This window comes from Roseateles sp. (genome assembly GCF_019237615.1).
Taxonomy (GTDB): Bacteria; Pseudomonadota; Gammaproteobacteria; order Burkholderiales; family Burkholderiaceae_C; genus Pelomonas.
Map to the genome: position 1 here is coordinate 1 of NZ_JAFAGT010000082.1, position 54,916 is coordinate 54,916.

At 69.4% G+C, this 54,916-nt stretch carries 55 protein-coding genes and 2 tRNA genes (1 of these 57 cut by a window edge); 30 read left to right on the forward strand and 27 right to left on the reverse strand.

Annotated features, from left to right (window positions below):
* From JOY88_RS16035 to JOY88_RS16075, 9 genes are all read left to right on the forward strand, one after another.
* A partial coding sequence (locus JOY88_RS16035; protein WP_293503635.1) for an efflux RND transporter permease subunit occupies positions 1-541 on the forward strand: 541 nt, incomplete at its 5' end.
* Between the two features lies 1 nt (position 542).
* Complete coding sequence (locus JOY88_RS16040) at positions 543-1,985, forward strand: efflux transporter outer membrane subunit (RefSeq protein WP_293503636.1); 1,443 nt, start codon at positions 543-545, stop codon at positions 1,983-1,985.
* A 16-nt stretch (positions 1,986-2,001) separates the two neighbouring features.
* Positions 2,002-2,604 (forward strand): TetR/AcrR family transcriptional regulator, encoded by a 603-nt coding sequence (locus JOY88_RS16045; RefSeq protein ID WP_293503637.1) that lies wholly within the window; start codon positions 2,002-2,004, stop codon positions 2,602-2,604.
* Between the two features lie 518 nt (positions 2,605-3,122).
* Entirely contained in the window at positions 3,123-3,512 is a 390-nt protein-coding gene (locus JOY88_RS16050; protein WP_293503638.1) for a hypothetical protein, read from the forward strand.
* A gap of 208 nt (positions 3,513-3,720) precedes the next feature.
* Complete coding sequence (locus JOY88_RS16055; protein WP_293503639.1) at positions 3,721-4,530, forward strand: thymidylate synthase; 810 nt, start codon at positions 3,721-3,723, stop codon at positions 4,528-4,530.
* On the forward strand, positions 4,527-5,021 hold the full coding sequence (locus JOY88_RS16060; protein WP_293503640.1) for a dihydrofolate reductase: 495 nt from the start codon (positions 4,527-4,529) through the stop codon (positions 5,019-5,021). The genes JOY88_RS16055 and JOY88_RS16060 overlap by 4 nt, the downstream gene beginning before the upstream one ends.
* Positions 5,022-5,026: 5 nt before the next feature.
* Positions 5,027-5,602 (forward strand): DUF4337 domain-containing protein, encoded by a 576-nt coding sequence (locus JOY88_RS16065; RefSeq protein WP_293503641.1) that lies wholly within the window; start codon positions 5,027-5,029, stop codon positions 5,600-5,602.
* 163 nt (positions 5,603-5,765) lie between these two features.
* Positions 5,766-6,299 (forward strand): outer membrane beta-barrel protein, encoded by a 534-nt coding sequence (locus tag JOY88_RS16070; RefSeq protein ID WP_293503642.1) that lies wholly within the window; start codon positions 5,766-5,768, stop codon positions 6,297-6,299.
* A 33-nt stretch (positions 6,300-6,332) separates the two neighbouring features.
* Positions 6,333-6,845, forward strand: a complete 513-nt coding sequence (locus JOY88_RS16075) for a Spy/CpxP family protein refolding chaperone (protein ID WP_293503643.1) — start codon at positions 6,333-6,335, stop codon at positions 6,843-6,845.
* A 47-nt stretch (positions 6,846-6,892) separates the two neighbouring features.
* Here the strand turns inward: JOY88_RS16075 and JOY88_RS16080 are convergent, their stop codons facing one another.
* Positions 6,893-7,630 carry a response regulator gene (locus JOY88_RS16080; protein ID WP_293503644.1) on the reverse strand — a complete coding sequence of 246 codons (738 nt, stop codon included), beginning with the start codon at positions 7,628-7,630 and terminating at the stop codon, positions 6,893-6,895.
* 78 nt (positions 7,631-7,708) lie between these two features.
* On the opposite strand from JOY88_RS16080, the gene JOY88_RS16085 reads away from it, so the two are divergent.
* The 3 genes from JOY88_RS16085 to JOY88_RS16095 all read left to right on the forward strand — a co-directional run bounded on the left by JOY88_RS16085 (position 7,709) and on the right by JOY88_RS16095 (position 11,392).
* Positions 7,709-10,216, forward strand: a complete 2,508-nt coding sequence (locus tag JOY88_RS16085) for an ATP-binding protein (RefSeq protein ID WP_293503645.1) — start codon at positions 7,709-7,711, stop codon at positions 10,214-10,216.
* Positions 10,217-10,305: 89 nt separating this feature from the next.
* Positions 10,306-10,998, forward strand: coding sequence for a hypothetical protein (locus tag JOY88_RS16090; protein ID WP_293503646.1), 693 nt, complete (start codon positions 10,306-10,308; stop codon positions 10,996-10,998).
* Positions 10,985-11,392 (forward strand): response regulator, encoded by a 408-nt coding sequence (locus tag JOY88_RS16095; RefSeq protein WP_293503647.1) that lies wholly within the window; start codon positions 10,985-10,987, stop codon positions 11,390-11,392. The genes JOY88_RS16090 and JOY88_RS16095 overlap by 14 nt, the downstream gene beginning before the upstream one ends.
* 146 nt (positions 11,393-11,538) lie before the next feature.
* On the opposite strand, the gene JOY88_RS16100 is transcribed toward JOY88_RS16095, so the two are convergent.
* A complete protein-coding gene (locus tag JOY88_RS16100; RefSeq protein WP_293503648.1) occupies positions 11,539-12,030 on the reverse strand; it encodes a hypothetical protein in 492 nt (163 codons plus the stop codon).
* Between the two features lie 124 nt (positions 12,031-12,154).
* Positions 12,155-12,673 (reverse strand): hypothetical protein, encoded by a 519-nt coding sequence (locus tag JOY88_RS16105; protein WP_293503649.1) that lies wholly within the window; start codon positions 12,671-12,673, stop codon positions 12,155-12,157.
* A gap of 362 nt (positions 12,674-13,035) precedes the next feature.
* On the opposite strand from JOY88_RS16105, the gene JOY88_RS16110 reads away from it, so the two are divergent.
* Both JOY88_RS16110 and JOY88_RS16115 read left to right on the forward strand, forming a co-directional pair.
* Positions 13,036-13,560: a Spy/CpxP family protein refolding chaperone gene (locus JOY88_RS16110; protein ID WP_293503650.1), complete on the forward strand. Its 525-nt coding sequence runs from the start codon at positions 13,036-13,038 to the stop codon at positions 13,558-13,560.
* Between the two features lie 205 nt (positions 13,561-13,765).
* Positions 13,766-14,863 (forward strand): hypothetical protein, encoded by a 1,098-nt coding sequence (locus tag JOY88_RS16115; RefSeq protein WP_293503651.1) that lies wholly within the window; start codon positions 13,766-13,768, stop codon positions 14,861-14,863.
* Between the two features lie 124 nt (positions 14,864-14,987).
* On the opposite strand, the gene JOY88_RS16120 is transcribed toward JOY88_RS16115, so the two are convergent.
* Positions 14,988-15,182, reverse strand: a complete 195-nt coding sequence (locus JOY88_RS16120; RefSeq protein WP_293503652.1) for a hypothetical protein — start codon at positions 15,180-15,182, stop codon at positions 14,988-14,990.
* Between the two features lie 18 nt (positions 15,183-15,200).
* Here JOY88_RS16120 and JOY88_RS16125 point away from each other — a divergent pair, with 18 nt between their 5' ends.
* Positions 15,201-15,596, forward strand: coding sequence for a hypothetical protein (locus JOY88_RS16125; RefSeq protein WP_293503653.1), 396 nt, complete (start codon positions 15,201-15,203; stop codon positions 15,594-15,596).
* 42 nt (positions 15,597-15,638) lie between these two features.
* Here the strand turns inward: JOY88_RS16125 and JOY88_RS16130 are convergent, their stop codons facing one another.
* The 4 genes from JOY88_RS16130 to JOY88_RS16145 are packed head-to-tail and all read right to left on the reverse strand — an operon-like array spanning position 15,639 to position 21,370.
* Positions 15,639-16,931 carry a TolC family protein gene (locus tag JOY88_RS16130; protein WP_293503654.1) on the reverse strand — a complete coding sequence of 431 codons (1,293 nt, stop codon included), beginning with the start codon at positions 16,929-16,931 and terminating at the stop codon, positions 15,639-15,641.
* A complete protein-coding gene (locus tag JOY88_RS16135; protein ID WP_293503655.1) occupies positions 16,931-20,053 on the reverse strand; it encodes an efflux RND transporter permease subunit in 3,123 nt (1,040 codons plus the stop codon). The genes JOY88_RS16130 and JOY88_RS16135 overlap by 1 nt, the downstream gene beginning before the upstream one ends.
* Positions 20,046-21,173 carry an efflux RND transporter periplasmic adaptor subunit gene (locus tag JOY88_RS16140; protein ID WP_293503656.1) on the reverse strand — a complete coding sequence of 376 codons (1,128 nt, stop codon included), beginning with the start codon at positions 21,171-21,173 and terminating at the stop codon, positions 20,046-20,048. The genes JOY88_RS16135 and JOY88_RS16140 overlap by 8 nt, the downstream gene beginning before the upstream one ends.
* Positions 21,174-21,229: 56 nt before the next feature.
* A complete protein-coding gene (locus tag JOY88_RS16145; RefSeq protein ID WP_293503657.1) occupies positions 21,230-21,370 on the reverse strand; it encodes a hypothetical protein in 141 nt (46 codons plus the stop codon).
* Positions 21,371-21,696: 326 nt separating this feature from the next.
* Between JOY88_RS16145 and JOY88_RS16150 the strand changes: the two genes are divergently transcribed.
* Together JOY88_RS16150 and JOY88_RS16155 are read left to right on the forward strand one after the other, a co-directional pair.
* On the forward strand, positions 21,697-22,377 hold the full coding sequence (locus JOY88_RS16150; protein ID WP_293503658.1) for a response regulator transcription factor: 681 nt from the start codon (positions 21,697-21,699) through the stop codon (positions 22,375-22,377).
* On the forward strand, positions 22,370-23,770 hold the full coding sequence (locus JOY88_RS16155; protein WP_293503659.1) for a sensor histidine kinase: 1,401 nt from the start codon (positions 22,370-22,372) through the stop codon (positions 23,768-23,770). The genes JOY88_RS16150 and JOY88_RS16155 overlap by 8 nt, the downstream gene beginning before the upstream one ends.
* A gap of 13 nt (positions 23,771-23,783) precedes the next feature.
* On the opposite strand, the gene JOY88_RS16160 is transcribed toward JOY88_RS16155, so the two are convergent.
* The gene (locus JOY88_RS16160) at positions 23,784-24,683 is read right to left on the reverse strand and encodes a LysR family transcriptional regulator (RefSeq protein WP_293503660.1); all 900 of its coding nucleotides are present in this window, start codon (positions 24,681-24,683) and stop codon (positions 23,784-23,786) included.
* 105 nt (positions 24,684-24,788) lie between these two features.
* Between JOY88_RS16160 and JOY88_RS16165 the strand changes: the two genes are divergently transcribed.
* The gene (locus tag JOY88_RS16165; RefSeq protein WP_293503661.1) at positions 24,789-25,991 is read left to right on the forward strand and encodes a patatin-like phospholipase family protein; all 1,203 of its coding nucleotides are present in this window, start codon (positions 24,789-24,791) and stop codon (positions 25,989-25,991) included.
* A gap of 13 nt (positions 25,992-26,004) precedes the next feature.
* Here JOY88_RS16165 and JOY88_RS16170 read toward each other — a convergent pair whose 3' ends face one another.
* The 7 genes from JOY88_RS16170 to JOY88_RS16200 all read right to left on the reverse strand — a co-directional run bounded on the left by JOY88_RS16170 (position 26,005) and on the right by JOY88_RS16200 (position 33,749).
* On the reverse strand, positions 26,005-26,448 hold the full coding sequence (locus JOY88_RS16170) for a DoxX family protein (RefSeq protein ID WP_293503662.1): 444 nt from the start codon (positions 26,446-26,448) through the stop codon (positions 26,005-26,007).
* Positions 26,449-26,489: 41 nt separating this feature from the next.
* Positions 26,490-27,371: a pirin family protein gene (locus JOY88_RS16175; protein ID WP_293503663.1), complete on the reverse strand. Its 882-nt coding sequence runs from the start codon at positions 27,369-27,371 to the stop codon at positions 26,490-26,492.
* A gap of 14 nt (positions 27,372-27,385) precedes the next feature.
* Positions 27,386-27,979, reverse strand: coding sequence for an NADPH-dependent FMN reductase (locus JOY88_RS16180; RefSeq protein WP_293503664.1), 594 nt, complete (start codon positions 27,977-27,979; stop codon positions 27,386-27,388).
* A 78-nt stretch (positions 27,980-28,057) separates the two neighbouring features.
* Positions 28,058-28,774 (reverse strand): IclR family transcriptional regulator, encoded by a 717-nt coding sequence (locus tag JOY88_RS16185; protein ID WP_293503665.1) that lies wholly within the window; start codon positions 28,772-28,774, stop codon positions 28,058-28,060.
* Positions 28,731-29,492, reverse strand: coding sequence for a 2-dehydro-3-deoxy-D-gluconate 5-dehydrogenase KduD (kduD, locus tag JOY88_RS16190; protein ID WP_293503666.1), 762 nt, complete (start codon positions 29,490-29,492; stop codon positions 28,731-28,733). Before kduD ends, JOY88_RS16185 begins: the two co-directional genes overlap by 44 nt.
* A gap of 2 nt (positions 29,493-29,494) precedes the next feature.
* Positions 29,495-31,912 (reverse strand): TonB-dependent receptor, encoded by a 2,418-nt coding sequence (locus JOY88_RS16195; RefSeq protein WP_293503667.1) that lies wholly within the window; start codon positions 31,910-31,912, stop codon positions 29,495-29,497.
* A gap of 34 nt (positions 31,913-31,946) precedes the next feature.
* A complete protein-coding gene (locus tag JOY88_RS16200) occupies positions 31,947-33,749 on the reverse strand; it encodes a hypothetical protein (RefSeq protein WP_293503668.1) in 1,803 nt (600 codons plus the stop codon).
* A gap of 67 nt (positions 33,750-33,816) precedes the next feature.
* On the opposite strand from JOY88_RS16200, the gene JOY88_RS16205 reads away from it, so the two are divergent.
* Positions 33,817-34,812, forward strand: coding sequence for a LacI family DNA-binding transcriptional regulator (locus JOY88_RS16205; RefSeq protein ID WP_293503669.1), 996 nt, complete (start codon positions 33,817-33,819; stop codon positions 34,810-34,812).
* Positions 34,813-34,826: 14 nt separating this feature from the next.
* Here the strand turns inward: JOY88_RS16205 and JOY88_RS16210 are convergent, their stop codons facing one another.
* The gene (locus JOY88_RS16210; protein ID WP_293503670.1) at positions 34,827-35,828 is read right to left on the reverse strand and encodes a LacI family DNA-binding transcriptional regulator; all 1,002 of its coding nucleotides are present in this window, start codon (positions 35,826-35,828) and stop codon (positions 34,827-34,829) included.
* Between the two features lie 133 nt (positions 35,829-35,961).
* On the opposite strand from JOY88_RS16210, the gene JOY88_RS16215 reads away from it, so the two are divergent.
* From JOY88_RS16215 to JOY88_RS16235, 5 genes are read left to right on the forward strand one after another with little or no spacing between them, the layout of a single operon-like run.
* A complete protein-coding gene (locus tag JOY88_RS16215; protein WP_293503671.1) occupies positions 35,962-37,257 on the forward strand; it encodes an ABC transporter substrate-binding protein in 1,296 nt (431 codons plus the stop codon).
* Entirely contained in the window at positions 37,254-38,123 is an 870-nt protein-coding gene (locus JOY88_RS16220) for a carbohydrate ABC transporter permease (RefSeq protein ID WP_293503672.1), read from the forward strand. The genes JOY88_RS16215 and JOY88_RS16220 overlap by 4 nt, the downstream gene beginning before the upstream one ends.
* Complete coding sequence (locus tag JOY88_RS16225; protein WP_293503673.1) at positions 38,120-38,953, forward strand: carbohydrate ABC transporter permease; 834 nt, start codon at positions 38,120-38,122, stop codon at positions 38,951-38,953. The genes JOY88_RS16220 and JOY88_RS16225 overlap by 4 nt, the downstream gene beginning before the upstream one ends.
* A gap of 5 nt (positions 38,954-38,958) precedes the next feature.
* Positions 38,959-39,987, forward strand: a complete 1,029-nt coding sequence (locus JOY88_RS16230; protein WP_293503674.1) for an ABC transporter ATP-binding protein — start codon at positions 38,959-38,961, stop codon at positions 39,985-39,987.
* Positions 39,984-41,192, forward strand: a complete 1,209-nt coding sequence (locus JOY88_RS16235) for an alginate lyase family protein (protein WP_293503675.1) — start codon at positions 39,984-39,986, stop codon at positions 41,190-41,192. The genes JOY88_RS16230 and JOY88_RS16235 overlap by 4 nt, the downstream gene beginning before the upstream one ends.
* A 44-nt stretch (positions 41,193-41,236) precedes the next feature.
* Here the strand turns inward: JOY88_RS16235 and JOY88_RS16240 are convergent, their stop codons facing one another.
* Positions 41,237-42,193, reverse strand: coding sequence for a S1C family serine protease (locus JOY88_RS16240; RefSeq protein WP_293503676.1), 957 nt, complete (start codon positions 42,191-42,193; stop codon positions 41,237-41,239).
* 67 nt (positions 42,194-42,260) lie between these two features.
* Positions 42,261-44,168 carry a methyl-accepting chemotaxis protein gene (locus JOY88_RS16245; protein WP_293503677.1) on the reverse strand — a complete coding sequence of 636 codons (1,908 nt, stop codon included), beginning with the start codon at positions 44,166-44,168 and terminating at the stop codon, positions 42,261-42,263.
* Positions 44,169-44,451: 283 nt separating this feature from the next.
* On the opposite strand from JOY88_RS16245, the gene JOY88_RS16250 reads away from it, so the two are divergent.
* Positions 44,452-44,802 (forward strand): hypothetical protein, encoded by a 351-nt coding sequence (locus JOY88_RS16250; protein ID WP_293503678.1) that lies wholly within the window; start codon positions 44,452-44,454, stop codon positions 44,800-44,802.
* A gap of 616 nt (positions 44,803-45,418) precedes the next feature.
* Here JOY88_RS16250 and JOY88_RS16255 read toward each other — a convergent pair.
* The 6 genes from JOY88_RS16255 to JOY88_RS16280 all read right to left on the reverse strand — a co-directional run bounded on the left by JOY88_RS16255 (position 45,419) and on the right by JOY88_RS16280 (position 48,643).
* Positions 45,419-45,493: transfer RNA gene (locus JOY88_RS16255), tRNA-Val, on the reverse strand.
* 77 nt (positions 45,494-45,570) lie between these two features.
* Positions 45,571-45,645 (reverse strand) — tRNA-Val (locus tag JOY88_RS16260).
* 31 nt (positions 45,646-45,676) lie between these two features.
* On the reverse strand, positions 45,677-46,405 hold the full coding sequence (dnaQ, locus tag JOY88_RS16265; RefSeq protein ID WP_293503679.1) for a DNA polymerase III subunit epsilon: 729 nt from the start codon (positions 46,403-46,405) through the stop codon (positions 45,677-45,679).
* The gene (lgt, locus tag JOY88_RS16270; protein ID WP_293503680.1) at positions 46,402-47,211 is read right to left on the reverse strand and encodes a prolipoprotein diacylglyceryl transferase; all 810 of its coding nucleotides are present in this window, start codon (positions 47,209-47,211) and stop codon (positions 46,402-46,404) included. Before lgt ends, dnaQ begins: the two co-directional genes overlap by 4 nt.
* A 66-nt stretch (positions 47,212-47,277) precedes the next feature.
* Positions 47,278-48,261, reverse strand: coding sequence for a tetratricopeptide repeat protein (locus JOY88_RS16275; RefSeq protein ID WP_293503681.1), 984 nt, complete (start codon positions 48,259-48,261; stop codon positions 47,278-47,280).
* 121 nt (positions 48,262-48,382) lie between these two features.
* On the reverse strand, positions 48,383-48,643 hold the full coding sequence (locus JOY88_RS16280; protein WP_293503682.1) for a TIGR04438 family Trp-rich protein: 261 nt from the start codon (positions 48,641-48,643) through the stop codon (positions 48,383-48,385).
* Positions 48,644-48,711: 68 nt separating this feature from the next.
* Between JOY88_RS16280 and JOY88_RS16285 the strand changes: the two genes are divergently transcribed.
* The 3 genes from JOY88_RS16285 to JOY88_RS16295 all read left to right on the forward strand — a co-directional run bounded on the left by JOY88_RS16285 (position 48,712) and on the right by JOY88_RS16295 (position 50,299).
* Positions 48,712-49,011 carry a c-type cytochrome gene (locus JOY88_RS16285; RefSeq protein WP_293503683.1) on the forward strand — a complete coding sequence of 100 codons (300 nt, stop codon included), beginning with the start codon at positions 48,712-48,714 and terminating at the stop codon, positions 49,009-49,011.
* Between the two features lie 86 nt (positions 49,012-49,097).
* The gene (locus JOY88_RS16290; protein WP_293503684.1) at positions 49,098-49,841 is read left to right on the forward strand and encodes a hypothetical protein; all 744 of its coding nucleotides are present in this window, start codon (positions 49,098-49,100) and stop codon (positions 49,839-49,841) included.
* Positions 49,842-49,957: 116 nt separating this feature from the next.
* Positions 49,958-50,299 carry a hypothetical protein gene (locus JOY88_RS16295; protein WP_293503685.1) on the forward strand — a complete coding sequence of 114 codons (342 nt, stop codon included), beginning with the start codon at positions 49,958-49,960 and terminating at the stop codon, positions 50,297-50,299.
* Between the two features lie 43 nt (positions 50,300-50,342).
* Here JOY88_RS16295 and acs read toward each other — a convergent pair whose 3' ends face one another.
* Positions 50,343-52,304: an acetate--CoA ligase gene (acs, locus tag JOY88_RS16300; RefSeq protein WP_293503686.1), complete on the reverse strand. Its 1,962-nt coding sequence runs from the start codon at positions 52,302-52,304 to the stop codon at positions 50,343-50,345.
* A 122-nt stretch (positions 52,305-52,426) separates the two neighbouring features.
* On the opposite strand from acs, the gene JOY88_RS16305 reads away from it, so the two are divergent.
* A complete protein-coding gene (locus JOY88_RS16305; RefSeq protein WP_293503687.1) occupies positions 52,427-53,008 on the forward strand; it encodes a TIGR00645 family protein in 582 nt (193 codons plus the stop codon).
* 16 nt (positions 53,009-53,024) lie between these two features.
* Here the strand turns inward: JOY88_RS16305 and fumC are convergent, their stop codons facing one another.
* Entirely contained in the window at positions 53,025-54,410 is a 1,386-nt protein-coding gene (gene fumC, locus JOY88_RS16310; protein WP_293503688.1) for a class II fumarate hydratase, read from the reverse strand.
* Between the two features lie 471 nt (positions 54,411-54,881).
* Between fumC and JOY88_RS16315 the strand changes: the two genes are divergently transcribed.
* A protein-coding gene (locus JOY88_RS16315; RefSeq protein ID WP_293503689.1) for a hypothetical protein crosses the window boundary here: on the forward strand, positions 54,882-54,916 show its start. Its footprint extends 385 nt past the window's final position; 35 of the gene's 420 nt are visible here — the first part of the coding sequence; the start codon lies at positions 54,882-54,884; its stop codon lies off the right edge, out of view.

Genomic DNA, 54,916 nt, shown 5'->3' on the forward strand with positions numbered 1-54,916 from the left:
TTCGCAGGCGCCCGCCCTGTACGCCGTCTCGCTATCGGTGGTGTTCCTGTGTCTGGCTGCCCTCTACGAGAGCTGGTCGATTCCGTTTGCGGTGATGCTGGTGGTGCCGCTGGGCATTTTCGGGGCGATTGCAGCGACGCTCGCCCGCGGCCTGGCGAACGACGTGTTCTTCCAGGTGGGTCTGCTGACCACGGTCGGCCTGTCGGCCAAGAACGCGATCCTGATCGTCGAGTTCGCCAAGGAGCAGATGGAGCACGGCAAGGACGCCGTCGCCGCCACGCTGGAGGCCGTGCGCCTGCGGCTGCGCCCCATCCTGATGACGTCGCTGGCCTTCGCGCTGGGCGTGCTGCCGCTGGCTATCGCCACCGGCGCGGGCTCGGGCAGCCAGAACGCCATCGGCACCGGTGTGCTGGGCGGCATGCTGGCGGCCACCTTCCTGGGCATCTTCTTCGTGCCGGTGTTCTTCGTCGCGGTACAGCGCTGGTTCCCGGCCCGCCGGGCCGCGCCACTCCCCCAAGTCCAAGTTCAGGAGGGCCACTGACATGGCCATCGAGATGAAGATCTTCCTGCCCACGCTGCTGGCGGCCAGCCTGGCCCTGGCCGGTTGCTCCACGCTGGCTCCCGCCCATCAGCGCCCTGCCGCGCCGGTGGCCCAGCAATGGCCCGTGCCGGCCGGCGATGCGGCGGCCACCAAGCGCGCCGCCGAACTGGGCTGGCGCGAGTTCTTCACGGACCCGCAGCTCCAGGCCCTGATCGAGCTGTCCCTGCAGAACAACCGCGACCTGCGCGTGGGCATGCTGAACGTGGAGCGCGCCCGCGCGCAGTACGGCGTGCAGCGCGCCGACCAGTTGCCCTCTGTGAATGCAGGCCTGGGCCAGTCGGCCCAGCGCCTGCCCGCCCCGCTGAGCGGCGGCGAGCAGCCGGGCATCGCCCGCCAGTACAGCGCCACGCTGGGCATCAGCGCCTACGAGCTGGACCTGTTCGGCCGCGTGCGCAGCCTCACGGATGCGGCGCTGTCCAGCTACCTCGCCACCGAGGACGCGCAACGCGGCGCGCGCATCAGCCTGATCGCGCAGCTGGCCGGCAGCTGGCTGACGCTTGCGGCCGACCAGGAGCGCCTGGCGCTGACCGAGCAGACGCTGCTGAGCCGCCAGGACAGCCTGCGCCTGAGCCAGCGGCTGCAGGCCGCCGGCGTCGCGTCGACGCTGGACCTTCGCCAGGCCGAGATCGCCGTCGAGTCGGCCCAGGCCGACCTCGCCCGGCTCACGGGGCAGGTCGCCGCCGACCGCCATGCGCTGGAGCTGCTGGTAGGCCAGCCGCTGGCGGCCGACCAATGGCCCCGCCAGGACACCACCGTGGCGGCGACGCTGCAGGCCGAGCTGCCCGCCGGTCTGCCGGCCGAGGTGCTGCTGGCGCGCCCCGACGTGCAGCAGGCCGAGCGCCGATTGCAGGCCACGGAGGCCAACATCAGCGCGGCGCGTGCCGCCTTCTTCCCGCGCATCACGCTGACGGCCAGCGCCGGCGGCGCCAGTGCCGACCTGGACGGCCTGTTCCGCGGCGGCCATGGCTTCTGGAGCTTCGTGCCGCAGCTGACGCTGCCCATCTTCGACGCCGGCCGCAACCGCGCCAACCTGAAGGTGGCCGAGGTGGACCGCGACATCGCGGTGGCCCAGTACGAGAAGGCCATCCAGTCGGGCTTCCGCGAGGTGGCCGACGCGCTGGCCGATCGCACCACGATGGCCCAGCAGCTGCAGGCGCAGCAGCGTCTGGTGGAGCGCAGCACCGATGCGCTGCAACTGGCCGAGGCGCGCTTTCGCGCCGGCGTGGACGACCGCCTCGCGACGCTGGACGCGCAGCGCTCGCTGTACGCGGCCCAGCAGGGCCTGATCTCGGTGCGGCTGGCCCGGCAGGTCAACCGCGTGACGCTGTACAAGGCCCTGGGCGGCGGTGTCTTGGAGCAGTCGCCACGACAATCCGCGTCCTGACCCCTTCGCAACCGCCATGTCTACCGTCTCCACCGATCGCACCCTCGCCCGCCGCCAGCAGGTGCTGGACGCCGCCGCCAGCGCCTTCCGCCGGCGCGGCTTCCATGCCGCCAGCATGGCGGAGATCGCGAAGGCGGCGGGCATGAGCCCGGGCCACATCTACAACCTGTTCCAGAACAAGGACGACGTCATCGCCGCCATCGTCGAGCACGACTGCGCGGCCGTCGTGCAGCGCATCATCGACCTGCAGCGAGAGGACGACGTGCTGCAGGCGATGCTGGCCGAGACCCACTCCGCGTTCGACGACTCCACCAAGGTGGCCGATGCCGCGCTGACGCTGGAGATCCTCGCCGAGGCCAGCCGCAATCCGGCGCTGGCCGCCGTGCTGCAGCGGGCGCAGGCGCAGGTGCTCGCCAAGGTCGAGGACCTGATCCGCCAGACCCTTGGCCCTCGGGCGGAGCAACTGCCCGCCGCCGAGATCACCGCGCGCGCGATGATGCTGGGCGCACTCTTCAACGGCCTGACCGCGATGAGCGTGCGCCAACCCGACCTGGCGACCATGGGCACAGAGATCGCGCCCGTGATGCAGCGCCTGCTGCGCCTGCTGCTGACGCCGTAACGGAGCCGCCGGCGCCCCTCAAGGTCCCGGCAGGCAGGCAGGAAGGCAGGTTCCAGCAACGCGGCCCGTGCGGCCGCCCCCACGGGCATCCCGACCAACCGGATGCCCCATGCACGTCACACCGTCACGGAAGAAGGGATCGTGGCATTCGCGCAGCCGTGCGACCCGCAGCCGTTTCACGTCGGCGCGTACGCGACCAGGCGGAGCATCTGCGGCGGCCCCATGGGGAACGGTTGGACGACCTGCACGCTGATGATGCGGATATGGCTTGGGCCCTAGATCAAGGACGGACAGGTCTTGCCTACGTCCTGTCTTGCCGCCACAGTTCCATCGTTCATTGCAGTGATTGCCGGCGCGCTGGAAGCGCAGTCGGCATTCCCTGGCCAATGGACGGGCATCGGCTCGCATGACCCATTTGAAGGAGGTGAAACACGATTAGGCCGCCATTGATCCTGACCTTCCTGTCAGGGCGTCCAAGCCTGGCAGTCCATACCTACCAACCAATGAGAGATCACAACATGCGTACCTCAACCAAGTTTGCCTCGCTCCTGGTGCTGTTCACGTCGTTTGCATCTGCGCAGCAGTCGACGTTTGATGGGAAATGGAGCGGTCCGGCGACGAGCCCCAGTGCTGGTCAGATTCAGGTCAATCTGACTATCGCGAAGGGGAGCGGCACCATGCGCTACGCCCAGAAGGTGAACTACACGACCGTCGACCAGTGCGCGAACCGGGACATTCCGGTCTCGGTGGTATCCCAGACCGCATCCGAGATGGTCATCGCGATCCAGGGGGCGAAGGTCCTGAAGGGTTGCATTGATGAAACCGCCACCCTCAAGCTCGTTGACGGCAAGACGCTGCAGTCGACACTCAAGGACGGTCGGGCCATGACGCTTGCTCGCAGCAAGTAGGCTCGCGGCAGCACGCGTCCCGGATGGCGAAAACCGAGCGCTCGATGGAGCGCCAACCGGGCTTCGCCGACGCCGGGCCCGCCTTGCAGGCGGGCCCAAGCAGACGGCTCCGGGCGACTGCCGGGCGGCGGCGTTTCTTCCTCGGGGCCGAGCCGACAACTTGCCACGCCGCGCCGGATAATCCCCGCCCGGCCCTGCACCTCACGCGATGACTGCCCCCGTCCCCACCCCCTACGAAGATTTCATGCGCCATGTATTCGAGCATGGCGTGCACAAGAGCGACCGCACCGGCACGGGCACGCGCAGCGTGTTCGGCCACCAGATGCGCTTCGACCTTGCGGCTGGCTTCCCGCTGGTGACGACCAAGAAGGTGCACCTGAAGTCCATCATCCTGGAGTTGCTGTGGTTCCTGCGTGGGGACGGCAACGTGCGCTGGCTGCAGGAGCGCGGCGTGACGATCTGGGACGAATGGGCCAGCCCCGATGGTGACCTGGGTCCGGTCTACGGCGTGCAGTGGCGTTCCTGGCCCACGCCCGACGGCGGCCACATCGACCAGATCGCCGAGGTCGTGAAGACGCTCAAGACCAACCCGGACAGCCGCCGCATCATCGTCAGCGCATGGAACGTGGCGGACCTCTCCAAGATGGCACTGATGCCCTGCCACGCCTTCTTCCAGTTCTACGTGGCCGACGGCAAGCTCTCCTGCCAGCTCTACCAGCGCAGCGCCGACATCTTCCTCGGCGTGCCCTTCAACATCGCCAGCTACGCGCTGCTGACGATGATGCTGGCCCAGCAATGCGAGCTGCAGTTGGGCGACTTCATCTGGACCGGCGGCGACTGCCACATCTACGACAACCATGTGGAGCAGGTGCAGACCCAGCTTGCCCGCGCGCCGCGGCCCTGCCCCACCATGACGATCAAGCGCCGGCCGGCGAGCATCTTCGACTACGAGTTCGAGGACTTCGAGCTGAGCGGCTACGACCCGCATCCGGCCATCAAGGCACCGGTGGCCGTATGAGCCGCATCACGCTGGTCGCCGCCGTCGCCAAGGACGGCGCCATCGGGCGCGACAACGCGCTGCTCTGGCATATTCCGGAGGACATGGCGCGCTTCAAGGCGCTGACGGCGGGCAAGCCCGTCGTCATGGGCCGGCGCACCTGGGACTCGCTGCCGCCCCGGTTCCGTCCGCTGCCCGGGCGGCGCAACCTCGTCGTCAGCCGCTCCGTCAGGGCGCTGCCGGGCGCGGAGGTGTTCGCCAGCCTGGAAGCGGCGCTGGCCGCTTGCGCGGCCGAGCCCGAGGTCTGCGTCATCGGCGGCAGCGAGATCTATGCGCTGGCGCTGCCGCTGGCCGACAGGCTGGCGCTGACCGAGGTGGACATCGCCTGCCCGGATGCAGACCGGCATTTCCCGGCTTGGCCGCGGGAGCACTTCACCGAGGCCGCGCGCGAAGCCCACAGAGGCGCGACCGGCCCGGCCTTCGATTTCGTCGACTATTTGCGCAAGGACTAGACCCCATGTCAAAGGACTTCCACGTCCACGGCCCGCACGAGCATGAGCTGGAGCACGCCGCCCAGCACGAGCCCAGGGGCTTTGCCGGCCAGTTGGCCGTCATCACGGCCATCCTGGCCACCGTCGGCGCCTTCTTCTCCTACATGGGCGGCGCGACCCAGGCCAATGCCGGCCTGCTCAAGAACGACGCGGCCATCAAGAAGACCGAGGCCAGCAACCAGTGGAACTACTACCAGGCCAAGAGCAGCAAGCAAAACCTCGCTGAGCTGGCACAGGAGCTGAGCAGCGGCGAGGAGCAGAAGGCCAAGTACCGGGACAAGGTGGCCCGCTACGAGAAGGAGAAGGCCGACATCAAGGCAGCCGCCGAGGCGCTGGAGCGGGAGTCCAGCCAGTTCGACGCGAAGAGCGGGGAACAGTTGCACCAGCACCACCGCTGGGCCCAGGCGACGACGGCCCTGCAGATCTCCATCGCGCTGGCGGCGATCGCGCTGCTGACCCGGCGCCGCTGGATGGAATGGGCCACCCTCGTCGCCGGCGGCCTGGGCATCGTGCTGGGTGGCCTGGCCGCACTGCACGTCTGAGGCGCGCCCGCAGCCCGGCGAGATCGCACCGGGCTGCGGGCCGTGTGTTGCGGCTGCGTTGCAAACGTAGCAATCCCGCCCGGCAGCGAAATTCCTTCATGCGCCTTGAGATCGACAGTCCGGTCAGCGTGCCAATCCTGACGCGAGCCTCTGGAGATCCACCATGCGCAATGCCCTTCGCCCCCTCTCCGGCGCCCTGCTGATCGTCGCCCTGTCGCTGGGCGCGGCGTCGGCGAAGGCCGACGGTGCCTACGTGACCGGATCGATCACCGCGCCGGACTACAGGAATGGCGTCAACGGCGTCGGCTCCGGCAGCGGCCGGGCCGGGGTGTCGCTGGGGGCCGGCTACGACTTCAACTCCAACTTCGGCCTGGAGGGCGGCTACTTCAGCCTGGGTCGCGGCCGGGACGCGAACGGCACCGTCAACGCGCATGGCGCCTACCTCGACGCGATAGGCCGCCTCGAACTGGTGCCCAAGGTCTCGCTGTACGGCACGGTGGGCGCCGCGCAAGGGCATTTTTCCACCACGAACGGCAACGATTCGAGCCCGGCGCTGAAGCTGGGGGGCGGCCTGCAGTACGACCTGACGCCCACCATTGCGGTGCGCCTGGGCTACCAGCAATACCGCTTCAGCAACGCCTTCGACAGCCAGCCCCGCGTCGGCGAGGCCGTCCTCGGCCTCAAGGTCGGGTTCTAGGCCCGGCCCCTGGCCGGTCAAGCCGGAGGCACCGTGAAACAAGGCATCGCGCATTCGGTCGGGCACGCGGCGGCAGCGGCGAGGGAGGTCGCGCGCTGCGCCACGCTCCTGCTCATGCTGGCCGCCGTGACGCTCGCCGGCCCCGCCCAGGCCCAGGAGCATTGCGCCTACCGGGACGACGGCGTCGGCTCCCTGCGCCGCATGCTCAGCGGGCCGGCGCTGGACTCGATCAGCCCGACGCTGGAGCAGCGCACGCACATTCGTGCCATTCTGGCGGACGCCTCGGACGATGCCCATGCCTACTGGGCCCAGACTCAGGAGCTGAACGCGCAGATGGCACGGCTCATGTTGGCGCCCAAGGTGAATGCCGTGGCCGTCGAGGCCTTGCGCCAGCAGCAGCTGGGCCTGCACGCAATGGCCAGCAAGCGACGCACTCAGCACATGATGGACCTGATGGCGACACTGACGCCCGAGCAGCGCGTTCGGCTGGCGGTGCTCCACCCCGACCCCACATGCACCGCCGCCACCGTCACGCTGGCGCGCTAGGCCGGCCGCGGGCCGCCCGCCGCCAACGCACCGGACGGCAATGGCCTTCAGTACAAGGTCTCGACCGTGGTGTCGAAGAGGTAGCCGGCGCCGCGCTCGGTGACGATCAGCGTGGGATGGAAGGGGTCCGGCTCGATCTTGCGCCGCAGCCTGAGGACCTGCACGTCCACGGTCCGGTCGTAGACCTCGGCGTTGTGCAGCCGGGACAGGCTGAGCAGTTGGTCGCGGCTGAGGACGCGCTGCGGGGCGCTGCAGAACGCGGCCAGCAGGCTGAACTCGTTGTTGGCCAGCTCCAGCTGGCTGCCGTCCGGCGCGGTGAGGCGCCGCGTGCGCAGGTTGAACTCCCAGCCCGCGAAGCGGTAGGCCCGGCGCTTCTCGTCCCGCGAGTTCAGCTCCGTCTGCGCCTGGTAGCGCCGCAGCACCGCCCGCACCCGCGCCAGCAGCTCGCGCGGGCTGAAGGGCTTGGTCACGTAGTCGTCCGCGGCCAGCTCCAGCCCCATGACGCGATCGGCCTCCTCCGACTTGCCGGTCAGCAGCATGATGGGCACGGAGGCGCGTTCCCGCAGCTGCCTCGCGAGGTTCAGGCCGTCCTCGCCGTGCAGGCGCAGGTCCAGGATGACCAGATCGATCGCCTCCCGGTCGAAGGCCTCGAACATCTGGGCCCCCGTCGCCACGCAGGTGACGCGCAGCTCGTTGGCGCTGAAGTACTCATCCAGCAGCTGGCGCAGGGCCGGGTCATCGTCGACGACGAGGAGGTGGTGGCTGGCGGGTGCAGAGGTGGTCATGGTTGCATGGTCACTTCGCAGGACGACGCTGCAACTGTAAGCCGGCGAGCCGGCCCGCTCGAATAAGCTTGGCGTCGCATGGAGCATCCCAAGTCTGCCCGCTTCCAGTGGCGGGTCATCGTCATCGTGCTGGAGGTCCTGGTTGCGCTGGTGGTGGCCGGCGCGCTGTGGGCGCTGCGCCAGCAGACGCTGCGCAGCGAGCTGGCCACGCTGGCCTCGCTGTCGGCCGCCATGGCCGCGCAGGCCGACGGCGTGCTGGACATCGCCAACGCCACGCTGGAGACGACGCGACAGGAGCTCAGCAAGGGCATGCTGGTGCCGCAGTCCTATGACACGCATGGCCTGCTGCAAGCTCGGGTGGCGGGCCTGCCCAAGTTCCGTGCGCTGGGCATCGTGGACGCCCAGGGCATGCGCGTGGCCACGTCCCGCGGCGATCCTGCGCCGCCCGTCTCGTCGGCCGATCGGGATTTCTTTCTGGCAGCGCGTGACGGGCCGCCAGGCCAGATCTTCATCGCCCAGCCCCGCGTCAGCAGGTCCGACGGACAGCCGAGCATCGCCGTCTCCAAGGACTGGCGGGACAGCGACGGGCAGTTCAGGGGCGCCGTCGTCCTGCTGGCCGATCCGGAGTTCCTGGATGGCGACTTCGACCGCATCGCGCCCACCGACGACACCTCACTGGCCATCTACAGGCGCGACCGGGCGCTGGTCTCCGACGGCCCGGGCGACGGCAGCGCCAAGCTACTGCCTCGCCTGGCAATGGAGCGCCTTTGGCAGGACCCGCATCCCGAGGTGCCGCGCCTGCTCCAGATCGATGACGGGCATGGGCGCCTGGTGGCGGCCCACATGCTGCGCAGCTATCCCTTGATGGTGGTGGTGACGCGGGACGCGACGCTGGCCCTGGCCGACTGGCGCCGCCAATGCGGGTTCGCCGCGTTCGCCGCCGGCATCGCCATGCTGCTCACCGCCTGGCTGTCCGCGCGGATCGGGCGTGAGCAGGCCCGCCGGGAGGCGGTCGAATCCGTGCTGCTGGACGAGCAGCAGCGTGCGTCCCGCGCGTTCCAGGCCGCCCGCGAGGGCTATGTGGAATGGAATATTCCAGCCAACAAGGTGTCGATGTCGCCGCGCATGAAGGAGTTGCTGGGCCTGCCCCGCGGTGCCGACGTCGGCCGCGCCGAGGCCGTGCCGCAGGAGGGGCTGCATCCGGAGGACCTCGCCACCTTGCGCGCCCATTGGCGCGACGTCCAACGCGGCGGCCCGACCGACGTGAGCGTCGTCCTGCGCGTCGGCGACGGCCCCGGCGACTGGCGTCACGTCCAGCTGCGCGGCCATGTCGAGCGCGACGACCAGGGCCAGGCGCGCATCTTCCACGGCACCGCCGTGGACATCTCGACCGAGGTGCGGTCCGACCTGGCGCGCCGGCGGCTTCACGACCAGCTGCAACAGGCCCGCAAGCTGGAGGCGCTGGGCAACCTGGCGGGCGGCGTCGCGCATGACTTCAACAACATCCTCGCCGCGGTGATCGGCTATGGCGAGCTGGCCCGGGACGAGGCCAAGGCCGACTCCAAGCAGTCCCGGCACCTGGACCAGATCCTGCAGGCCGGCTACCGGGGCAAGTCCGTGGTCGAGCGCATCCTGTCCTTCAGCCGGGGCTCGCCGCGCAAGCGCGTGGTGTTCCTGGCCCAACCCGTGGTCAGCGAGGTCGCGCAGACGCTGAGGGCGTCGCTCGCCCCCCACGTCCGCGTCGAGCTGGCACTGGAGGCGCCCGACGCCGCCATCGAGGGCGATCCCACGCAGTTCTACGAAGCGGTGATGAACCTGTGCACCAACGCCTTGCAGGCCCTGGCGGGCCATGGGCAGGTGACCGTGAGCCTGCGCACCACCCACCCGACGGCGCCGCTCAAGCTGTCGGAAGGCGAGTTGGCGGCCGGACACTACCTGGTCGTCGGCGTCAGCGACAACGGCCCCGGCATCCCTGACGACATCCGCTCGCGCCTGTTCGAGCCGTTCTTCACCACCAAGGGCCCCCGCCACGGCACGGGCCTGGGCCTGGCCATCGTTCACGGCGTGACCGAGGAGCTGGGGGGCGCCATCGACGTACAAAGCGAACCCGGCAGCGGCAGCGCCTTCTTCATCCATGTGCCGCTGTCGGCCCAGCCCGTCAACGACGCCAGTGCGCAGACCCGGGAGCTTCCGCTCGGCAACGGGCAAACCGTGCTGGTGGTGGACGACGAGCCGGGGCTGGTACGGCTCGCCGAGGAGATGCTGGCGGGCCTGGGGTACGAGCCATTCGGGCTGGCGTCCAGCCGCGAGGCGCTGCAGGCCTTGCAGGCCGAGCCCGAGCGCTTCGACATCCTGCTCACGGACGAGGTCATGCCGCAGCTGTCCGGCACCGCGCTGGCGGAGGCGGCCCGGACCGCCTGCCCCAAGCTCATCGTCCTGCTTGCGACCGGCTGGGGCGGCGAGAAGCTGGAGCAGCGCGCCGCGGAAGCCGGCGTCTGCGCCTGCCTGTCCAAGCCCCTGACCCGTTCGGAGATGGCCTGGGCCCTGCACGACGCGCTGCAGCGCGCCGGCAGGTTGCAGATGTAATCCAGCCGGCGCTCAGGCATGCGGCCCCGGCAACAAGGGGTGCTCACAGTGACACCAGTCGCTTCGCGGCTTGACTGGAGTTCCACGACATGTACCTGTATTCCCCGCCCCCGCGCCAGACGGCCAGGAGCATCTGGATTGATCCGCCCCGCTTCCGCCCCCCCGAACTGGAGGTTCCCGAACCGCCGCCGCCCTTGCTCGTCCAGGTCGTGCCGCGCCGCCCGTTTCCTGACGCCGTCTGGATCGGCGGCTACTGGGTCTGGCTGGACGGCTGGGTCTGGGCCCGCGCAATGTGGTCGGCGCCACCCTGCCTGGAAGCCCGCTGGGTCTGCCCGCGTTACGCCGCGCAGGACGGGCAGATGCGCTTTCGGGCCGGCTACTGGGGCTCGGCAGACGCCGCCGAGCCGCATCGCACCGGCCTGGGGCGCTGCGTGCTCCCGGCGCCGCCGGGTTCCTCGCCGGGCATCGTGGTGCCGGCGCCGGACGCCACCGCCCCGGCAGTGCTGACGGGCATCCCGCCCATCCACGCCGAGGGCATGCGCGTCTCGCCGCTGGCAGGCCCGAACGGCAGGACCATGGTGGCGGTGGATGCGCCGGCAACGGCGACCATCGCCGGCCTCGCCATCCATCGCATCGTTCCCCGGGCGGCCGACGAGGCCGCGGGCATGACGGCCCTCGTGCGCAACATGGCGCCGCTGCCGCGCTCCGAGGTTGCGATGCGCTTCCAGGGACCGTCGATGAAGGCCGTCTCCCGCGGTTCGTCCGGCCATGCGGTCTTTTAACGTACTGGTCGTCGACGACGATCCTTTCATGGCCAGGCATACCCAGCTCATGCTGCGGCGCGGCGGCATCGCCGGCACCTGTCTCGAGATGGGCTCCGGAGCGGCGGCACTGGACTACCTGAGACGAGCGCCCAGGCATGGGCTGGACCTGCTGCTGCTGGACCTGCACATGCCGGACCTGGGCGGGTTCGACGTGCTCGCCGCCTACGAAGGCCTGCCGGCGCAGCAGCGCGCCAAGGTGCTCGTCGTGCTGAGCGCGTCCAGCCTGGCCTCCGATATCGAGCGCGCGATGCTTCACCCCTGCGTGGCCGACTATCTGCTCAAGCCGCTGGACGGCCAGCAGATCCATTTCCTGGCCCTGCTCATGCAGTCACAGCTGGCGCGACAGGGCTGAACCCCGGCGTCGGCCCCGCCCCCGGTGCGGCGCATCGGGGGCTTGCTCTTGCCAGCGCCCGAATGGCGAACCCGCCGCCGCCAACCCGTGGCCGCCGCGGTGAAACGGGTGCGAGCCAGGCCGTCCGTCGGCCCGGATCCGGCCTGTCAGCGCAGGGGCTGGGCGATGACGGCCTTGATGTCGGTGGTCAGCTGCTTGTTGTCGGAGCGCAGCGTGCTGCGGTCGGTGCCAAGCGTCGCGCGGTCGCTGGCCACGGCGGTCGTGTTGCCCGCGGCGCGGTCGGCGCGCAGCTGGGCGAAGTCCGCCTCGATCTTGCTGCCGTCCGAGGCCAGGGTCGCCCGGTCGGCCGTCACCGTGGCGGAGTTGTTGACCGCCGCGCGCACGGCGGCCTGGTCGGCGTGCAGTTGCGTCTCGTCCGTCGTGATCTTGCTGCGGTCCGTGCTCACCGCCGCTGCGTTGCCCGCCGCCCGGTCGCTGCGCAGTTGGCTGAAATCCGTCTTCAGCGTGGACCGGTCCTGGGCGACGGTGGGATTCTGGGCGAAGCCGCCGCGGCCACCATGGGGATGGGCGCAGGCCAGACCCGAGATTGCCAACGCACCGGCCAGCGCGGCCCATTGCTTGAGATTCATGGGATTCATGTCCATTCCTTGAAAGGATTGCGACGACGCCGGCTCCGGCACTGGTCGCCCGGGTCGTCATGCCTCCGCTTGGTCCAGGCCATGCGCGCGTCGCGGGAGGCCAGACGCCGCGCGCACGGGTGCTTCAGGACTTCGCGAACACGGCGTCAACGGTGCTGCCGTCGCCGAGCTGGCATTCGCCCTGGCCACCACCACTCATCCCGGACTGCGGCGAGTTGAGATGGAAGCGGCAGCGCATGCGCTGCTCACCGCTGCCTTGCAGGTTGGCGACGACCTTGCCGCTGTACTGCGTCGCGAAGGCCGTGTCCGGGAACGGCCCCCAGTAGCGCCAGTCACCCCAGCCACGGCGCCAGCCATGCCACATCGGCTCGAGCACCTCGATGCGCGTGGTGCTGGTGAGCTGGACGAACGGGCCGCTGTAGACCCCGCCGTTCGCGAGCGTGGCAGTCATGCTGCCGGTGGTGCCGCCGTCCTTGCTGATCCAGTTGAAGGAAACCGGGCCACCGCCGCTGCGGACAGATCCGGAGCCGGCACCGATGGTGGTGCAGCCCGCCAGCGCGCCCAGCGCGCAGATGAAGGCACAGAAGGTCAGACCAAGGCGCGTGGAACGGGTCGCGCCACCAGTGGCAGAAGGCGTGTTCATGTCGAGACTCCTTGCATTGCTGACCGGCCCACGGGTTGCGGGTCTCAGGCAGCACAAGAATCCGGCGTCTGCTGCAGCGTTGAATGTCGGCAAGAACGGGCCAGATGACACTTGCAACCTGCGCCGGCGGCCGCAGGCGGGACGATTGTTCGCATTGGGTTTGCAACTGAAACATGCGCATGCCGCAGCGGAACGCTGCCGCAACCTGAGCGGTCCAGCATCGTCTCCAGGCTCACCGCGAGCCCGAGCCAGCGATGGTGACCCGACGGCGCCGCTGGCTTCATCCAGGGTCTGCCGTGCTGCGGGTAACAAGTGCGCAACGGCAGAAGCGTCGGGACTTCCTTCAACCCAGGAGTTCCATCATGAATCAGCCCCTCAACCGCCATACCCGCGCGCCCATCTCCGCCGTGCTGCTCGCGTTGGCAATGGCAGCCAATGTGGGTACGGCGCGGGCCGAGGCCCCGCCGGCTGGAGCTCCCCATGCGCATCGCGCCCATGCCGGGGCCTACTGGAGCAAGGGGTCGCGCGACCTGCGGGCGGTCGGTGCCTCGGTCGATCAGATCCAGCGCATACGCGCCATCTACAAGAAGGCCGCGACCGACCTGATGCCCCAGCGCACCCAGTCCCGGCAGCTGCGCGCCGAGTTGCGCAAGCTGATGGCGGCGCCGACGATAGACACCGCCGCCGTGGAAGCCACGCGCCAGCGCATGGCCGCGGTCCAGGACACGATGAGCAAGCGCCGCATGCAGGCCCGCGTGGAGGCCGCCAACGTGCTCACCGCGGATCAGCGGGCCAAGCTGGCGGCACGCCGGGCGCAGCGCCAGGAGCTGCGTGAACGGCACCGCGCCGAGATGCGCGCGCTGGAGATGCCCAAGCAAGGCTCCTGAAGCCCGAACCCGCGGGCGGGACGGAGCGCCAGCATTCCCCCGCCCGATGCCCGGCGCGAGTTGCAAACGTAACCGGGAGGGCTCCGCGCGCAACGCCTCCGAAAGCCGGGACGGAGATGCTGGCGACGCCCCTGGACCGACGCTCCCGGTGCTCGGTCCGGGGAATCAATACCACCCAACCCTTTGACCTTCGAGGAGAGTACCCATGCCAGCTCGCAAACTGACCGCCCTCGCCTGCGCCGCGATCGCCGCCCTTGCACTGAGCGCCTGTGGCGGCGGCAGCGCCCAAGCCACCATAGGCGGCACGGTGTCCGGCCTGGCGACCGGCAGCAACCTGACCCTGACCGAAGGCCCGACCACCACGACGCTGATGGTCGGCAGCAATGGCGCCTTCGACATGCCCGGAACCGTCAGCGCAGACAGCACCTATGCGGTCACCGTGCAGACCCAGCCGCCCGGCCAGACCTGCAGCGTGTCCAACGGCAGCGGCACGACGGACGACGAAGGTGATTCCATCGACAACGTGATGGTTTCCTGCGTCAACAACATCAGCGTGGGCGGCACCGTCTCCGGCCTGAGCGTCGCGTCCAGCGTCACGCTGAGCGACGGCATCAGCAGCTTGACGGTCGCCGGCCCCGGCAGCTTCAGCTTCCCCGACAGCTTCAGCGCCGGCCAGGCCTACATGGTGAGCGTGACGGCCCAGCCGGCCGGGCAGACCTGCGGCGCGACGATCAACGGCGCCGGCACCATCGACGCGGCGGGCGACAGCGTCAGCAACGTGATCGTCAGTTGCGTCGCCATGGGCACCGTGAACGGCACCGTCAGCGGACTCGTCACGGGCGGCAGCCTGACGGTGAGCGACGGACAGTCGAACCTCGTGCTGTCGCAGAACGGCCTCTTCGGCTTCGTCGACATGTTCGCCCCGGGCGCGGCCTATGGGGTCTCGGTGACACAGGCGCCCGCCGGCCAGAGCTGCGCCGTCTCGGCCGGCCAGGGCAACCTGGACAGTGCCGGCGATGCGGTGCTCGGCGTCCAGGTCGCCTGCTATGGGCTGGGAACGCTGAACGGCACGGTGACTGGGCTGGCGGCCGGCGCCACTGTCACGTTGAGCGATGGCGTCAGCAGCCTGTCGCTGGGGTCCAACGGCGGTTTTGCGTTCATGGACAGCTTCCCGGCATCGGCAGCCTACGGCGTCAGCGTCACGACCCAGCCCACCGGCCAGACCTGCACCGTCACGGGCGGCAGCGGAAGCATCGATAGCAACGATAGCGCCGTCACCGGCATTGCGGTGACCTGCGTCTGAGCGCCCCCCGCAAGGGCGGGTCGATTGCAGGCCGCCGCGAGGCGGCCTGCCTGTTTGCCGTCAACCGGCATTCGCGGGGCCGCCCGGGTCGGGCGTCATCGACGCAAATGCCGCACCGCCCGCTTTACCGGGAACCGGCCGGCGCCGCTTCCACGCGCTGGCCGTTGACGTACGCCACCCCGTCGATCACCTCGATGAGCATGTCGCCCCATTCGCTGCTCCACACGTAGCGCAACACGCCTTCAGTGGCGAGTTCCAGGTCGGCCTGCACGGACCGGCCGGGCCTGAGCAGGATCTGGGGCAGCAGCGGGGCATTCATGGCGATGGACGCGGTCGGATGCCCAAGGATACGCCGCCCGCCCCGGCATCCTGTGTGGATGGGTTACCGGCCGGCGCGGCGCCGCTGCGGGCCAACCTGGGCCTGGCCTGCGAGCCGCCGGTGGCCGGCCTGCATGCCGGCGCGCCGCCGCCATCCGCCGAGCTGCCCGAGCCAGCGCGCCGCCTGCCGCTGGGCCGCGAGCTGTCCGTGGGCCTGCCGTGCCATGCAAACGCGGCCGGCGCGCTGGTGACGCTGCGCGAGGCCCGCGGGCTGCGCGGCGGCCGCCACTGGATCGCCGCCCTGCCCCGCACAGAGATCGCAGGCACGCGCGGACTGGGCGCCATCAAGCGCCCGCGGTGGCGCGACGTCGCCGCGCTGGCACGCAGCGCCACACCGGCCCTCGCCCTGCTCTGAGACCCGACCGCCGCCCAGGAACCCTCTGGGCGGCGACCAAGGTCACAGGTTGGGCCGCTGCGCCAGGCTCAGCTGCAGCAGGACCGTGGCATTGGCCAGGTCGCTCTGCGCCTGCAAAAAGGCGAGATAGGCATCGTCTGCCGAGCGTTGCGCGTTCAGCAACTCCAGCAGCGAGGCGGCGCCGTTGCGGTAGGACAGGCGCATCCCTTCCAGCACCTTCTGGGAGTCCGCCAGCACCGAGTCGCGGTAGCGGGCCAGGTTCTCGCGCGCCGCCAGGAACTGCGCATGCGTGGCACGGACGTCGGCCTCGGCCTTCAGCTCGGTCTGGCGCAAGGCCAGCAGCGCCTGCGTGACCGCCGACTCGGCCTGGACCAGTTCGCCCCGCTGCAGTCTTGACAGCGGAATGGGAATGGACACCGACAGGCTCAGGGTGTTGGAACGCGGCGAGCCGTCCACCGGCTGGCCTTCCGCGTCGACCGAGCTGCGGCCATGCGGCGTGTAGCCGTAGCTGAGGCTGACGCTGGGGTCGACATAGCGGTTGGCGCGTGCCAGATCGGCACTGTCGCGCGCATTGGCCAGGGTTGCACGCGCGATGAGCACATCGTCGCGTCCGCGCAGCGCGCTCTCGACGAGCGCGGTGACGTCGTCGCCGGGCTCGAAGGCCTGGTAGGCGCAGTCCAGCGGCTGCTCGCCGAAGACCTCGGCCAGGTTGCGGCTCAAAGGCACCGCCAGGTTGATGCGCGCGACCCGCACATCGGCCCGCGCCTTGACGACGGCAGCCTGGTACTGGTCGCGCTCGCTGCGCGACTGCAGCAGCTCCAGCCCGCCGACGTCGCCGGCCTTGCGGCGCACCTCGTTGGCGCGCACGACGTCGGACAGCGCCTGCAGCGTCGCCTCCTGGCGCAGCAGCGCCTCGCGGGTGCGGCAGGCCTCGGCAAAGGCGCCGGCCGCGGCGCTGTAGAGGTTGTGCTTCACACCCTCGGCATTGGCCTGGGTCAGCGCGACGGTGCTCTCGGCCGCCTTGACGCGGCGACCGCGCTTGCCGGCCGTTTCCAACGTCCAGCTCAGGCTCAACGACTGACCCAGGCGCGGCTTGGGGTTGACCTCGCGGCTGAACTCCTTGGGGCCAACGTCCCAGCTCAGGCTGGGATCGGGTGCCACACCGGCGATGGACACGCCGGCACGCGCCGACGTGATGGCCTCCCGCTGGACGGCGAGATCGAGACTGTGCTGCTCGACGGCGTCCAGATAGCGCGCAAAGCGGACGGGGTCGGTCTGGGCTGCAGCCAGGCCGGCGGTGGCGGCGAGCGCCAGCGGGAAAAATCGACGCAGCATCATGCGGTCTCCTGGGCCGTGGCCGCTTGGGCTTCGGCCTGGGCGCGTCGCTGCGCCACGGCCTCGACACGGGTTTCAATCCATTGGTAGAGGGCGGGCAGCAGCAGCAGCGTCAGCAGCGTGGCCGTCACCAGCCCGCCGACGACGACGGTGGCCAGCGGGCGCTGCACGTCGCTGCCCAGCCCCTGGGCCAGCATGGCCGGCGTCAGGCCGAGCGCGGCGACGGTGGCCGTGACCAGCACGGGCCGGATGCGGCTGCGCGCGCCCTCGATGACGGCTTCGCGCAGCGCGCGCCCCTCCTGGCGGCGCAGCCGGTTGATCTGCGCAATCATCAGCACCCCGTTCAGCACGGCGACGCCGAAGAGCGCGATGAAGCCGACGGCACTGGACACGTTCAGCGTCATGCCGCGCAGGTGCAGCGCGGCCAGCCCGCCCAGCGTGGCCAGCGGCACCACGGCCAGCACCAGGGCCGGCTGGCGCAGATTGCCGAACTCCGCGAACAGCAGCAGGAACATCAGCCCCAGCGTCATCGGCAGGATCAGCGCCAGGCGGGCCTGGGCGCGCTGCAGGTTCTCGAACTGCCCGCCCCAGACGAGCTCATAGCGTTGCGCGTCGAACTTCACCTCCCGCTCGATGGCGGCCTGTGCGTCCGCCAGCACGGCCGACAGGTCGCGCCCGCGCGGGTTGAGCTTGACCGTCAGGTGCCGGCGCGCGCTCTCGCGCGTGATGGTGCTCTCGCCCGCCACCGTGCGGATGCCGGCGACCTGGGCCAGCGGGACCTTGGCGCCGCCCGGCGCGGACAGCATCAGGCCGGCGATCGCCTCGGGGTTGTTGCGGACCGACTCCGGGAAGCGCACCGTGAGGCCGTAGCTCTTCTCGCCGACGAAGACCTGGCCTATGGTCGCGCCGCCGATGCCGGTCGTGATCAGGTCGCTGACGTCGTTGGCGTTGATGCCGTAGCGGGCCGCGGCCGCACGGTCGACATCGATCTTCAGGTTCGGCAGCGGCGGCTCCTGGTCGATGGCCACATCGGCCGCACCGGGCACCTTGTTCAGCGTCGCGACCACCTCGCCGGCGATGCGGCGCAGCTCGTCGAAGCTCTCGCCGTAGATCTTGACCACCAGGTCGGTGTGCGCGCCGGACAGCTTGTCCTGCACGCCGTCGATCATGGGCTGCATGAAGCCCACGCTCAGGCCCGGGATCTGCCGGTAGCGCGCATCCAGCTTGGCGATCAGGTCCTGCTTGCTGATGCCGGACTTCCAGCTCGCGTAGGGATGCAGCCCGACGCTGGCCTCGATGTGCGAGACCGTCCAGGGGTCGGTGCCGTCGTCGTTGCGGCCGGTCTGCGTGACGACGTAGGACACCTCGGGAAACTCGCGCGTCGCGTTGCGCAGCTCGCCGGCCAGCGCGCTGGCTTTGTCCAGCGTGATGCCGGGCGGCAGCGTGACCTGCAGCCATAGCGAACCCTCGTCGAGATAGGGCAGGAAGTCGCGGCCTATGGTCGAGCCCAGCAGCAGCACGCCCGCCAGCGCGCCGACACAACTGGCCAGCACCCAGCGCCGCTTGTCGATGGCGGCATCCAGGAAGCGCTGGTAGCGCGCCACCAGCCAGTCCATCGGCCGGTTGCGAAACACGCGCCGCGGCTTGCGGAAGGCCAGCCAGGCCAGGCCGGGGATCAGCGCCAGCGCCGACAGCAGCGCGCCGATCAGCGCCGAGCCGACCGCGAAGGCCATCGGCGAGAACAGCTTGTACTCGATGCGCTGGAAGGCAAACAGCGGCAGGTAGGCGGCGATGATGACCAGCATGCCGAAGAAGATCGGCCGGGCCACCTGCAGCGTCGCCGTGATCGCGTCGGCCGCAGTGATCTGGCGCCCCTCCTGCTGCTCGCGCCGGCGCATGATGTTCTCAACCAGCACGACCGCCCCATCGACGAGGATGCCGAAGTCGATCGCGCCCAGCGACAGCAGGTTGGCCGGGATCTGCAGATGGCGCATGAAGACGAAGGCGATCAGCAGCGCGAGCGGGATCGTCACCGCGACGATGAAGGCGGCGCGCCAGCTGCCCAGCGACAGCAGCAGCACCAGCGTCACGAGGGTCACGCCCTCGATCAGCGTGTGGCCCACCGTCTGCGTCGTCGCCTCGATCAGCGAGCTGCGGTCCAGGTAGGGGACGACCTTGACGTCCTTGGGCAGCAGATGCTCGTTGAGGTCGCGCACGGCCTCGTGCACACCCTTGATGACCGCCGAGGCATGCTCGTCCTTCAGCAGCAGCGTGATGCCCTCGATGGTGTCGGCGTTGTCGTCCTTGCCGAGGATGCCGCGGCGCTCGACGTTGCCGTAGGCCAGGCGGCCGAGGTCACGCACCAGCACCGGCGTGCCGTTCTTCGCGTTGACCACGACGTTGCCCATGTCCTCCAGCGAACGGATCAGGCCGACGCCACGGATCACGTAGGCCTGCTCGCCGCGGTTCATGACGCTGCCGCCGGCGCTGCTGTTGTTGGCGTTGATCGCGTCCTTGATCTGCTGCAGCGTGAGGCCGTACTGGACCAGCTTGGCGGGGTCCAGCTCCAGCATGAACTGCGTGGTCAGGCCGCCGAAGTTGGCCACGTCGATGACGCCAGACACCTTCTTCAGGCGCGGGATGACCGTCCAGAACTGCAGCTCGGACAGCTCGCGCAAGCTGCGGCTCTTGGATTCCAGCGTGTAGCGGTAGATCTCGCCGATGGGCGAGGTGTAGGCGTCCAGCCCAGGCTGGGCGCCATAGGGCAGGCTCACGCCCGCGATGCGCTCCTGCAGGCGCTGGCGCGACCAGTAGCCCTCCACACCGTCCTTGAAGACGACGGTGATCAGCGAGAGGCCGAAGGTGCTCTTGGAACGCAGCACATGCAGGCCCGGCGTGCCGAGCAACTCGCGCTCCAGCGGCACGGTGATCTGCTGCTCCACCTCCTCCGCGGCCAGGCCCGGCACCTGCGTGACCACCTGGGACGTCACGTCGGCGATGTCGGGGTAGGCCTCGATGGGCAGCTGCTTCCAGCTGTACCAGCCATAGAGCGCGACGAAGGCGAAGACCAGCCAGACGATGACGCGGCGCTCAAAACACAGGGTGACGAGGCGTTCAATCATTGAGCAGCACCCCTTCCTTCACGACGATGCGCTCGCCGGCCTTGAGCCCGGACAGGATCTCGACGCGGTCGCCCATGCTGGCGCCCACGGTGACCTGGCGGGCCTCGAACTTGAACGGTGCCTTCTCGACGAAGACGCGCGTGAACAGGCCGCTCTGCAGCACCGCCGTGGCCGGCACGAGGATGGCCGGATGGGACGCACCCGAGAACACGACCTTGGCGAACATGCCGGGGCGCAGCTTGCCCTCATGGTTGTCCAGCAGCAGCCGGACCTTGACCGTGCGGGTGTCCACGTCCAGCACCTCGCCGACGTAGCGCACTTCGCCATTGATCGGCTCGCCGGGATAGGCGTTCAGCAGGATGCGTGCCTTCTGCCCGACGAAGACGGCGGCCAGATCCTTCTCGGCGACGGCGGCCGTGACGGCCACGGTGGACAGGTCGGCCACCGTCATCAGCGGCGCGGTGATGTCGTTCCAGTAGCCACCCTGGGCGCCGCTCATGTCGATGACGCGCCCGTTGATCGGCGAGCGCAGCACGAACTGGCGTCGCGCGGATGCGTTGCTCGCGCCCAGCTGGGCCAGGCGCGCCTGCGTGACCTGGGCGTCGCTCTCGGCCTGGTTGTAGGCGAGCTGCGCCGCCTCGAAGTCCTTGCGGGCGGCAATGTCCGCATCGAGCAGCAGCTTCTGGCGCTCCAGGTCGCGCCCGGCCTGCTGCAGCGAGGCGCGGGCCTTGGCCGCGTCTCCGTAGGCCGTACTCAGGTCGGACGAGTCCAGCGTGAAGAGCGCATCGCCCTTGCGGACCGCGTCGCCCAGCGCGCGGTGCAGGCGCTCGACGCGGCCGGTGACGGGCGACGTGATCTTCACGAGGTGGTCGGGCAAGGCCTCGACGGACCCGGGCGCGCTGATCGGCTGCTCGACAATGCCGTTCTGGGCCGTCTCGACGACCAGGCTCTTGCGCAGCGGCGACGCGGGCGGCACGACGGCGAGCGCGCCTTCGCGCTGCACGGCCGAGGTGGGCGCGCTGGCGGCCCCGTCGGTGGGATCGGCCGGGCTGCAGCCAGCCAGCCAGCAGGGCAGGATCAGGCAGGGCAGGACATGGGTACGAAGGCGGGGTAGACTCATCGGAGCTCTCCGGAAGGTCAAATGGAAAGACAGCCCGCCCGGTGGCGGGCTGGATCTCAGCGCAGGGTGACGAGCAGCCCCTGGAATGGCATGCGCCCGGGCCGCGGAGCGGCCACGGGGGCAGGCCGCAGCCGTTGCAGCGTGGCCTGGAAGGCGCGGCGGTGGGCGAAAAGATCGAGCAGCGAACGGAGCAGCATGTGGTTCTCCTGCGGACGGAGCGCCGCAAGCCACCTCATCCGCTAGTCGCGACCGGCCATGCAGCGTCCCGCCCAGTGACTGGGAATGGGCGTGAGCGGGAATTCAGGCGCCTGCCGGCGCCGACAAGGGGCGGGGTCCATCGCGGCTCCTGTTGGCATGGATCGGATGCGCGGCCGATACGGCGCGCGGGGTTGCTGTACCTCGACTGGTACGCCCATGAGCATAGAAAGTGCCGCCTGAAGAAAGGCCCAAGGCTTCCTGAATTTCTCTTCAGGATCGCCGGCCGCCAGCGATGCGACACTGCGGCGCAGGCAAGGACGTCACGATGAGAATACTTTTGGTCGAGGACGACCGCAAGGCCTCGCAGCTGCTAACGCGCGGTCTCGTGGAAGAAGGTTTTGTCGTCGACGCCAGCTTCAGCGTCGCCGAGGCCGACGAGAAGGCCTACGTGACGACCTATGGCCTCGTCGTGCTGGACTGGATGCTGCCGGACGGCGACGGCGTCTCGCTGTGCCGGCGGCTGCGCGAGCGTGGCCAGCAGGTGCCGGTGCTGATGCTGACAGCCCGAGACGCGCTGGCCGACCGCGTGGCCGGGCTCAATGCCGGCGCCGACGACTACCTGACCAAGCCCTTCGAGTTCGAGGAACTGCTGGCGCGCGTACGGGCGCTGCTGCGCCGCTCCGAGCTGACCCGGCCCACGCTGCTGGCCGTGGGCGAGTTGACGCTGGACCCGGTCACGCAACGCGTGACCCGCGCCGGCAGACCCATAGAACTGACGCCCAAGGAATACGCGATCCTGCAGTTCCTGATGCGCCAGCCGGGCGAGGTCGTCAGCCGGTCGCGCCTGGCCGAGCAGGTCTGGCAGGCCGACCTGCTGGCCATCGACAACCTCATCGACGCGCACATGAGCAATCTGCGGCGCAAGGTCGACCCGGCGGGCAGCGCCCCCCTGGTCGAGACCGTTCGCGGCCGCGGCTTCCGCATCAAGCCGGTCGGCGATGCTTAGCTTCCGTCGGCGCCTGGCCCTGGTGCACCTGGTCTCGATCACGGCCGTCCTCGCGATCACGGCCTGGGTCACCTACTGGAGCCTGGTGAACGCCCTGCGCGGCCAACTGGACGGAGCCTTGCTGGCCCTGGCCGAGCAGGAGGCGGGCATCCTGGCCGAGAACCCACGCCTGCCGGTGCGCGTGCACGAGGCCGGCGCCAGCAGGGCGCCGCCGTCCTACGCGCGGCTCGACCGCCTGGTGCAGATCATCGATGCCCGCGGCGGCGTGCTCGCCCGCAGCGGCAATCTCGGGGATGCGCAGTTGCCGACGCCCCCTGCCCTGCTGGAGCGCCTCAAGGCCGGCGAGACGGTCTTCGAGACGCTGCGCCACTATGGCGAGGAGCCGACCCGGCTCGTCTCGGTGCCCATACGCGGCCATGGCAGCGCCTGGGCGGTCCAGGTGGCGGGCTCGCTGGACGACGTCGACCATGCGATCAGCTCGGCCGGCTATGTGTTCGCCGCGATGGGCTTCGTGCTGGTGGTGGTCGTGACACTGGGCGGCGCGCTGCTGACCCGGCGCGCATTCGGCGCCATCAGCGATGTCGTTCAGCAGGCCCGGGCCATTGGCGACGCCAACCTCGCCGCCCGCCTGCAGCATCCGGGCACGCAGGACGAGATCGGCCGCCTCGTCGACACCCTCAACGACATGCTGATGCGCATCGAGCTGTCCTTCGAGGCACAGCGGCGCTTCACGGCCGACGCCTCGCACGAGCTTCGTTCACCGCTGTCGCGACTGCGCGCCGAGCTGGAGATCACGCTGCGGCGGCCGCGCGAGAGCGCCGACTACGTGAATGCGCTGCGTTCCTGCCTGGACGAGGTCGAGCGCCTGACCCTGATGGTCGAGGAGCTGCTCGCGCTCGCGCGCCTCGATGCGGGGCAGGAAGCGCCGCATGTCGGGGCACTGGATCTGGCACCAGTCGTCGAGTCCGCGGTGCAACGCCTGCGCGGCATGGCACAGCGGCAAGGCGTGGAACTGCACTACCGGCCCGCGCCCGACATGCGGGCGCAGATCGCCGAGAACTCGCTGGGCCTGGTGATCGCCAATCTGCTGGACAACGCCATCAAGTTCTGCGGCTCGGCCGGCCATGTCGGCGTGTCGCTTTCGGCGCAGGACGGCTTTGTCCGGATCGACGTCGACGACGACGGCCCCGGCGTCGCCGAGGAAGACATGCCACACCTCTTCGAGCGCTTCTACCGCGGCGCATCGGCGCGCGGCGGCGCGGTCAGCGGCGTCGGCCTCGGCCTGGCGCTGTGCGAGGCCATCCTGAAGGTCTACGAGGGGCGCATCGAGGTCGGGCGTTCCACGCTTGGCGGCTCCCGCTTCAGCGTCGTATTGCCGCGCGCGCTGCGCTGAGGCCCCCTGGCGCTCAAAACACCAGGCCCTGCGCCACCATCTTCGTCACCGCGAACTCGATGAAGACGCTGACCGCGCGCGGCAGCTGCCTGCGGCTCAGGTAGACCAGGTTGACATCGACGCCGGCGACGGTGAAGTCCGGCAGCACCGGGATCAGCTCGCCGTCGCGCAGATGAGGCGCCGTCATGATGTCGGGCAGCAGGGCGATGCCGATGCCGGCCACGGCGGCCTTCAGAAGGACGTTTGCCGTGTTGGCATAGAAGCGTCCGGACACCTGGGCCTCCACCGGGCCGTCGGGGCCGTCGAGGCGCCATGCCGTGCGGCCCGACGGTGCCGGCATCGACAGGCAGTCGTGCAGCGCCAGCTCGTCCAGGGACTGGGGCGTTCCGCGCGCCGCCAGGTAGGCCGGGCTCGCCACCAGGGACTGCCGGTTGGTGCCGAGCCGGCGCGCCACCAGGGTGGGCTCCAGCAGCTTGCCGGCCCGCATCGCGACGTCGACGCTCTCCGCCACCAGGTCAGCCCGTGAGTCGCTGAGCAGGAACTCCAGCCGCACCCGGGGGTGGGCCGCCAGGAACTCCGTGATCCATGCCAGCTGGAACCAGTTGAAGAAGTCCGCCGGGGCCGCCACCCTGACCTTGCCGCTGGGGATCTGGCCACCCTCCCCCAGCTCCGCCGCCGCGTCCGACAGCGCCTCCACCTGGTCGGCGCAGCGCGCGTAGAAGGCCTCTCCTGCATCGGTCAGGGCCAGCTTCCGGGTGGAGCGGTGCAGCAGCCTCAGGCTCAGCTGCACCTCCAGCTGCTGCACGCGCCGGCTCAGCGTGTTGGCGGGCATCCCGGAGCGCCGCGCCGCCTCGGCGAAGCTGCCGGCCCGCACCACCTGTACGAACAGCGCCACATCATTCAGATCAACCAAGCTCATCTCCTGCTGGATGGGCGGGCCCGCACGGCCCCGGCCGCATGCGTCCCGCCCTTCGTCACTATCATGGCCCGACATCCATGGACCGGGTGAAGCCTCGAAGTGCAATTTCTGCGTCTCGCCCTCTCGCGCGCCACGACGGCATTCAAGCAGTCCTGCGGCACCGTCGTGCGCCTCGATGCCGTACCAGCGGACCTGGTGGACCGCGCGACGACGCCGGGCATTCCCGACTCGCGGTACTGGCTGGGCGCCCACATCGGCCCCTTCATCGAAGGCGCACTGAATGACCACCGCCGGGAGGTGGCGTTCCTCGCCGCCCAGGGATTGCCCACGGACCCGCTGCCGCCCATCCATGTGCTGGCCATCTCCGGCGGCGGGGATCGCGGCGCCTTCGGTGCCGGCCTGCTGAGCGGCTGGACGGCCCATGGCAGCCGGCCCAGGTTCAAGGTCGTCACCGGCATCAGCGCTGGCGCCCTGATCGCGCCTTTCGCCTATCTGGGGCCGGCGCATGACCCGACGCTGCGGGAGTTTGCGGTCTCCGCCGGCCTGGACGGCGTCTTCCGGACGCGCGCGCTGCTGGCGGGTCTGTCGAGCGACGGCATGGCTGACAGCGCGCCACTGGCGCGCCTGGTCGAGAAGTACGTGACGCCCGGGCTGCTGTCCGCCATCGCGGCGGAGTACGCCACGGGCCGCGCCCTGGTGGTTGGCACGACGGAGCTGGACTCCGGCCGCGCCGTCAGCTGGAACATGGGGGCCATCGCCGGCAGCGGCACGCCCGAGGCGCTGGAGCTGTTCCGCCGCGTGATGGTGGCGTCGGCCAGCATCCCGGGCGTCGTGACGCCGGTGATGATCGACGTCGAGGTCGAAGGCAGGCGCTACCAGGAGATGCATGTCGACGGCGGCGTCATCAACCAGGTGTTCACCTACCCGTCCAACACCCTGGCGGCGCTGGAGCGCGCGCTGGGTCGGCCCTACCGGCGCGAGATGCACATCTATGCCGTACGCAACGGCAAGCTGCTGCCCGAGTGGGCGGCGACGCCGCGCCGGACGCTGAGCATCGGCGGGCGCGCCTTCGGGCTGCTGATGCAGCGCCAGGGCCTGGGTGACCTGGAACAGATCTACCGCACGGCGCTGCAGGACGGGGCCGACTTCAACCTCGCCTGCATCGGCGCCGACTTCACGCAGGGCAAGGCGCGCGACTTCGACCCCGAGTACATGCAGCACCTGTTCGACTATGCCCACCGGCGCGGGGCGCAGGGCTGCGACTGGCAGAAGACGCTGCCGGGCGGGCTGCCGCCCCGGTAGCCGGTTCAAGGGCTCAGCGCCCCTGCCGCACGTCGAGGCTGTAGCGGCCGGCGCCGTTGGCCGCCAGCATCAGGAAGGCGCCCGCGATGGAGAGGTTCTTCAGGAACATCGTCATCTGGATCTGGTCGCCGAAGTTGCTGTGGAACAGCAGCCCGCTCAACAGGGTGAAGCCGGCCAGCAGCACCGCCATGAAGCGCGTCCGCCAGCCGGCGATGACGGCGACAGCGCCGAGGACCTCGGTGACGATGACCAGCGGCAGCAGCGCCGCCGGCACGCCCATGGCCGACATATAGCCGGACGTGGCCTGGTAGGCAGCCAGCTTGCCGACACCGGAGAGCAGGAACAGCGCGACCAGCGAGACGCGGCCGAGCAGCTCGGTCGCGGGACGCAGGGCCGAACCGGCACCGGACGAGGCGCGAACGGACGAGAGGGTGGGGGTTTGAATGGCAGTGGACATGAGGAACTCCTGGTTGCGAGAAGAAATGGGATGAAAGGACATCAGAACGCGGCGCGACGGCGCTGGCCCAGCCGGGCGCCGATGGCACGGATTCCCGCCTCGCCCTGGCGCAGCGCCTCGGGGTTGGTGTGCACCGAGTAGTAGCCCATCACGAGGTCGTGCGGGTGCTTGGCAGCCGAGCCGAGCACGAACTGGGTGTCCTGCTCGGCGCGGATCTCGATGGCCTGGTTCGACTCCTCGAACACCACCATCTCGCCCGCGCCGACGCGCTGCGGCACGCCGAGCTCGCCCTCGCTCACCGCGAGCCAGGCCACCGAATGCCCGCGCGGCGGCTCGTAGCGCCACGTCTGGCCGGCGCGCAGCTGCACGCCCAGGTAGTTCATCGACGAGGGTTGCGGAATGGGTCCCGTCTGGCCGCCATGCTGGCCCAGCAGCACTCGGGCCGGGCCGACGCGCGGCAGCTCTCGCGGGTCCAGGTAGAGGCTGCGCGCCGGCGCGTTCTCCAGCTCCGGCGGCATCGCGACCCAGAGCTGGAAGCCGCGGATGCGCCCCGGCGAGGCCGGGCCGCCGGTATGCCAGACGCCACCGCCCGCCATCATCCATTCGACGCCGCCGGACGGCAGCTTGCCGCTCGCCCCCGTGGTGTCCTCGTACACGATGGCGCCCTCGATCATGTAGGTGAGCGTCGCGATGCCGGAATGCGGATGCAGCGGCATGGCGCCCGGCTGCATCGCGTCGTCGTCGAAATGGTCCAGGAAGACGAAGGGCTTGACGAGGTGCCCCAGGTCGGAGGGGCTCATGAGCCGGGTGATGCCGCCATGGCCGCGGCCCTGGGTACGGTGCAGGATGCGGCGGGGGACCTCGGCGGGCCGGGCTGGCTTGTCGGCCACGGCGGGCGCGGATGCGAGAACGAACGAGTTCATGATGATCTCCTGGGTCATTGCGCGGTGAGGAGCTCGGCCTGGCGCGCAGTCTTCAGCGTCGCGGCCCACCAGGACAATTCGTCCAGCAGTTGGGTCGCCGCCTGCGCCAGGTGCGGGAACTCGTCGAAGCTCTTGCCCTGCTGCCAGAGGCCGAGGAACTCGACCATGCCGATGTGAACGGCATTGCGCACGGACACCATCTGCAGTTCGGCGGCGACCAGGCGCAGCTGCTCGACCGCGCGCGCCGCGCCGACGCCGCCGTAGCCGACGAAGGCCATGGGCTTGCGCACGAACTCGGTGTAGGCGTAGTCCAGCGCGTTCTTCAGCACGGCGCTGGGGCCGTGGTTGTACTCGGGCGTCACGACGATGAAGCCGTCGAAGCCGGCGAGCCGCGCCGCCCAGGCCCGGGCCTGCTTGTTCTGGGGCGGCCCCCAGCTGGGCGACATGGCTTCGGCGAAGAACGGCAAGGAATGGTCGCGCAGGTCGACGATCTCGACGCGCAGATCCTGGCGCTGGCTGGCGATGGCATGGATCCACGCCGCCGGCCGGTCGCCGAAGCGACCTTCGCGGGTGGAGCCGATGATGATGCCGATCTTGGGCTGGGTCACGGAGAACTCCTGAGAGGTATCGAGGTGTCGATAGCCTAGGTTCCAGGAGTGCCGCGGACTAGCCGGCCGGCATGGGTTTCATTCGTCCAGTTTCGGCAGGAATGGCAGGGGGGCGGGTGCGCTGCATGCCTGCTGCGGCATGTGGCCCAGGCCGCTGGAGATCGTGGCAGTCGCGGCCTGGAGCCCGGCTGCCAGTTCGCCGACCCTCGCTGCGTCCGCGCGCCCCGCCGGCACGTGCATGACCAGGCCGCCAACGACCTGGCCGTCGTGGTCGAAGAAGGGCATGCCCAGGCTGCACAGATGGGGCAGCCGCCGCACATGGCAGGTCGGCCCGCCCGCGCCGAGAAAGGAGCGCTGCAAGGGCTCGCGCGAGCCGACCGGGATGCAGACCCCGGTGGCCCCGTGGGATTCCACCTTTTGCACGTAGACGATGTCGTCCGCGTCGCGCAGGCCCAGCGTCACGGCCTCGCCCGAACTGCGCGCCAGCTCGCGCATGGCCGGCCGGGCCAGCGCGACGACGTCGGGCTGCGGCAGCGCGCGGGCGCCCAGCTCGAAGACACGGGGCGTCAGGCGCCAGCCGCCGCCAGACTCCCGCAGATAGCCCAGCCGGGCGATGGCGTGCAGCAGCCGCTGTGCGGTGTGCGTGGGCAGCGCCGTCTTCGCGGCCAGTTGCTGCGCCCCGCCCTCGCCTTGGTCCGCGACCGCGCCGAGCAGCGCGAAGACCTGGTGTACGGCGACGATGTCGCCCTTGCTAGCGTGCCAGCCATCCACCGTCGACCGCCAGCGTGTGGCCATGGACATAGCTGGCGGCATCCGACGCCAGGAACACGATGGCGCCCGCCAGGTCGGCCGGCGAGCCCCAGCGGCCGGCCGGGATGCGGGCGAGGATGGCGTCGTTGCGCTGCGCGTCGGCGCGCAGCTCGGCCGTGTTGTTGGTGTCCATGTAGCCCGGCGCGATCGCGTTGACATTGATGCCCAGCGGCGCCCACTCGTTGGCCAGCGCGCGCGTCAGCCCCAGCACGCCGCTCTTGCTGGCCGTATACGACGGCACGCGGACGCCGCCCTGGAAGGACAGCATGGACGCGACGTTGACGATCTTGCCGCCCCTCCCCTGGGCGACGAAGCGCCGTGCAGCGGCCTGCGACAGCCGGAAGACGGCGCTGAGGTTGAGCTCCATCACGTCGTCCCAGTCGCTCTCGCTGAAGTCGATGGCGGCGCGACGGCGGATGATGCCGGCGTTGTTGACGAGGATGTCGATGCGGCCGCTCGTCGCGGCGGCCGCATCGATCAGCGCCTGTTCGCCGCCACGCTCCGACAGGTCGGCGCGCAGGTCGACGTAGCGCCGGCCGAGCGCGGCCACCTCGCTGCCCAGGTCCGCGGAGCCCGAGCGGTTGATGCCGACGATGTCGGCCCCCGCCTGGGCCAGGCCCAGGGCCATGGCGCGCCCCAGGCCGGTGTTGCAGCCGGTGACGACGGCCGTGCGGCCGGCCAGATCGAAGAGGCCGGTGCTCATGCTCAGAACTTCACGTCCAGGCGCAGCGCCGAGTAGCGGAAGGCGTCGCGGGCCGGCGTCCAGGTCGTGTGCGCCACCGTGGCGCCGCTGTTGGTGGGATTCACGCGCCAGGTACCCAGGCCACTGAAGCCGGTGTTGGCGTAGTGGTGGTCGAGCAGGTTGTTGACGAAGAAGCCCAGCTGGTAGCGGCCCGCCTTGTCCTTGAAGCCGAAGCCCACGTTGACGATGGTCACGGCCGGCGAGATCAGCGTCGGGTCCTGGTTGATGTTGGTCAGCACCTCGGTGCGGCGACGCAGGTTGCCGCTGAAGAACAGGTTGACCGGTGCGTCCGACAACACCAGGTCATAGCGGCCGGACAGGCCCAGCTTCAGCTTGGGCGCGTTGGGCATGCTGCCGCCGGTCACGTCCTGCGTGTTCTGTCCACCGTAGAGGGGGTTGTTGCGCACGCACTCGAGGTTGAAGCCGCCGTTGGGCGAACCGCCCACGTTGTAGCAGGGGGCGTTGGGCCAGTCGGACACGGTGGCCCGGGTGTAGGCCACGTCGGCGTTGACGATGAAGTTGGGCGTGATGAGGGCCGCCACGTCCATCTCCACACCGCGCGTCTGCACGCCGCCGATGCTGCTCAGGCGCGTCACATAGGTCGTCGTGCCGGGCAGGTAGCCACCGGAGTTCTGCTGGTAGTCCTTGAACTTGGTGTTGAACGCCGCGAGGTTGACCGTCATGCGGTTACCGAAGAAGTTGCCCTTCATGCCCAGCTCCCAGTGGCGGGCCGATTCCGAGGGCACGGGCTGCTGGGCGGCCGTCGCGGCGGTCAGGCCGCTGGTGATGTCGTAGGCCTTGCCCTTGTAGCCGGTCGAGGTCATCACATAGGCCATCACGCCGGGCGTGAACTGGTGCTGCAGGCTGACCTTGCCGGTCGTCGAGTCCTCCTTGTTGCCGCGGCTGGAATAGCTGGCCGTCGGCGTGAAGTCGGCGGGCGGCGGGTTGCCCAGCGTCAGCGAGTAGCCCGAGACCTGGCGGTTCTGGCGCAGGCCGGCCACCAGCGTGGTGCCGGGCATGAACTCCCAGGCGCCCTGGCCGTAGATGGCGGTATTGCGGTTGGAGGTGTCGCCGAAGTAGGCGATGGGCGTGGACAACGCGATGCCGTCGAAGCCGCGCACAAAGGTGCGGTCGATCGCGTTGCTGGCCCACCAGAGGCCGGCCACGTAGCGGAAGTTGCCCGTATCCGCCGACGTGAGGCGCAACTCCTGGGTCTTGGACTCGATCAGGTAGGTGCCGTACTGCACATAGCCCGCGTCCCGGCCGACGGTGGACTTGCCGGCGGCGATCGGGTAGTACAGCAGCGTGTGGACGTCGGTGAAGTCCTGGTCGCGGTAGTCGTTGGCGGTGTAGCGCTGGGTGGACGTGATGGAGGTCAGCGTCATGCCGTTGGGCGCGGCATAGTTGACGCGCAGCGACGCGCCCTTGATTTCGGACTCGATGCCGGTCGGCGAGTCCATGCGGATGTCGCGGTTGTCGGGCCCGGGCGTGATGCCCGCCAGCAGCAGCGTGGCCGGCAGGGCGGCGACGCCGTTCTGGTAGCCGCTCAGCTGGTTGTTGGTGCCAAAGCTGGTCAGCGCGAAGGTGCAGCAGTCGTTGCGGGTCTTGTTGTAGGTGGGCGTGAACTCGACATCGATGTCGTCGGTCGGGTGCCAGGCCAGCTTCATCATCAGGGTACGGTCCCTGCTGCCGTTGACCTTCTTGCCGGTGGAGAGGTTGTTGAGGTTGCCTTCGAACTGGCTGGCGGCGGCGGCGACGCGCAGGCCCAGCCGGGGCGCGATCTCGCCGCCCACCGAGAAGCGCAGCCGCCTCTCACCGTCATTGGTGACGAGGGTGCTGGCGTCGCCGCGGATGGCGCTGCCAATGGGCTTGGTCGTGATCAGCATGGCGCCGGCGATGGCGCTCTTGCCGAACAGCGTGCTCTGCGGGCCCTTCAGCACCTCGACGCGCTGCACGTCGGCCAGGTCCTTGAAGGCCATGAACTGGGCGCCCACGGGGACGTCGTCGATGATGACCGACACGTCGGACTCGACGCCGATGCCGATCGACGAGGTGCCGATGCCGCGCATGTTCAGGCCGTTGTTGGCCGGCGTCGTGCCATAGGTGACCGACAGCGCCGGCGTCAGCTCGATGACGTCCTCCAGCGAGCGCACATTGCTGCGCTCCAGGCGCTCACTCGTGAACACCGAGATCGCGAGCGGTACGTTCTCGAGCTTCTCGACGCGCTTGTTGGCGGTGACCTCGACGCGTTCCAGCTGCGCCTTGCCGGGCGCGGCCTCGTCCTTGGGCTTGGTGTCCTGTTGCGCCTGGGCCGCCTGTGCGGCCAGGGCCAGCAGTGCCGCTGCGATCGGCGTCATGCGCCTGGAAGTGACCTCGTTCATTGCCTGTCTCCGTTTTATAGATGGTTTGGGTTGACTATCGGTAGCTCAGCGTCCACCGGACTTGAAGTGGGGCGGCCCTCTGTGAGGCCGGTCCCGAGAAGTGAAGATGCGTGCGCGACGGGCCGCTCGTGAGGCTCTGCAGGTCCTCGGCGGGCGGCTCCTGGACGTCCAGCCGCTCATAGCCCTCGGCCTCGAAGCGTGCGATGACGCCGGTGTCGAAGGACACCCCCAGGCCCTGGGGCCGGGCGCCCGCCGAGAAGCAGGCAAAGTCCAGGCTCAGCGACGCGATGTCCAGCGGCGCGGCGGGGTGCAGCGTGTCGATGCGGCTGATGCGGCCGGCACCGAAGCGGTACTCGGTCGTCAGCGTCACGCGGGTGTCGAGATGCGGCTCACGGCCGCCGACGCGGTTCAGCCCGGGCTGGCTGTAGCTGAGGACATGCTCGTCGCCGTCGCGCCAGGCCTTGATGTCCTGGATGAAGGACGTGGGCAGCAGCACGCTGCCGTCGGCCAGCGCCAGGCGCGGCAACAGCTGGGCATGGGCGGCGCCGCTCTCCGGCCGGCCCTCGACGAGGCGCGGCGAGAAGGGGATGGGGTAGTACGGCGCGTTGTCGTGCTGGCCTACGCCGCCGTTGATCAGCGGCAGCGTGAAGACCAGGCCACGGTCGCGCCGCGTCACCAGCGCGCGCTCGTAGTGGCCGCGCGCGAACCAGTTCAGCCTGAAGTCCGGCTGACGCCGCTCCAGCCAGTCGCCGAGATCCTCGGGCGGCGCCTGGTCGGCCAGGCCGGCCGCGGCCCACAGCTCGCAGGTGCACAGCAACTGGTGGATGATGGAGAAGTTCTCGCCCAGCATGCGGTGCGGGCCGCGATAGCCGTCGGTGCTGCGGCCGCCCGTCCAGAGGTTGAGCGAGTTCAGCGCCGGGTCGAACCAGAAGTCGACGTACTTGGCCGTTGCGCGCACGCAGAAGGCGTAGGCGTAGCGCGCCTCCTCGGCATCGAGCACGCCGAGGCGGGCCGCGGTGGCGAGGATCTCGACGACGCCGGTGTCGCCATAGGGGCCGATGCTGCGGCCGAAACCGAAGCCGTCGCCGGCCGCGCTGGCGCACTGCAGGGCCAGCTGGGCCGACTGCGCGAGCAGGGTCTTGAGGCGCGGCGTGACAGGCAGCTCGGTCTCGATGAAGCGCTCGCAGAACTCCGCGGCGAGCAGGATGCTGTAGCGGTCGAAGCGGCCCTCGCCCTCCGTCTCGTCCGAGAAGCCGAACTCGCCCGAGTAGCGCTCGTAGTGGTCCAGCGTCTTGGCGAGCAGCGTCTCGCTGGCACTGGCGTCCTCCCACTGCAGCAGCATGCGCAGGCGCGCGATGCCGAAGGCGACGCCGTAGTAGTTGGTCGGCAGCGCCTTCAGGCGCAGGGTCTGCTCGTCGACGAAATGCCGCCAGTCCAGCTTGGCCTGCAGCAGCCGCAGGCAATCGGGCTCGACCGCGGCCTCCAGCAGGCCGGCCTTGCGCAGCCGGTTCAGCGCCATCAGCGCGTAGTAGATGCCCCAGCTCTCGATGGTCTGCGTGCTGATCAGCGCCATCAGGCGCCGGCTACCGGCCAGATAGCCCGCATAGGGCTGGGCGTCGCGCGGCGTCAGCGTCAGCAGATGGGCCAGGCCGATGGCGATCTTGCCGGGCAGGAAGACATCTCCCTGGCCGAACACCGGCTCGCCGTTGAAACGCGTGTCGGCGCCGCCGGCGTCGAGCAGCTCGAAGTAGCCGGCAAGCTGCGGCAGCAATTCGCCGCGCACCAGCGCATTCAGGGATTCCGCCTTGAGCGGAGGTTCGTAGCGATCAGCGCACATGGCGGCTCCCGTCGCGATGGCCTTGTAAGAGAATGCGCGCCATTCCAGCGCTGCCCAAAGATCCGACATGCCCCCGTCCAAGTCCCCCGCCACGCTGCGCGATGTCGCCGAACTGGCCGGGGTGTCGACGGCGGCGGTCTCCAAGTACGTCAACGGCAAGCAGCGCTTCACGTCCGCCGTCGAAGGGCGCATCGCGGAGGCCATCGAGAAGGTGGGCTACCGCTCCAACCTGGCGGCGCGCAGCATGGTCACGGGCCGCTCGGGCGCCATCGCTGCCCTGGTCTACGGCGTCGAGAATCCCTACACCGCGGCCGTCATCAAGGGCGCGAGCCGCGCGGCCACGGCCCTGGGCTATGACCTGCTCTTCGTCGACCTGCTGCAGAGCGAATCGCCCGAGCGCGAGCTGGCGCGCGTGACCGGCATGCAGGTCGACGGCATCGTGCTCGCTGCCGCCCTGCCCGCCGCGGCGCGTCAGCTGCTGGCCAGCTACGGCCGCCCCTTCGTCGACCTCGGCAGCGCCAGCGGCGCCACGCAGGCGACCAGCAGCGACGAGCAGGCCGCTGCCATGCTGGGCCGCTACCTGCTGAGCCTGGGCCACCGCGACATCGCCTACATCGCCTGCGAGGCGCAGCCCGGCAATGCCGAGCGGCTGTTGGGCATGAGGCGCTCGCTGCAGGCGGCCGGCGTCGAGCTCGCCGTGCATCAGGTCGTGAACCCGACGGCCGAGGATGGCGCCCGGCTGGCATCCAGCCTGCTGCTGGGCCAGAAGCGCCCGCAGGCGATCGCGACCTGCAACGACCTCGTCGCCATGGGCCTGATTTCCGAGGCCCGGCACCTGGGCCTGTCGGTGCCGCGTGACGTGTCGGTGGCCGGCATCGAGAACATGCCCTTCGGCCGCTTCCTGAGCCCGCCGCTGACCAGCGTGGACCTGCATGCGGACGCACTCGGCGAATGGGCCATGCGCGACCTGATCGCCGCCATCGACGGCGAGGAAGCTCCGCCGCGCGCCAACGACCTGACGCCGCGACTCGTCGTGCGGGGCTCGACCCGAGCCGCCGCCTGATCCGGGCCGCGCCCTCATGCCGCCCGCCTGCAGGTGGATTCGCGCACGACCAGGCGCGGCGCGAGCACTTCGTCGAAGGGGTGCTCCAGCTCGTCGCTGATGATCTGGAGCAGGCGGTGCATGGCCACCTCGCCCATCTGCTCGCTGTTCATCGCCACCGACGTCAGCGTGGGGCTGGTGTAGCGGCCGTAGGCGATGTCGTCGAAGCTGGCGATGGAGACGTCGCGCGGGATCTCCACGCCAAGGGCTCTCGCCTCGTTCATCAGGCCCAACGCGATCAGGTCGTTGTAGGTGACGATGGCGTCCGGCCGCTGGCCGCCCAGCAATAGGCGCGAAGCCGCCGACTCGCCGGCCTCGGGCGACGGCGCATCGACGTCGAGCATCTCCAGTTCGCAGCCCGCCTCCGCCAGCGCGTCGCGCAGGCCGCGGATGCGCTCGGCATTCCAGCGTGAGGACGGGAAGCCCACATAGGCCACGCGACGGTGCTGCAGCGACATCAGGTGGCGGCCGATCATCAGCCCGGCCAGATAGCCGTCTGCGCCGACGCTGTGCACGCCCTCATGTCCGTAGCGACCGAAGAAGACGACCGGCTTGCCGAGGGCCTTCAGCCATTCGATGGATTCATCGGCCAGGCGCGAGCTGACGATGAGCCCGTCGACACGCCGCGACAGCGTCTCGACGAGATGGCGCTCGGGCGCCTGGCTCTCGGCCGTGTCGACGAAGGCCATGCTGTAGTCATTGGCCTGGGCCACGCGGCTGGCGCCCTTGACGATGCCGGTGAAGTGAGGATTGCCCAGGTCCAGCACCACCAGGCCGACGGCGCCGCTGCGGCCCGTCGCGATGGAACGAGCCATGTGGTTGGTTCGGTAACCCATGCTCTCGATGGCCGCCTGGATACCCGCCTCGACGGCCGGCGAGAAGCGCTGGCCACCGCTGCAATATTTGGAGACCGTGGCCACGGAGACGCCCGCGACCTCGGCCACGTCACGGAGGGTAGGGAGTCGTTTCTTGGTCATTTTGGTAAAGCGTTTAACTTGAATGATAGTGAGCCCAATCAAAAATGGAAGGCCGTTTCACGCCTTTGTTGCCAGGGTTTTCGCTATATACGCCGCTGTTTACTTGAGCGACCACTGTCGTGACAATGCAGGAATGGTTAACCGCTTTACCTTGATTGCACTGCTCGCCGCCCTGCTGCCGGCCACGGTGCAATCCGCTCCGGCCGACGAGCCATTGCGCGTGTGGACGCGCTCCTCCAAGGACGGCCGCAAGACCTATGACGCCATCGCCGCGGCCTTCACGAAGAAGACCGGCATCCGCGTCGAGTACTTCAACGCACTGACCGATTTCGAGCAGCGTCTTGCGCGCGCCGCCGTCGGCGGCCGCATGCCCGACGTCATCGTCAACGAGCTGGGCACGGCGGGGCAGCTCGTCAACATGGGTGTAGCCACCGAGATCGACCGCTCACGCATCGCCGGCGCCGATCAACTGCTGGACAGCGCCTGGCGCGCCGCGACGCTGCCAGACGGCAAGGTCTATGGCGTGCCGGTATCAGTGCAGACCCATGTGCTCTTCATCCGCCGCGACTGGCGCGAGAAGCTTGGCCTGCCGGTGCCGCGCACCTGGGAGGAGCTGGCTCAGCTTTCGAAGGCCTTCACCGAGCGCGATCCCGACGGCAACGGCCGCCGCGACAGCTACGGCCTGGCCTTCCCCGGCGGCACCGCGCGCGGCTACGCGGCCTGGTACCTGAGCTCCTTCCTGTTCCAGGCCGGCGGCGAGTTCCAGCGCCGAGGCCCCGACGGCAAGATGCATGGCGCCCTCGACGAGCCGGCCGCCGTCGCCACGCTGGCCTTCTTCCGCCGCCTCGTCTGCGAGGACCGCAGCGTGCAGCCCAATGCCATCAACGCCAGCACGCAGGAGACCAACAAGGTCTTCAGCTCGGGCCAGGCAGGCATCTACCTGTCCGGGCCTTATCACATCGCCTTGTTCGACAAGGAGCCGGGACGCGACCACTACGAGGTCGTGCCGCTGCCGGCCGGACCCACGGGCCAGCGCGCCAGCCTGGCCGGAGGCGAACTGGCCTTCATCACGACGCGCAGCCGGCAGCCGGAGCAGGCGCGGCGGTTCGTCGAGTTCCTGATCTCGCCCGAGGGCCAGGCGATGGGCATGCAGGCACCGAAGGGCGGCCTGCCCATCGTGCGGCTGCCGGTCAACCGCAACCTGGATGCGGGCGTGGGCCATGGCGACGCGCGCTGGAGCATGGTCGCGCAGGAGTACGCGCAGCATGGCCACCCACTGCCGCAGGCGCGCAACTGGTCGCGACTGCAGCAGCTCGCGGCCGATGGCTTCAACGCCATCCTGGCCCACTGCAGCAAGGACATCGCCGGCGACCTGCGGGCGCTGAACCAGCGCTTCAACGCCGAACTGGCGCGCCAGGAGGCGCAATGACCACGCAACGCAAGCTCTCCCGCCTGGCGCCCTGGCTGTTCCTCGCGCCGGCCCTTCTCGTCTTCACCTGGTTCAAGTTCATCCCCATGGCCAAGGGCCTGGTCATGAGCTTCCACAAGGTCAACTTCGGCGGGCCGGACACCTTCGTCGGCTGGCACAACTTCCAGCGCGCGCTGGGCGACGCCGCCCTGCGTGACGCCGCTGGCCGCACGCTGCTCTACGTCTTCGTCACCGTGCTGTTGTCGGCCTCCATCGCGCTGCTGCTGGCCCAAGCTCTGCAAGGCACGGCGCGGCACATGCGCTTCATCCGCACGGCCATGTTCCTGCCGGCAGTGACCAGCGCCGCCGTCGCCGCCGAAGTCTGGCGCATCCTCTATGCACCCACGCCGGACGGTGTCATCAACGCCTTGATCGGCCTCGTCGGCATCGGCCCACAGGGCTTCTGGGCAGATCCGTCGCAGGCCCTGGCCGCGCTCATCGGCATGCATGTGTGGAAGCATGTGCCCTACGACACCGTCATCTTCGTCGCGGGCCTGGCCGGCATCAACAGCGAGCTCTACGACGCCGCGGCCGTCGACGGCGCCAACGCCTGGCAGCGCTTCACGACGGTGACGCTGCCCGGCCTCGCGCCGGCCATCACCGTCATCTGCACACTGGGCTTCATCCGCGGCTTTCGTGTCTTCACCGAGGTCTACGCGACGACCGGCGGCGGACCTGCCGGCAGCACCGAGGTCGTCATGACGCAGATCTACAAGCAGGGCTTCCAGGAGCTGGACTACGGCTTCGCCGCAGCCGCCTCGATGCTGCTCTTCCTCTTCACCGCGGCCCTCACCGCCGTCTACCTCGCCTGGCGCCGCCGTCGATGAACTCGAAACTCTCATGGGCGCCGCGCGCCCTGCTCTACGGCCTCGTGCTCGTCGTCTTCGCCGGACCGTTCTGGGCCTTCCTGATGACGGCGCTGTCCGGCGTCACCGTTGCGCCGGGCCGGCTGCTGTGGTGGCCCGAGCAGCCGACGCTGGAGAACTTTCGCTACGCCTGGGTGGAGGCCAAGGTCTGGCGCTACCTGCTGAACTCCACCGTCGTCGTGCTCGTCGGCACGGTGCTGCAGCTGTCGGTCAGCGCCCTCGCCGCCTATGCACTGGCGCGCAAGCGCTTCCGCGGCCTGGCGCTGGTCAGCTTCCTGATCCTGTCGACCATGATGCTGCCCGACGAGGTCATCGCCATCCCGCTGTTCATCGTGCTGGGCCAGCTGCCGCTGGCGGGCGTGAGCCTGCACGACACGCACCTGGGCATGATCCTGCCGGTCGTCGGCTGGGGCTTCTCCATCTTCATGCTCAGCGAGTTCATGCGCGCCATCCCGGCCGACCTGGAGGAGGCCGCGCGCGTCGACGGTGCCAGCGACTGGCAGATCTTCTGGCATGTCATCCTGCCGCTGTGCAAACCGGCGCTGGGCAGCGCCGCCGTGTTCGGCTTCATCATGATCTGGGACCAGTACCTGCTGCCCCTGCTCGTCACCAACGACGAGTCCCTCTACACGCTGCCCGTCGCGCTCGCCACCGTGCGCGCCGACGAGACGATGAAGCCCGCCGTCTTCATCGCCATCAGCGTCATCGCCATGCTGCCCAGCATCCTCGTCTACCTGGGCCTGCAGAAATCCTTCAACCGCGGCCTGCTGGCCGGTGCCGTGAAAGGCTAGAGAGAGTGGCTGCCATTGAACTGAAGGGCGTCGGCAAACGCTTCGCCCAGACCGACGTCATCAAGGACGTCTCGCTGTCCATCGCCGATGGCGAGTTCTGCGTGCTCGTGGGCCCCAGCGGCTCGGGCAAGTCCACGCTGCTGCGCATGATCGCAGGGCTGGAAGAGGCCACCAGCGGCCGGCTCCTGATCGGCGGCCGCGACGTGACACACGAGCCGCCCAAGTCGCGCGACATCGCGATGGTGTTCCAGAGCTATGCGCTGTACCCGCAGATGACGGTGCGCGAGAACATGGGCTTCGGCCTCAAGCTGATGAAGCGACCGGCCGACGAGATCCGCCGCCGCGTCGACGAGATCGCACGCATGCTGAGCCTGGAGCCGCTGATGGAGCGCCGCCCCGCGGCTCTCTCCGGCGGCCAGCGCCAGCGCGTCGCCATGGGGCGCGCGATGGTGCGCGAGCCCGCGGCCTTCCTGTTCGACGAGCCGCTGTCCAACCTCGACGCCGCGCTGCGCAGCGCGGTGCGGCAGGAGATCCGGGCCATGCACGCGCGGCTGCGCACGACCTCTGTCTACGTCACCCACGACCAGGTCGAAGCCATGACCATGGGCGACACCATCGTCGTGCTGCGCGACGGCCGCATCGAGCAGGCCGGCAGCCCGGCGGAGCTCTACGACCGGCCGGCGAACCGCTTCGTCGCCGGCTTCATCGGCTCGCCGGCAATGAACTTCTGCACGCTGCCGGCCGGCCTCGCGACCTCGCTGGACCCGACGCGGCTGCAGCTCGGCGTGCGCCCCGAGCATCTGCAGCTCGGCCGCGCGCCCGATGCGGCGGCCGTCTTCGACTGCACCGTCGAATCCATCGAGTTCATGGGTGCGCAGTCCCAGCTCAACCTGCAGAGCGCGACCGGCCCGCTGGTCGTCAACGTTGCCGACCGGCCGAGCCTGCACAGCGGCGACCGCGTCAGCGTGTCGGCCCCGCGCGACCGCCTGCACTTCTTCGACGCGCAGAGCGGCCTGCGCCAGGAGGCCGCATGACAGTGCGTCGGCGCAGCCTCCTGCTGGGCCTGCTGGGCCTGTCGATGAGCCAGGTGCAGGCGGCGTCCGGCGCGACGCCGCAGCTGCTGACGCTGGACGGCCCGGCCCTCGACGAGGCGCGCCGCCGCCTTGCCGCCGGCGACACCGGCCTCGCCGCCGCCCACCAGGCCTTGCGGACGCGCGCCGCCAGGGCGCTGAAGGCACCGCTGCGCAGCGTCGTCGACAAGACCCTGGCCCCGCCATCGGGCTCGCGCAACGACTACCTGAGCATGGGCCCGTACTGGTGGCCCAACCCCGCAACGCCCAACGGCTTGCCCTACATCCGCCGCGACGGCCAGCGCAACCCCCAGGTCGCCGGCGAAGCGCTGGACGCCGACCGTCTGCAGGCCTTCTGCCGGGACGTCTTCGACCTGACGCTAGCCCACCTCTTCGGCGCGCCGGTCGGCCATGCGGAGAAGGCGGTGGCGGCACTGCGCCACTGGTTTCTCGCGCCCGCGACGCGCATGCGGCCGCATTTGCGCTATGCCCAGGGCATCCCCGGCATCGTCGAAGGCCGGGCCGAGGGCCTGATCGACACGCGCAACCTCTGGATGGCCATCGATGCGGCGCTGCTGCTCAACGCCAGCGGTGCCCTGCCCGACGGGGACCTCGCCGCCCTGCGCGAGTGGTTCGCCGAGTTCGTGCAGTGGATGCAGACCAGCGCCATCGGCCGCGACGAGGACGCCGCCGATAACAACCACGGCATGTTCTTCGACGCCCAGTTGGTGAACTACCTGCTCTTCACCGGCCAGACCGGGAAGGCGGCGGACAGGCTGGCGACCGTCCAGGCGCGGCGCTTCGCGCCGCAGATCGAGGACGACGGCCGCATGCCCCGGGAGCTGGCACGCACGCGGCCCTTCCACTACTGCGCCTTCAACCTGGAAGCGGCCACCCGCCTGGCACAGTACGGACGCGCCAACGGCGCCGACCTCTGGCGCGACCCGAAGCTGCTGCGCGCCATCGCCTTCCTGCAGGCGGCGGCGCTGTCGCCCGAACGGTGGCGTCACGCCACGCCCACCGAGCCCGCGCCGGACGCCGACAAGCTGCTCCCCATCCTGTTGATGACCCGCTTCGCGACGGGCGCCGACCAGCCCCTGCTCGGCACGCTGTCCACGTCTTCCGCGGCGGCCGTCGACTGGCTGCTGTGGAATGCGCCCGGGGCCTGAGGCCCGCAGGTTCCAAGACGCTTCAGGCGTATCTCGCCTCGGCGTCAGCCGCCCGGCGCCACGCTCAGCACCAACGAGTTGAGCGTCCCCGCCACCGGACGCAGCAGCTTGAGCAGCAGGGGCCGGCCATAGCCCTCGCCGGCCAGGCGCTTGAGCAGGTCCGACAGCTGCGCCAGCGGCAGGCCATCGCAGCCGATGAGGATGTCGGCCTCGCGCAGCCCGCCCTGCGCCGCTGGCGAGCCAGGCACTACCTCCATCAGGCGCAGGCCGGTGGCCGTGGGCCAGTCATGCTCGCGCACCCAGCGCCGCGGCAGCGCCACTACCGCGCACTGCACGCCCAACCGCCCGCGCCGCACGTTGCCATGGCGCATCAGCTCGCCGGCCACCCACCGGGCAGTGTCGATGGCTACCGCGAAGCTCAGGCCCTGGGCGGACGGGATGACAGCGGTGTTGACACCCACGACCTGGGCCGCGCCATCCAGCAGTGGCCCGCCCGAGTTGCCGGGGTTGAGCGCCACGTCGGTCTGGATCACGTCGTCGATCATGCGGCCGCCACGTGCCGGCAGGTTGCGACCCAGGGCGCTCACGATGCCCGCCGTGACGGTGAAGTCAAATCCCAGCGGGTTACCCACCGCCACGGCGAGCTGCCCCGGTCTGAGCCCCGCCGAGCTACCCAGCGGCAGGCAGGCCGCCGGGTGCGACTCCAGCCGCAGCACGGCGATGTCGGTGGAAGCGTCCTGCCCGACCAGCCGCGCCGCGCCCTCGGTGCCGTCGGCAAAGGCCGCGCGCAACTCGCTCGCCCCCTCCACCACATGGGCGTTGGTCAGCGCGAATCCGTCCGGCGTGAAAAGAAAACCCGAACCACTGCCGGCCGCCGCCGACGCGCCGTCACGCCCCTTCTTGCCCACCTTGATGTGCGCGACCGCGGTGCTGGCGGTCTCGGCCACGTGGGCGACGGTGGCCGAGTAGGCATCGAGTGGGGAATCGTCGCGGGCATTCATGCCCCGCAAATGGCGACGCCACCCGGATTTTCCAGTGGCCCGGCTGCGCGGCGCCGGGCCGCGGCGCTCAGGGGCTCGTCAGGCGGAACCCGGTGGCCAGCGCCGACATCTGCTCCGCCTGCTCGTTCATGGAGTGCGTCGCCGCCGCAGATTGCTCGACGAGCGCGGCGTTCTGCTGCGTCATCTGGTCGATCTTCGTGATGCTTGCGCTGAGCTCATGCATGCGAGCGGATTCCTGCGCGGCGTCCGTCGCGATGCCGCGGATCATCCCGCTGACCCGGTCGATGCCCTGGGTGACCTGCGCCATCGCCGCGCTGGCCTCGCCGATCTGCCGGGAACCGTTCTCCACCTGCGTCGCCGACGCATCGATCAGCACCTTGATCTCGCGCGCCGCGGTGGCGCTGCGCTGCGCCAGGCCACGCACCTCGGACGCCACGACGGCGAAGCCCCGCCCCTGCTCGCCCGCACGGGCCGCCTCGACCGCCGCATTCAGGGCCAGGATGTTGGTCTGAAAAGCGATGCCGTCGATGACCCCGATGATCTCCGCGATGCGGCGCGAGCTCTCGCTGATGCCCGTCATCGTCGACAGGAACTGCCCGACCACCTGGCCGCCCCGCTCCGCCGAGCGAGAGGCCAGCCCGGCCAGGCGGCTGGCCTCGTCGGCGGCCTTGGCCGTCGCGGCGACGGTTCCGCTCAAGGCCTCGATGCTGCCGGCCGCCACCTCCATCTGCGTCGCGGACTGCTCGCTCCTGTGGCTCAGGTCCTGATTGCCCGCGGCGATCTCGTCGGCGGCCACATGGATTTCTCCCGCGACCTCCTGCAGCCTGCGCACCAGCCCGCGCAGGCGCTCCTGCATGGCTTCGATGGCATTCAGCACGCGCCCCATCTCGTCACGCCGCGCCGTGCGGACCGGCTTGCCCAGGTCGCCCGCGGCAATGCGTTCCGTCGCCTCGATGGCCTGCATGACCGGCCCAAGGATGCCGCTGATGGTGCGCCACAACAGCAGACCCACGGCGCCAAGCCCCAAGGCCATGACACCGAACAGCCATGCGGCGTCCCGCTGCAGTTGGACCTCTCGCTCGTTGAGTCGCTGGTCCACGCCACCCAGCACCTGAGCCGCCAGACGGGCCTGCAGGTCGGCCGCCTCGACGAAGGTCGCGCTCATTTTGTCCAGCGGATAGTTGACGTCGGCCGCCGACGCGTCGAGCGTTTCACTGACCATGGCCTGCTGCTTGAGCGCCGCGTCGCGCACCGCAAGCTGCTCGGCCTGGCGCTCCGGATCCAGCCGTGCCGCGAGCTCCAGGACCTGGGCTAGCCGATGGCTGCCGGCGTTGTAGCGCCCCGCCGCGGCGGCCACGTTGGCCACATCGTCCACGGATGCCGCGGCGGCGATCGCTCCCAGCTCCGACAGCGCATCGCCGATCTGGGGCGCGATCTGCAAGCCGGCCAGGATGGTGTAGTGGGTGCCGGCATCGTCATCCACGAGCAGGCCCGCATCGCCGTTCAGTTGCTCGATCTCGTCGATGACCCGGTCGGCGAGCGCGCGATGCCTCTTCAGCAACATGGGGAACTGCAGGGCGCCATTGGCGGACGCGTCGCTCAAGGCCATGAAGTCGGCACGCAGGGCCAGCACCCTGTCCCGCCGCTGCTGCGAGTTGGCGGCCAGCGCGAGATCGACCTCGCCGAACGCCTGCTCGGCACCCTCGGCCGAGCGCTGCCGAACGGCCTCCCCGTCGGGCCGGGCACGCACGACGGCGGCGGCCAGCCGATGCGCATTCAGCGCCGCGAGCAGTTTCTGCCAGGCCTTGTTCGCAGGAAGCGCGTCGCGCTCGACGGAGACCGCATGGAGCCTGGCCTGCGCCTGCGCACCGAGACGCCAGGTGGGCACGGCACAGAGCAAGGCGCAAAGCACCGCAACGAGCACCAGACGCTGGCGCAGGGTGACGCCGTCGAAGGCTTGGGCGAGTCGTTCCATGATGACGGGCGCTGCCCACTCCTGCGGTTATGTCGTGACTTCAATGCCCCGAATCGCGGCGCATTCTGCCCAGGCATATCCCGCATTCTGGTGACAGATTCCCCGTCAAAGCCAAATTAGTAAAATCCCTTGGATTTCACGCCTGGGTCACAAGGAATCACTAAATACCCCTTGAACCTGGGCCCGACGCCCGCCGTTTTCGGGACTCGATGTCGCCGAGCGCCGATAGACGCGGCCGAGAACAGCGCCTAGATTCCGACACAGACCCGCCACGGACGAGACCTTGGACGACGCAAAGGTGCTCCCCCCACCCGCCCCTTCGGACGGCCCGCTGCTTCACGAGTTGGAGCAGCTGGCACCCGCGCTGGCCGGCTTCCCCATCGGGCAGTTGCTGGGTGGCTTCGTCGGCGCCAAACCCGACGACCGCATCAATGCCTACCGACTGATCGACAGCTGCCTTGTCGGCTGGATCGCCGCGCTGGACACGACGCTGGGAGCGTTCCCGCATGAGCCGGACGATGCACTGAAGCGCATCATGTCGCGCCAACGTGGCACCAGGGATGCTCTTGTCAGGCTCAAGGCGACGCTGTCACGCACGGAAGAGGCTCACCCGGGCCGCGGGCCGGCCTGCTGACCAGCGCAAGCTGCTTTCGCAGCCGAACCCCATCGCGATGCCCCGACCCGCGGGCCCGCGGGGCCGTCACGACTGCTCACGGGTAGTCCAGAAACAACAAACCCGGCCGGAGCCGGGGCGTCGATACCGGTTCCGCCATTTCGGGACGCTCGATTAGAAACGCACCGGTGTCGAGGGCAGATGCCAAGAAATCGTATCCAATGCTCCGGACCACAGGCTTTTCCTCCGACGGATAGAGAAACTTGTACGGAATCAGCCGCCCTCTCTCTTTTTGTACGCCTCTCGTCAGTTCGGCAGCAACCCTGACGCCAGACTCGGTCAGACCGCCGCCATGACGAGGAATTGAACGAAGCGAGTCTCGGGATACCGGTCACATGCCGACCAGCTTGATCGCATGACCGGCTCGCGGGTCTTGCGTCAATGTGACAGGCTGCCTGCGCGAATCAGGGCTGTGCGCGCCCGTCGCATCAGCAGGCCTCACCACCCGCGCCATGGAGCCGGGGCGCCTATGGCAGCCCTACTCGGAGGTTGCCAGGCAGTGTTCGCTGCGACCGCAGGGCGCTTGCTGCGCAGAAACGACAAACCCGGCGTTGCGCCGGGTTCTGAGGGGCCTGATTGGTGGGCGGTGCAGGTTTCGAACCTGCGACCCCCACAGTGTGAATGTGGTGCTCTACCCCTGAGCTAACCGCCCAATCAAAGACCGCTTGGGTCTACCCGTCGTCTTGGCATTCAGAGATTCACCGCAGTGCCTTGATCCACAAGGAACTTTGGTGGGCGGTGCAGGGTTCGAACCTGCGACCCCTGCCGTGTGAAGGCAGTGCTCTACCGCTGAGCTAACCGCCCTGAATGCGCCCGACTTCCGGGAAGCCCACGATTATGCCACGGCTTTCGCGGGTTCCAGCGAACGCCATTTGCAAGTGCCGCCCGCGGCCTTGTCCAGGTCGACGAGCAGCTTGGCATGCGCCGCCGCTTCAGCCTCGCTGGCAGGCAGCACGGGCAGCTCGAAACGGCTCAGGTCCACGGCCTCGACCGCCGCATGGCCCTCGCCGCCGGCCGTGTCGCCGTGGTCGTCCATCAGCAGTGCGTCCTGGCCGCGCGTCAGGCGGATGTAGACGTCCGCCAGCAGCTCGGCGTCAAGCAGCGCGCCGTGCAGCACGCGCTTGGTGTTGTCCACCTCGAGGCGGCGACACAGCGCGTCCAGCGAGTTGGCCTTGCCGGGGAACAGGTCGCGCGCCATCAACAGCGTGTCGCGCACGCCGGCGACATGGTCCGTCAGCACGCCGCGCTTCAGGCGCTTCAGCTCGGCATTGACGAAGCCGATGTCGAAAGGCGCGTTGTGGATGACCAGCTCGGCGCCGGCCAGGAAGGCCAGCAGCTGGTCGACGATCTCGGCGAACTTGGGCTTGTCCGACAGGAAGGCTTCGGTCAGCCCGTGCACCCTGAGCGCATCCTCGTGGCTGGCGCGCTCGGGGTTGATGTAGAGGTGCAGGTTGTTGCCGGTGAGCTGGCGGTTGACCATCTCGACGCAGCCGATCTCGATGACGCGGTCGCCCTTGTCGGCCTCCAGGCCGGTGGTCTCGGTGTCGAAGAAGACCTGTCTCATGCCGGCCTCTGGTTGCGTCGCGTGGCCCACGCGAAGATCGCCGCGCCGGCCAGGATCATCGGCAGGCTCAGCCACTGGCCCTGGCTCCAGTTCAGCGCGCGCAGGCCAAGGAAATCGTCGGGCTCGCGGAAGTACTCTGCCACGAAGCGCAGCACGCCATAGCCCATCATGAAGACGCCGGAGATCTGCCCGGTCGCGCGCGGCTTGCGGGCGTACAGCCATAGCACGATGAAGAGCAGCAGGCCCTCGCCCGCCGCCTGGTAGAGCTGCGACGGATGGCGCGCGATGCCGCCATCGTTGGCCTGCGGGAAGACCATGGCCCAGGGCAGATCGGCCGGCGCCGGCCGGCCCCACAGCTCGCCGTTGATGAAGTTGCCCAGGCGCACGGCCATGATGCCCAACGGCACGCAAGGCGCGATCAGGTCCGACACCTCGAAGAAGCTGCGCCCGCGCTTGCGGCCGAACAGCCACAGGCCCAGCAGCACGCCGAGCAGGCCGCCGTGGAAGGACATGCCGCCCTTCCAGACCTCCAGGATCTCCGGCAGGTGCTGGAGGTAGTAGTCGGGCTTGTAGAAGAAGCAGTAGCCCAGCCGCCCGCCCAGCACGACGCCGAGCACGCCGTAAAAGAGCACGTCGTCGACATCCTGCCTCGTCCAGCCCACGGCCGCATGCTGGGGCATGCGCACGCGGCGGCCGGCCAGCCACAGGAACAGGCCGAAGGCGATCAGATAGGTGATGCCGTACCAATGCACGGCCAGCGGGCCGATCTTGACGGCGATGGGATCGAACTGTGGATGAACCAGCATGGCTCAGGGGAGTAGCGGAAGCGGGCGCATCATAGCCAGCGCCCCTGCCGTCCTCCCCGCGCCGGCTCAGGCCAGGCTGGCCAGCAGCTTCTTCGCATCCTCGAGGTTGCGCGGGTTGGCACGCTTGTTCTGCATGAAGCGCTCCAGCGCGGCCTTGGCGCCGGCCTTGTCGCCCTTGGCGATCAGGGCCTGGCCCAGGCGCTGGTCCAGCGGGTAGCGGTCGGCCCCCTCCAGCGCGCGGCAACGCTCCAGCAGCCGCAGCGCCTCGTCAGGCTGCTGGGTTTCAATCGCGACGCGGGCCAGGCCGTAGGGGCCCGCGGCATGCTGTGGGCTGTCGCGCTGCACCGTCTCGAAGACCGTCCTGGCCTTGGCGAAGGACTTCTGCTCCATCAACTCCGCGCCCAGGCGCATCCAGCCGTTGCGCAGTTCGCGCTGCAGCGCACGGTCCTCGCCGGCCTTGACGCCGGCCAGTTCGCGTTCGGCACCGCTCCAGTCCTTGTCCTGGGCCGCGACGAGAAAGCGCACCAGCTTGGCCTGCTCGGGCTGGCGGGCCTGGGCCTCGGCGGCCAGTTCCCTGGCCTTGGCCACGCTGCCGCCGGCAAAGCCCGGCGCGATCAGGTAGAACTGGGCCAGCGCGCTGCGCGCCTCGAAAAGCAGCGGATCCTGCTCCACGGCCTTGACGAAATTCTCCTTGGTCCGGCTGGCCAGGCCGGGCATCTTGAAGACGCTGGCCGTGATCGCCTGCTGGCCGTAGACGCGACCCAGCGCATAGCTGCAGATGGCCTGCGGGCGCTTGTCGGCGCAGGCCTGCAGCGCGGGCAGGCTGGCCTCCAGGCGCGCGGCGTCGTTGTCGTCGATGGCGACCAGGGCCAGCGCGACGGCGGCCTGATCATCGTCCGGCTGCGCCTTGGCGCGGGCCTGGGCGGCCCGGCCCAGTTCGGCGGTCTTGCCGGCATCCAGCCAGGCCTGCCATTGCGGGTCTTTGAGCAGATCGGCCTGGGCGGCGCCGGCACACAGGGCCAGCGTGAGGGGGAGCAAACGCAGATGCATGTGAGAGGTCTCCTGAAGGGCGTGCATTGAACGCGCCGGGCCCGGCCGCCGATGCCTGGGTTTTCCCGGCGTGACTTCAGGCATGGCGCGCCGCACCCGGCGCCCGCATCACGCGCTCACGTCAGCGCTTCTTCTTCGCGCCGGGCTTGATCTGGCCCAGGGCCTCCATCTGCTGCTCGCGACGCGCGGCCTTGCGCTCGTCCAGCGCCTGCATGGCCTTGCGCTGGGTGCGGCCCGACGCATCGGCCCAGGTCCACCATAGCGCGGCCAGCGCAAAGGGCGACAGCACGATGACCCAGGCCCAGAAGTCGTCCTTGTGGAACTGCACCCAGCCGCCCAGGCGCAGCACGACCAAGAGCACGCCGATCAATACGAAACCCATGCGGGCTCTCCTTCAGGTATTTCAGGTATCTTTGCGACCACTGTAGTCCACCGCCCCGAAAGGTAAGCATGAAGCATGTCCTGATCCTCAGCCTCGCACTGATCGCCCCCACCGCCTTCGCCAACCAGGAGTTGGCGCAGAAGAAGAACTGCATGGCCTGCCATGCGCTGGACAAGAAGCTCGTCGGCCCCGCCTACAAGGATGTGGCCGCCAAGTACGCCAAGGACAAGGACGCCTACAAGAAGCTGGCGGAGAAGATCCAGAAGGGCGGCTCCGGTACCTGGGGCCCGGTGCCGATGCCCGCCAATCCGCAGGTCAGCCCGGCCGAGGCCGAGACGCTGGCCAAGTGGGTCCTGACGGTCAAGTAAGCCCGTCTCCACATGACTCGGACAGGCCCTGCGGGGCCTGTCGCCGTTTCGGCGCCGCGCCAGGCGCCTCCAGTTGCAGACACGACATGAACACGCTCCTGATGCGCCGGCTCCCGGCAATCTGCCTGCTCGCGCTCGCCCTGGGCCCGGCGTCGGCGGCCCCCACCGATTTCCGCGTCCTGACCAACGAGCTGACCGAGGCCGGCGAACTCGGCATCGAGATGCAGGCCAGCTGGGCGCGCCCCGCCGGCGTTCGCGCCGCGACGGCGCTCCAGGGCCTGGCCGAGCTGTCCTTCGGGCTCACGCGGCGCTGGGAGCTGAGTCTGCAACTACCGGTATCGCGTGTGAGCGGAAGCTGGCATGGTCATGGCGCCAACCTGGAGCTGACCTTCGTGGCCGACCATGACGAGGACAGCGGTTTCTATTGGGGAGGCCGGGTCGAACTGGGGCGCAACCGCCCGCGCGGCGACGAGGCCTTCTGGGCTACCGAACTGCGCCCCATCCTCGGCTGGCGCGGCGGCCTCTGGCATCTGACGTTCAACCCCGGATTCACTGCCGCCCTCACCGGAAACGATCGGGCGGTGGAATTCGAACCCTCGGCCAAGCTGTCGTATCGGCTGCGGCCCGGCCTGAACCTGGGCATGGAGTATTTCGCTGAGGCCGGTGAAGCCTCGCACCTGCGGCCCGGCCGCGACAGGAACCAGTTGGCACTGCTCGTTATGGACACCCGGGTCGGCCCCCTGGAGGCAAGCTTTGGCATAGGCGCTGGGCTGACCTCGGCCAGCGACCGCCGTGTCGGCAAGGTCCTGCTCTCGCTGCCCATCGACTGAGCTGCCGAACCTACATCTCGCCACGTTCACCCGCGCCAAGGCCGCTACGCTGACCTCTTCATCGATCCAAGGAGGGAGCCGCCGTGCGGGTGGACAGGACCAAACTGATCTCGGGCATGCACGCATGGCTTGCCCTGGTGCTGCTGACGGCGGGCTGCGCGTCGCAGGTGCCGGCTCCCACCTCTCCCGCCGCGGTCGCTCAGGCCGACAGGCAGCGCCGCAGCGACTTCGACCGCTCGCTGGACCGCTGGCAGGGCGCGCCGTTGAGCGAGCTGCTGAGCAAGCTCGGCAAGCCCGGCGCCGTGACGCCAGGCCCCGACGGCAAGACCCTCTATGCGTTCACCCGTGCGATGCCCACCGACCCCGGCACGGGGCGATCCAGGTTCTCATGCACGGTGCGCTTCGTCGTCGACGCCCAGAGCCAGCGCGTGCAAGGGCACCGGATCGACGGCTGCTGACGCAAGAGCCCGGGCAGGACGCGAGCCCTGCCCTGCGCCCCGCTCAGTAGGCCTGGCCCAGCTGTTCGAGGATCGCCGGATTCTCCAGTGTCGACGTGTCCTGCGTGACCGATTCGCCCTTGGCCACCGAACGCAGCAGCCGCCGCATGATCTTGCCGGAGCGGGTCTTGGGCAGGTTGTCGCCGAAGCGGATGTCCTTGGGCTTGGCGATGGGACCGATCTCCTTGGCCACGTGGTCGCGCAGTTGCTTGGCGATGGCCTTGGCCTCGTCGCCGCTGGGGCGCGGGCGCTTCAGCACCACGAAGGCACAGATGGCCTCGCCGGTCGTGTCGTCCGGACGCCCCACCACCGCGGCCTCGGCCACCAGGTCGGTGCAGCCGACCAGGGCCGACTCGATCTCCATCGTGCCCATGCGGTGGCCGGACACGTTGAGCACGTCGTCGATGCGGCCCGTGATCGTGAAGTAGCCGGTCTCCGCGTCGCGGATCGCGCCGTCACCGGCCAGGTAGTAGCCCTTGAGCTCGGCCGGGTAGTAGCTCTTCCTGAAGCGCTCGGGGTCGCCGTAGATGGTGCGGATCATCGACGGCCAGGGCTTCTTGACGACCAGGATGCCGCCCTGGCCGTTGGGCACGTCGTTGCCCATCTCGTCGACGATGGCCGCCGTGATACCCGGGAAGGGCAGCGTGCAGGAGCCCGGCACCAGAGTCGTCACGCCGGGAAGCGGCGTGATCATGTGGCCGCCGGTCTCGGTCTGCCAGAAGGTGTCGACGATGGGGCAGCGGCGGCCGCCCACATGTTCGTGGTACCACTCCCAGGCCGCGGGGTTGATGGGCTCGCCCACCGAACCCAGCAGGCGCAGGGACGAGAGGTCGTAGTTCCTGGGGTGCACGGCGGCATTGGTCTCGGCCGCCTTGATCAGCGAGCGAATGGCCGTGGGCGCCGTGTAGAAGATCGTGACCTTGTGCTTCTGGATCATCTGCCAGAAGCGGCCGGCGTCTGGATAGGTCGGCACGCCCTCGAAGACGATCTCGGTACCACCCAGCGCCAGCGGGCCATAGGTGATGTAGCTGTGGCCCGTGACCCAGCCGATGTCGGCCGTGCACCAGAAGACGTCGCTGTCCTTCAGGTCGAAGGTCCACTTGGTGGTCAGCGCCGCATGCAGCAGATAGCCGCCGCTGCTGTGCTGCACCCCCTTGGGCTTGCCGGTGGAGCCGGAGGTGTAGAGCAGGAACAGCGGATGCTCGGCCTCCACCCACTCGGGCGGGCAATGGGTGGACTCGGCCGCCATCAGGTCGTGCAGCCACAGGTCGCGGCCCTCCACCCAACCGATCTTGCCGCCGGTGCGCTTGTAGACGACGACGTCGCGCAGCGTCGGGCAGGAACCGCCCTCCAGCGCCTCGTCGACGATGGCCTTCAGCGGCAAGGCCTTGCCACCGCGCAACTGCTCGTCGGCGCAGATCAGCGCCACGGCGCCGGCGTCCTGCACGCGGTCGCGCAGGCTCTGGGCCGAGAAGCCGCCGAACACGACCGAATGCGTGGCGCCGATGCGGGCACAGGCCTGCATGGCCACGACGCCCTCGACCGACATGGGCATGTAGATGACGACGCGGTCGCCCTTCTGGATGCCGCGCGCCTTCAGCGCATTGGCCAGCTGGCTGACCTGGTCCAGCAGCCCTGCATAGCTCACGTTCGTGACCGTGCCGTCGTCGGCCTCGAAGATCAGCGCCGTCTTCTCTCCCTTGCCCGCCTCGACATGGCGGTCCAGGCAGTTGTAGGAGACGTTGAGCCTGCCGTCCTCGAACCACTTGAAGAAGGGCGCGTCGCTGTCATCGAGCGTCTTCGTGAACGGCGTCTGCCAGCTCAGCAGCTCGCGGGCCAGGCGGGCCCAGTAGCCGGCGTAATCCTTCTCGGCCTCCGCCACCAGCGCAGCGTAGCCGGCCTCGCCCTTCACATGGGCGTTGGCCACCCACTCGGGGCTGGGCGGATAGGTGTTCAGCGTGCTCATGACTGTGTCTCCTCGATTGGCTTGGCGCGGACTGTGCTTCGGGCGACTGACGATGCCCTGACGAGCCGTCATCCGTGCCTCCTAGAATTCCGCGCCATTCTGCTGCACGTCCGCCCCCGCCCATGCCCAATGATCCCCGCCTGCGCCCCCTGCCCCGCCTGATCTTTGCCAGCCGCTGGCTGCAGTTGCCGCTCTACCTGGGGCTGATCCTGGGCCAGGCCATCTACGTGTTCCAGTTCTGGACCGAGCTTCTGCATCTGATCGAGGCAGCGTTCGGCGACGCGCATGCACTGGAACTGCTGGTCAAGAGCATCGGCTACCGCGCCGAGGCCGTGCCCGACAAGCTCAACGAGACCATCCTGATGCTGGTTGTGCTGGGCCTGATCGACGTGGTCATGATCTCCAACCTGCTGATCATGGTCATCGTAGGCGGCTACGAGACTTTCGTGTCACGCATGGACCTGGAGGGCCACCGCGACCAGCCCGAGTGGCTGAGCCACGTGAACGCGTCGGTGCTCAAGGTCAAGCTGGGCACGGCCATCATCGGCATCAGCTCCATCCACCTGCTGAAGACCTTCATCAACGCGGCCAACTACGACGAGAAGACGCTGATGTGGCAGACCATCATCCACATCGCCTTCCTTCTGTCGGCCATGGCCATCGCCTACACGGACAAGCTGCTGGCCGACGCGCACGACCACTGAAGCCCGGGCGCCCGGTCTAGCGCCCCACCATCTGCGCCGGCACCACCCAGGCGTCGAACTGCTCGGCCGTCACGTGGCCCAGCGCCAGCGCGGCCTCGCGCAGGCTGGTGCCTTCCTTGTGCGCCTTCTTCGCGATCTGCGCGGCCTTGTCGTAGCCGATGTGGGTGTTGAGCGCGGTGACCAGCATCAGCGAGCGGTCCACCAGCTCCTCGATGCGGCCTTTGTTGGGCTCGATGCCGACGGCGCAATGCTTGTCGAAGCTGGCAATGCCGTCCGCCAGCAGCCGCACGCTCTGCAGGAAGTTGTGGATGACCATGGGGCGGAACACGTTCAGCTCGAAGTTGCCGGACGCGCCGCCGATGTTGATGGCCACGTCGTTGCCCATCACCTGGGCGGCCAGCATGGTCACCGCCTCGCTCTGCGTCGGGTTGACCTTGCCGGGCATGATGGACGAGCCCGGCTCGTTCTCCGGGATGCTGAGTTCGCCAATGCCGCTGCGCGGGCCGCTGGCCAGCCAGCGCACGTCGTTTGCGATCTTGGTCATGCTCGCGGCCAGCGTCTTCAGCGCGCCATGGGCATGGACCAGTGCGTCGCAGGAGGCCATGGCCTCGAACTTGTTGGGCGCCGTCACGAAGGAATGGCCGGTCAGCCGCGCCAGCTCCGCCGCGACAGCCTGCGCATAGCCCTTGGGCGCGTTCAGCCCCGTGCCAACGGCCGTGCCGCCCAGGGCCAGCTCACACAAATGCGGCAGCGCCGCCAGCACATGGCGCTCGCCCTGCGCCAGTTGCGCGACCCAGCCCGAGATCTCCTGGCCCAGCGTCAGCGGCGTCGCGTCCTGCAGATGGGTGCGGCCGATCTTGACGATGCCGTCAAATGCCTCGGCCTTGGCCTGCAGCGTCCCTCGCAGCGCACGCAGCGACGGCAGCAGGCGCTCCTGCAGCGCCTGCACGGCCGCCACATGCATGGCGGTCGGGAAGACGTCGTTGCTGCTCTGGCTGCGGTTCACGTCGTCGTTGGGATGCACCAGCCGCCCCTCGCCGCGCTCGCCGCCCAGCAGCTCACTGGCGCGGTTGGCCAGCACCTCGTTGACGTTCATGTTGGTCTGCGTGCCCGAGCCGGTCTGCCAGACGACGAGCGGGAACTCGTCCGCATGCCGGCCGGCGATGACCTCGTCGGCCGCCGCCACGATGGCATCGGTCTTCCTCGCGTCCTGGAGCCCCAGCGCATGGTTGACGACGGCCGACGCGCGCTTGACGCGGGCCAGCGCCCGGATCAGCTCGGGCGACTGGCGCTCGCCGGAGATGTCGAAGTTCTGCAGCGAGCGCTGCGTCTGCGCCCCCCACAGCTTGTCGGCCGGCACCTCAATGGGGCCGAAGGTGTCACGCTCGATGCGGGTACTCATGATGCGGATGTCCTAGTCTGAAGCCGCTGCCAGCATAGTGACGCCAGAGAACCTTTCTGTGCCATGGGGGGCACCCACTGCCATCCCACGGCCGCTACCGGTGCGAACCCGGCCGCGGCGCCGACATGGCGCGTCGGCATTCTTTACAGCTCTCCGGCGCGGCGCCTGGGCCGGAAGCCCAAACGCTTGATTCGCAACAGTTTTTCTGTGCACCGAGAGGCGGCACGGACCTTGCGCCTGCCTCCGTGGCCTTCCGGGCGTGCAGCGTCCGGCCAACAGACAGGGAGGTTGCATGGCTCAGCTCCGCCGTGCAGTTCACGCACTTTGCATCGCCGCAGGCGCGCTTCTTGGCGGCACGGCCCGTGCCAACCTCGTCGTCAACGGCCGCTTCGAGAGCGACAACCTGAGCGGCTGGACCGCGGTCGGCAACACCCTCTGCAACGGCGTGTCTGCCCAGGCCCGTCGACGATCGTGCAAAGCGGCGGCTGCGCCGGCTACTTCGGCCC

Bases quoted from the DNA above. Each gene is read 5' to 3' on its own strand.
- kduD (WP_293503666.1), bottom strand. From the start codon at position 29,492: ATGAGCACCGGCCTCTTCGATCTGGCCGGCCGCACGGCCGTCGTCACC.
- lgt (WP_293503680.1), bottom strand. From the start codon at position 47,211: ATGCTGGTTCATCCACAGTTCGATCCCATCGCCGTCAAGATCGGCCCG.
- JOY88_RS16110 (WP_293503650.1), top strand. From the start codon at position 13,036: ATGAATCAGCCCCTCAACCGCCATACCCGCGCGCCCATCTCCGCCGTG.
- JOY88_RS16185 (WP_293503665.1), bottom strand. From the start codon at position 28,774: ATGGCCACACGCTGGCGGTCGACGGTGGATGGCTGGCACGCTAGCAAG.
- JOY88_RS16065 (WP_293503641.1), top strand. From the start codon at position 5,027: ATGTCAAAGGACTTCCACGTCCACGGCCCGCACGAGCATGAGCTGGAG.
- JOY88_RS16085 (WP_293503645.1), top strand. From the start codon at position 7,709: ATGGAGCATCCCAAGTCTGCCCGCTTCCAGTGGCGGGTCATCGTCATC.
- JOY88_RS16280 (WP_293503682.1), bottom strand. From the start codon at position 48,643: ATGGGTTTCGTATTGATCGGCGTGCTCTTGGTCGTGCTGCGCCTGGGC.
- JOY88_RS16290 (WP_293503684.1), top strand. From the start codon at position 49,098: ATGAACACGCTCCTGATGCGCCGGCTCCCGGCAATCTGCCTGCTCGCG.
- JOY88_RS16125 (WP_293503653.1), top strand. From the start codon at position 15,201: ATGCCCAAGGATACGCCGCCCGCCCCGGCATCCTGTGTGGATGGGTTA.
- JOY88_RS16095 (WP_293503647.1), top strand. From the start codon at position 10,985: ATGCGGTCTTTTAACGTACTGGTCGTCGACGACGATCCTTTCATGGCC.
- JOY88_RS16140 (WP_293503656.1), bottom strand. From the start codon at position 21,173: ATGAGTCTACCCCGCCTTCGTACCCATGTCCTGCCCTGCCTGATCCTG.
- JOY88_RS16225 (WP_293503673.1), top strand. From the start codon at position 38,120: ATGAACTCGAAACTCTCATGGGCGCCGCGCGCCCTGCTCTACGGCCTC.
- JOY88_RS16135 (WP_293503655.1), bottom strand. From the start codon at position 20,053: ATGATTGAACGCCTCGTCACCCTGTGTTTTGAGCGCCGCGTCATCGTC.
- JOY88_RS16170 (WP_293503662.1), bottom strand. From the start codon at position 26,448: ATGTCCACTGCCATTCAAACCCCCACCCTCTCGTCCGTTCGCGCCTCG.
- JOY88_RS16235 (WP_293503675.1), top strand. From the start codon at position 39,984: ATGACAGTGCGTCGGCGCAGCCTCCTGCTGGGCCTGCTGGGCCTGTCG.
- JOY88_RS16100 (WP_293503648.1), bottom strand. From the start codon at position 12,030: ATGAATCCCATGAATCTCAAGCAATGGGCCGCGCTGGCCGGTGCGTTG.
- JOY88_RS16200 (WP_293503668.1), bottom strand. From the start codon at position 33,749: ATGTGCGCTGATCGCTACGAACCTCCGCTCAAGGCGGAATCCCTGAAT.
- JOY88_RS16060 (WP_293503640.1), top strand. From the start codon at position 4,527: ATGAGCCGCATCACGCTGGTCGCCGCCGTCGCCAAGGACGGCGCCATC.
- JOY88_RS16070 (WP_293503642.1), top strand. From the start codon at position 5,766: ATGCGCAATGCCCTTCGCCCCCTCTCCGGCGCCCTGCTGATCGTCGCC.
- dnaQ (WP_293503679.1), bottom strand. From the start codon at position 46,405: ATGAGACAGGTCTTCTTCGACACCGAGACCACCGGCCTGGAGGCCGAC.
- fumC (WP_293503688.1), bottom strand. From the start codon at position 54,410: ATGAGTACCCGCATCGAGCGTGACACCTTCGGCCCCATTGAGGTGCCG.
- JOY88_RS16040 (WP_293503636.1), top strand. From the start codon at position 543: ATGGCCATCGAGATGAAGATCTTCCTGCCCACGCTGCTGGCGGCCAGC.
- JOY88_RS16205 (WP_293503669.1), top strand. From the start codon at position 33,817: ATGCCCCCGTCCAAGTCCCCCGCCACGCTGCGCGATGTCGCCGAACTG.
- JOY88_RS16055 (WP_293503639.1), top strand. From the start codon at position 3,721: ATGACTGCCCCCGTCCCCACCCCCTACGAAGATTTCATGCGCCATGTA.
- JOY88_RS16275 (WP_293503681.1), bottom strand. From the start codon at position 48,261: ATGCATCTGCGTTTGCTCCCCCTCACGCTGGCCCTGTGTGCCGGCGCC.
- JOY88_RS16145 (WP_293503657.1), bottom strand. From the start codon at position 21,370: ATGCTGCTCCGTTCGCTGCTCGATCTTTTCGCCCACCGCCGCGCCTTC.
- JOY88_RS16285 (WP_293503683.1), top strand. From the start codon at position 48,712: ATGAAGCATGTCCTGATCCTCAGCCTCGCACTGATCGCCCCCACCGCC.
- JOY88_RS16050 (WP_293503638.1), top strand. From the start codon at position 3,123: ATGCGTACCTCAACCAAGTTTGCCTCGCTCCTGGTGCTGTTCACGTCG.
- JOY88_RS16080 (WP_293503644.1), bottom strand. From the start codon at position 7,630: ATGACCACCTCTGCACCCGCCAGCCACCACCTCCTCGTCGTCGACGAT.
- JOY88_RS16295 (WP_293503685.1), top strand. From the start codon at position 49,958: ATGCACGCATGGCTTGCCCTGGTGCTGCTGACGGCGGGCTGCGCGTCG.
- JOY88_RS16215 (WP_293503671.1), top strand. From the start codon at position 35,962: ATGGTTAACCGCTTTACCTTGATTGCACTGCTCGCCGCCCTGCTGCCG.
- JOY88_RS16150 (WP_293503658.1), top strand. From the start codon at position 21,697: ATGAGAATACTTTTGGTCGAGGACGACCGCAAGGCCTCGCAGCTGCTA.
- JOY88_RS16240 (WP_293503676.1), bottom strand. From the start codon at position 42,193: ATGAATGCCCGCGACGATTCCCCACTCGATGCCTACTCGGCCACCGTC.
- JOY88_RS16115 (WP_293503651.1), top strand. From the start codon at position 13,766: ATGCCAGCTCGCAAACTGACCGCCCTCGCCTGCGCCGCGATCGCCGCC.
- JOY88_RS16220 (WP_293503672.1), top strand. From the start codon at position 37,254: ATGACCACGCAACGCAAGCTCTCCCGCCTGGCGCCCTGGCTGTTCCTC.
- JOY88_RS16130 (WP_293503654.1), bottom strand. From the start codon at position 16,931: ATGCTGCGTCGATTTTTCCCGCTGGCGCTCGCCGCCACCGCCGGCCTG.
- JOY88_RS16195 (WP_293503667.1), bottom strand. From the start codon at position 31,912: ATGAACGAGGTCACTTCCAGGCGCATGACGCCGATCGCAGCGGCACTG.
- JOY88_RS16105 (WP_293503649.1), bottom strand. From the start codon at position 12,673: ATGAACACGCCTTCTGCCACTGGTGGCGCGACCCGTTCCACGCGCCTT.
- JOY88_RS16120 (WP_293503652.1), bottom strand. From the start codon at position 15,182: ATGAATGCCCCGCTGCTGCCCCAGATCCTGCTCAGGCCCGGCCGGTCC.
- JOY88_RS16210 (WP_293503670.1), bottom strand. From the start codon at position 35,828: ATGACCAAGAAACGACTCCCTACCCTCCGTGACGTGGCCGAGGTCGCG.
- JOY88_RS16245 (WP_293503677.1), bottom strand. From the start codon at position 44,168: ATGGAACGACTCGCCCAAGCCTTCGACGGCGTCACCCTGCGCCAGCGT.
- JOY88_RS16045 (WP_293503637.1), top strand. From the start codon at position 2,002: ATGTCTACCGTCTCCACCGATCGCACCCTCGCCCGCCGCCAGCAGGTG.
- JOY88_RS16175 (WP_293503663.1), bottom strand. From the start codon at position 27,371: ATGAACTCGTTCGTTCTCGCATCCGCGCCCGCCGTGGCCGACAAGCCA.
- JOY88_RS16155 (WP_293503659.1), top strand. From the start codon at position 22,370: ATGCTTAGCTTCCGTCGGCGCCTGGCCCTGGTGCACCTGGTCTCGATC.
- acs (WP_293503686.1), bottom strand. From the start codon at position 52,304: ATGAGCACGCTGAACACCTATCCGCCCAGCCCCGAGTGGGTGGCCAAC.
- JOY88_RS16305 (WP_293503687.1), top strand. From the start codon at position 52,427: ATGCCCAATGATCCCCGCCTGCGCCCCCTGCCCCGCCTGATCTTTGCC.
- JOY88_RS16090 (WP_293503646.1), top strand. From the start codon at position 10,306: ATGTACCTGTATTCCCCGCCCCCGCGCCAGACGGCCAGGAGCATCTGG.